A 57,671-nucleotide genomic window follows, 5' to 3' on the forward strand; every position below is an offset into this window, starting at 1 on the left:
TGAAACGGTATTGCCGCTCGCAGCTGTTGTAATATTTACTGCTGTGGCAGAACCACTTGTTAAGACGATAGTTTGTCCGTTATATGAGCCACCTACGACTGCATTGGCCTTCAGCCTGATGCTGATGTTTCCGCTTGCTGTACCCCCACTTTGGGTGATGGTCGCTGTAGTCGCAAAAGTTACACCGTCACTGGCGACTTCATATCCTGTAGGAGCTGTTGCAGTGATATCTGCCGTAAGGTTGCTTCCTGAAACAGCAAAACTTTGTGCAGCAGAAGCAGTTCCGTAAGTTGTCGTAAATGCTGTCGCTGTCGCTGCACCAGTTATAGTCGCTGATGACGAAGCCTGGGTGAAGTATATCTGGTCAAGTTCATTTGCAGTCAGTGCATTTGCACCTGTAGAGTGTATTGCAGCCACACCGAAATAACCATTTGAAGCAGGTGGCAATGTGTTATTTGTCCCCGTGCCCTGATTTACAGTAGCGTTGGTTGAATCCGGTACTGCTGTAGCTATTGCACCATTACCGTTTGCTGATGGCAGGGTAGAGGTGAAGATCTGCCATTGGCCACTTGTATTGCGTGTGACACGGACTAAGAAGCCTATATCCGTAATACCATTGGTCATTGCCCCGGAACTGGTGATTACAGTAGCACTCACAGTGCCATTTACAACATATTCTAGCCTGATCTCGTCACCACCCGTGTCATCACCAATGGCAATCCTGTATCCATCTACGGTTGCATTGTTTAGAGTAGCTTCATTGGCATACAGCCAGATATACATCTGGTTTGCAGCAGTGTAAGCCTGAGCCCTTCTTCCTACCCAGAATCCCCATTCCTGAGTTGTCCCCCAGGTTGTGATCTGTGTACTAAGATAATCCGTTTGTGCTGTGGCAGGACTGTTCTGCCTGAGCGTGTTGGAACCTGTAGCTCCGGCAGCGGCATCACTGTTCGTCTGGATTCCCCAAAGCGTAGTGTTGCCTCCCCAAACCGGTGAAGCGGTAAAGTTACCATCCCCAAAAGAGTCCAATAACGTTTGCGCTGAACTGCTGAAACTCATCAGCAATAAAACCGCTACTACAAACCCCTTTAAAATGTTTTTACGTAGAATTGTTTTCATCATTTTTTATTTAATTGACAGGGAGCAAAATTAAATCTTTTTAACAACATTCAGCCGGTTTCTTATTAATAATTTGTTAAGGATACAGGTTGAAATTGTTGATAACTAACATAATTAATGCTGTTTTGGCTCATAAAAAGAATATTTAATAATAAGGAGCATTAGGTTCTGTCAAACTGGGGGATGTTTTTTAGCCGCTTCCGGAGATGGTTTTCTTGTATCATTGTTGCATTCTTCACATTTTACCTGTATAATAGAAGCTGACATGCACTTCCTGGGTTACATGGTGCTGGATAGTGCAGTACTAAAGCGGTTCTGTTACCGCTTTAAGCAGTGTTTGCCATGATTTGAAACCATTGCTTTACTTTAACAAAAAATTGTCTTTGAGATTTACAACTAATAATATACCTTTCGGACCATTTGAATTGATTATGAAAAGCCTGAAATTATCCTATTTTATACTTATATTCCTGATATCGTCAATGGGTGCCAAAGCAGGTTTTATATTGCTTCCGATGGATGAATCACAGCAAAACCACCTGAAGTCATATGGCATCACTTATTGGTGCCTCGACAAGCAATACAAGGCAAGCTGGCTGCTCAATTACCGTGGCGGCTCATTCCTGTTGCCTGATGCACCGGAAATCCGCAAGGAATGCCAGATTCGTGGCGTGAGTTTCGAATTGCTTTCGGATGATGAAGCCAATGCCATCCTGTCCGAAATTTCAAGCCCCTCGCAAAACATGGAAACCGTAGTACTTGAGAAAGCCCCGAAAGTGGCCGTATATACCCCAAAAGGGAAACAGCCCTGGGATGATGCGGTGACGTTGGTACTTACTTATGCAGAAATTCCTTTTACACCCGTATATGATGAAGAAGTTTTGTCAGACCAGCTGCTGCTTTACGACTGGCTGCACCTGCATCACGAGGATTTTACGGGACAATACGGTAAATTCTATGCCAGTTATAAAAATGCTCCCTGGTATATTGAACAGAAAAAGGATGCTGAAGCATTGGCAGCCAAGCTCGGATACGCTAAAGTTTCTGAAGAAAAGCTGGCTGTAGCCAAAAAGATCCGAGATTTCGTAATAGGTGGCGGGTTCATGTTTGCGATGTGCTCCGCCGCAGATAGTTTCGACATTGCCCTTGCGGCAGATGGAGTTGACATCTGCGAGCCTATGTTTGATGGTGATCCGAGTGAGGCCAATTATCAAGCCAAACTGGATTATAACAATACCTTTGCCTTCAAGAATTTTACTTTGGAAAGAAATCCTAATGTATATGAATTTTCGGACATCGACATGACTAATAAACGTGCGAACGTTCCCATGGAAAAGGATTACTTCACGCTGATGGATTTTTCGGCAAAGTGGGATCCGATCCCGAGCATGCTCTGCCAGAACCACACCATGCTCGTAAAAGGATTTATGGGGCAAAGCACGGCATTCCAGGCTGATCTGGTAAAATCAAATGTATTGGTCATGGGCCAATGCCAGCTAAACGGCGAGGCGCGATACATTCATGGCGAGAAAGGGAAGGGCATGTACACGTTTTACGGTGGCCACGACCCTGAAGATTACAAACACCAGGTTGGTGATCCGCCTACGGTCCTTGACCTGCACCCTAATTCTCCCGGGTACAGGCTCATCCTTAACAATGTGCTTTTTCCGGCAGCGAAGAAAAAGAAGCTTAAAACGTAATTTTTCTCAGAATTTACCTCATAAAGCCTGTTTTATTTTATTTCGGCCTGTAATAACGCCTTAATGTTGCGTATTTTCCAAAAAACGAGTTTGGATATTATTTATTTTTTTATACTTTCGTCGACTTATTAACCCTTATAATAGCTTATAATGAAAAAGAATTACTTATTCTTACTCATGTCGGTTCTATGTTTCCAGGCGAAAGCCCAGATTGTGAACGAATCGGCAAACTGGCCAAACCCGGCCTGGACAATTACCGGGGACTACAATACAGGTCCCACGGCTTTCGAATCAGATCCTACCACAACGGCAAATTTCGCATTTGATGATGATGATGCTACGAATGGGCATGATGACAGCATCGCTGCGGAGTCTCCTGTGATCAATCTTGCCGCTGCCTTCAATGGTAATGAGAAATTTATTACTGCCACTGCACAATACGGTTACCACTATCTGGCTAACGACGTATTGATTTTCCAATACTGGGATGCTGATGCAGGTGCGTGGGTAAACTGGGGAGCAAGCATTCCTGGAAACAACACCGCCATATTGGATAATTTTTGCACGATCCCAAAAACCTCTATTTCAAGCGGAGCGTTGAGTATCGGTTCCTTTACAGCAAACCAGCTGGCGAACTTTAAGTACAGGATTTCATACGACGATCAGGTTGGCGGACCAGACTGGAACTACGGTTTTTGCTTCGAATCGCCTGTCCTGACATCGTCTGCATGTGGCGCTCCTTCCGCAATTGTTTTCTCAAATGTCATGGCAAACACAGTTGATGTGGCCTGGAGTGATTTGGGAGTTCCTTATGAATATGTTGTTGATGGAGTGGCAACAGATCCTGCCGGAGCTGGTACAGCTAACGCAACCAATTCAGTTTCTGTTGGCGGACTTACACAATTGACTCCTTATTATTTTCACGTAAGGGCCGTTTGTGCTCCAGGAGTATTCAGTGCGTGGACCACTACTCCCTTTACAACGTCTCCTGATCCTGCTGCTAATGACGATTGTGCGAATGCCATCGAACTTACTGTAAACCCTGATTTCGCATGTGGAACGGTAACTGCCGGAACTTTGCTTGGCGCTACGGATTCGGGTGAGACGGATAACGGTGCAGGTACTCCGGATGATGATGTATGGTATACGTTTGTAGCTTCTGCAACTTCACAGAAAATTGTGATTTCCAATGTATCAGGAACCCCTACTGATTTGGTATTTGAAGTACTGGATGGTGGTTGTGGTGCTTTTACAAGCCTTTTAATAAGTGATCCTAATACGAATTCCGTAGGCAACCTTATCCCTGGAAATACTTACTATATCAGGGTATTTAGTTATACTGCCGGTGGAAGCAATTCGACTACAACATTTAATATCTGTGTTGGTACGCCACCGCCTGCAGCTGCAAACGATGATTGTACTATGGCGGAAGCCCTGACTGTAAACCCAGATACAAACTGTGCTTCAGTAACTTCAGGAACGCTGCAGTCTGCATCGGATTCAGGAGAAGGTGATAATGGAGCAGGAACTCCGGATGATGACGTATGGTATACTTTCGTAGCTACAAATGCTATCCATACCATCAAGCTTTCTAACATCGTTGGTTCATCAACAGATTTAGTTCATGAAGTGCTTTCAGGAAACTGTGGCGGTTTTACAAGTTTATCGATTAGTGATCCTAACACAAGCTCAGTGGCAAACCTGAATGTTGGCGAAACATACTATATCAGGGTATTCACTTTAGGAGCTACTCCTGCCGATACGACTTTTGATATCTGCGTGGGTACACCACCACCACCGCCTGTCAACGATGATATTGCCGGTGCTATACAATTGACACTGGATTTGGGTACTGCATGTGGTCCAAATAAGATTACAGGGATATCTAATGACCAGACTTCAGGTTCTCCAGAAATTGCTCCTACATGTACAGATCAATACAATCCGTCTCAGGGTAATGGGGACCTTTGGTACTATATTGTTGCCCCATCACCTGATTTCAAGCTTAATATATCTGACATCACGGGTAGTATCGTTACCGTTTCAAGTGCATTGTATTCAGGTACGCCTGGAAACCTGACTGAAGTAGGTGTTTGTGGCAATGCTGCAACTAAAACGTACACTGGCCTTAACGTAGGTGAAACTTACTATTTCAGGGTTTGGGATTATGCTAATGATGGTATCGGTACTTTCAGCCTTTGTGGTTTTTATATCGATTGTACGCCTCATATAGCAACTTATACCGTTGTTTCTGATTGTCCTAACACTGAAACGTTCTCTGTAAATGTTGAGATCACAGGTATGGGATCTGCAACCAGCATCACCATTTCTGATGATCAGGGAAGCGCTACACAACAAGCTGCTGCTCCTGGAATTTATACTTTTGGTCCTTATGCAAATGGTACGCCGGTTATCTTTACATCTGTTAATGATGCCAGTGCTGCCTGTACGCTTACCAGCCCTGTACAAAATCAGGTTGCATGTCCTGGTCCGAACGACGAATGTGCCAATGCTATAGCGTTGATCCCAGCTGGTAGTTTTGATGCTGCAGCAGTGATTGGAAACAATACTGGTGCTACACATGATGCCAACGATCCGCTTCCAACCTGCGATGCATTGAACTTTGCAACAAATGGAAAAGATGTATGGTATAGTGTTGTTGTTCCTGCTTCAGGTACCTTGACTTTAGAGACAAGGACCGCAGGAGATACCAATATCGACGATACAGGTATTCAGGCGTTTTCAGGATCTTGTGGTGCATTGACAGCATTAGGTTGTAATGCAGATAACGGCGATGGGAACTTTTCGTTACTACCACTTACCGGCCTGAATGCGGGTGAAACCATATTGGTAAGGGTTTGGGGTTATAACACTGATTTCGGTGCTTTCAATGTAGCGGCTTATGACGCTTCATTAGGAATTTTACCAAATAGCGATGATGCATTCAGGGTTTATCCTAATCCAGTGCACAATGTACTGAACCTTGAATATGCAGCAGATATGTCAGAGGTTGCTGTATACAATGTTATTGGGCAACAAGTGCTTACAAAAACACTGAATACAAGTTCAGCCCAGGTTGATATGTCAAATCTTGCTTCCGGAACTTACATTGTGAAAGTCATGGCGGACAATAAGGTAAAAACAATCAAAGTTGTAAAACAATAAGAAGTCTTTCTTCATATAGTCAAAAGCCACCCATTGCGGTGGCTTTTGTTTTTTATAAAATGTATCTTTGTTAAAATTTAAAGATGTTTTTTTCGCTTATCATACCGGTTTACAACCGTCCCGATGAAGTTGATGAATTGCTGCAAAGCCTTTCCCTGTCAACATTCAAAGCAGATTTCGAAGTCGTAATCATTGAAGATGGTTCTTCAGTTCCATGTTCAGATGTTGTAAAAACATACGAAGGCAAACTGCAGATCAGTTATTATTCAAAACCAAATTCCGGTCCTGGTGATTCACGTAATTTCGGCATGAAGAAGGCCAAAGGCGATTACTTCCTGGTATTCGATTCGGATTGCATCATTCCAAAACAATATCTTGAGGAAGTTGCCTCAGCACTTGCAGACGACTATGTGGATTGTTTCGGCGGCCCTGACAAAGCACTGGATTCTTTTTCGGACATACAAAAGGCCATCAATTTTGGAATGACTTCTTTCCTTACCACAGGCGGCATCCGCGGAGGTTCTGAAAAAACAGGGAAATTCCAGCCGCGTAGCTTTAATATGGGATTGTCAAAAAAGGCATTTGAAGCTTCCGGAGGATTTGGAAACATCCATCCTGGCGAAGATCCCGACCTATCCATCAGGCTTTGGAAACTCGGTTTCGAAACCCGGCTGTTCCCGAAAGCGTACGTCTATCACAAACGCCGCATCGACTGGTCTAAATTTTACAAGCAGGTCAATAAATTCGGTAAGGCAAGGCCCATCCTGAACCGTTGGTATCCAGAATATACCAAACTTACTTTTTTCTTCCCGACGGTTTTCATGCTCGGCTTACTGTTTGCATTACTTATAGCATTTGCAGGAATGTACATTTTTATCGGCTTGTACGGACTTTATTTCATGGCCCTTTTCCTGGTTTCCATATCCCAGAATAAAAGCCTTAAAATCGGGTTTTTATCACTCATTGCCGTGTCCATACAATTTTATGGCTATGGCATCGGTTTTTTAAAATCATTTCTCAGTGTGCAATGCCTGAAAAATGATCCCAAGAAAGTATTCCCTGAATTATTTTTCTGATTATGTCAAAAATCATCGGACTTACAGGCGGTATCGGAAGCGGCAAAACGACAGTGGCCAAAATGTTCACGGAACTCGGCGTGCCTGTATATATTGCTGATGATGCAGGAAAAAAAGTCTTGGATTTGCCCAAAGCCGTCAATGCCTTAAAACAGGTTTTTGGTGAAAAAGTCTTCACCGATGGACATCCTGACCGGAAAAAGATTGCCGCACTTGTTTTCGGAAATCCCGAAAAACTTTCCATGCTCAACAGGATTGTACATCCGCTGGTCAAAAATGATTTCAATCTTTGGCTTAAGGAAAACCGGCAGGCTCCGTTTATCATAAAGGAAACGGCCATACTTTTTGAAAGCGGCAGTGATCTCGGCTGTGATAAAATCATTACGGTAACCGCCCCGTTGGAAGACCGCATTTCCCGCGTTATTTCGCGTGACCAGTCGGACAGGGAAGCTATTTTAAAGCGCATTGATTCACAGTGGACTGATGAACAGCGTACGGCTAAAAGTGACTACATTATTGAAAATACAAATAAGGAAAATACTAAGCAACAGGTAGTTAATATCTACCAAATCCTTAAACACCTGTAAATGACCGATAAGATGTTAATCTTTGGTTAATATATTATTCGAACGAATGTTAAAATGTTAATTTTGTAATTAATGAATAAGACATTATTTCGATTACTTGTTTTTTTAATGAGCCTGTCATTGATAGGCATAATTTTGGTTCAGCTCTACCTGATCAATACGTCATTAAAAAATAACGAAGAGCAATTCAAATACCATGTCAAGCAGGTTATTGCAAGTGTTTCTGAAAAGTTGAAACAGCGGGAATTATATACATTCCTGAATGAATACAACAAACTCAAGGACAGTATCGGTAAAGACCCTAAGCAGAGTGAACTGATGAATTTCATCCTGGTCCAGAACAACCGCATGACCAATGAAACTGTGATTTATTCCAACAGCATTATTGCAGATGATTACGGGATTTCGTTCTTTGATAAGAAAAAAGATTCTATTGTAAAGGCAAACAATTACATCTCCAGGCGTAAGACTGAAATATTTTCAGGGAATGCCATTGATAAATCGTCGATGCAGCACAATGTGGTTCCGGATATGACGATCCAGAAATCAGGAACGATAGCCCTGCTCGATAAAGTGCAGTTTGATATTTCATTCCGCGATATAGCTGAGACCAAAGCCATTACAGACAGGATTTCTGTTGCGGAACTCCAGAAACTACTGGGACAGGAACTCAAACAAGCTGATGTGATCACGCCATTTGAATTTGCCGTTTACGGAAACGGATTGGCTACAAAAATCAAGTCTGAAAAGTTTAAAGTCAACAAAGACGCGACTTTCAAAACGAAGATACTCACAGATAATGATGGTGAGAGTAAGTACGAATTGCTGGTAAGCTTCCCTGAAAAGAAGAAATTCCTTTTTTCAGAACTGATAAACATTACCATCTTGTCGATCGTCTTCACGCTCGTAATCATCATTGCTTACAGCAGCGCCCTGAACCAGTTGATCAAGCAGCGTCAGATTTCAGAAATCAAGACCGATTTCATCAACAATATGACGCACGAGTTCAAGACCCCCATTGCTACAATCAACCTCGCTTTGGATGCCATCAGGAACCCAAAGGTAAGCGGTGATCAGGAAAAGATGGAACGTTACCACCAGATGATCAGGGATGAAAATAAACGGATGCACGCACAGGTGGAGAATGTACTCAGGATTTCAAAACTGGAAAAGCGCGAGCTCGACATCACGAAGGAGTCCGCGGATATTCACGAGATCATCGAAGATGCGGCGGAACATGTTAACCTGATTGTCGAAGACCGTGGCGGTGAAATCAACCAGCACCTGGATGCAAAAAGGACCACAGTATTGCTCAATGACGTCCATTTTACGAATGTTATCGTAAATATGCTTGACAACGCCATCAAGTATTCGCCCGATGCCCCGATCATTGACGTGTATACGGAAAACGTAAAAGATTTCGTTATCATTAAGATAAAAGACCGCGGCGCAGGAATGAGCAAGGCGGCACAAAAAAGAATTTTCGAAAAATTCTATCGCGAGCACACCGGAGATATCCACAATGTCAAAGGCCACGGATTGGGTCTCGCTTATGTTAAACGGATTGTGGACGACCATAACGGTCAGATTGCAGTAGAAAGCGAAAAAGGGAAAGGTAGTACCTTCATCATAAAATTACCATTAATAAATTGAAATATGGAAACAGAAAACAAAAAAATCCTTTTAGTAGAAGATGATCCGAACTTCGGATCGATACTGAAAGACTATTTAATCCTGAATGACTTCCAGGTCACACTGGCGAAAAACGGGATGGAAGGTTTTGAGAAATTCAAGAAAGAACCTTTCGACCTGTGTATCCTTGATGTGATGATGCCTTATAAAGACGGTTATACTTTAGCCAAAGAAATCCGCGAAAAAAATAAGGACATTCCAATCATCTTCCTCACGGCCAAATCGATGAAAGAAGATGTACTTAAAGGCTACAAAGTAGGTGCTGATGATTATCTCAACAAGCCATTCGATTCTGAAGTGCTGCTGATGAAAATCAAGGCCATCCTGCAAAGGCAGGCCACTGAGGTCAAGACCGACGTAGCTAAATTCGAATTTGAGATTGGTGATTTCCACCTGAATTCAAAGTTAAGGTTCCTGACTTACAAACAAGAGGAGCCGGTAAAATTGTCCCCAAAAGAAAACGAATTGCTGAAAATGCTTGCCGTCTATGAAAACGACTTAATGCCGAGGGAACTGGCACTTACAAAAATCTGGAGAGACGACAATTACTTCACATCAAGAAGTATGGACGTATATATCGCCAAACTCAGGAAATACCTCAAGCCCGATGAGAATGTGGAAATTCTGAACATCCACGGTGAAGGCTTCAGGCTGGTTGTCAAGAATAAGCCAAAAGCAGCCGCTGCGGCAGAGTAATATAAAAGCTTCGGGAAACCGGGGCTTTTTTTGTTTTTGGAGCTTTTTCCTGCTCTCGCCTTTATCTTTTAAGTATTCCTCCGCTGCGCTGCAAAATACTTAAAAGGATACCGGCTCCATCAGGGCTAGGGTTTATCCCTTCAATTCCAGTTCCAGCGCAAAACACGATTTTCCTTCCCTCGAAATCGAAAATATCGGGTTGCTTTCGGTGTTCATTTCCTCAATATACACTTCTTCGCCAAGCATGAGTTCTTTCATAAAATTCATTTCGAAGGCATTAATCCTGCTATAAAGCAATAGGGCCGGATCCAGCGTGTCCAGGCACCATTCGAGGTATTTTACATTGTTGACGTGGTTTACGATATCCAGGTCTGAAACGACGACTTTATGCTTCTTTACCGTTTTGACAGTCTCAAAAAACATGATTTTCCTGACGCGCTCTTTGGTTGAAAACATGTCCCCATATTTAATGTAATGTTCATGAGGCAGCGCCAGCGCTTCAGGACGCCTGATATTGGTATTGAAAACAGCCCAATACGTTTCACAGCCCACGATTTTTTTGCCATCACTGCCGTACACTTCCAATGCCCTGACCGACCTCGAATTTTCAAGCGAAACAATCCAGGTTTTTACCGTCACGGTCTCTTTCCATTTTGGCAGGCGCAACATCTCAACACGCATCCTGCTCAGCACCCACGCCTGGGAAAATTCCTGCATTTCTGTAAAACTGATCCCGCCCATTTCTGCATGATATGCTGCAGTAAGTTGCAATATATTGCACAAATCGGTGTATTTCATCAATCCGTTCGGGGCGCATTGTGAAAAATTAATCTCCCACTGGTGTTCGTATATTGATGAAAAATCTTCGGCTATCGGCATTTAGGATTATGAATTACGAGTTGTTGAATATACGCAATAATTACTTTGGGGTCTGTTTCATAATCAAACCATTTCGTTTCAACATTCCGGCGAAACCACGTCAGTTGGCGCTTTGCGAAACGGCGTGTATTTTTCTTGATTTCTGAAATGGCAAAATCAAGGTTGTATTTTCCTTCGAAATAGTCAAAAAGTTCCCGGTAACCCACCGTCTGCAAAGCATTCAGGTTTTTATGAGTAAACAGTTTTTCGGCTTCTGCCAATAAACCGTCATGGATCATCATGTCAACCCTCCTGTTGATCCGGTCATAAATGATTTCCCTGTCGGCGTCAAGCCCGATGATGACGTTGGTGAAATTCCTTTGGTTGGTTTTTTGCTTTAGAAAATAGGAATACGGTTTGCCGGTTCCAATACTAACTTCCAAAGCCCGCATCATCCGTTGTGGGTTTCCGGTATCTACAACCGAAAAATAGTCAGGATCGAGTTGCTGCAATTGGTGCTGCAAATAAAAAATCCCATGCTGGTCATATTGAGATGCAATTCCGGTACGCACTTCAGGATCAACATCAGGAAAATCATCAAAACCTTTCAATACCGCATCGACATATAACCCGGAACCGCCAGTCATCACTACAAAATCATTTTCAAGAAATAATCCTTCAAGTTTCGTAATGGCTTCTTTCTCAAAATCGCCAACGTTATATTCGTCAAAAATGGACTTGTTGTGAATGAAATGGTGCGTCGCTGATTGTAATTCCGTGTCGCTCGGCACGGCAGTCCCAATGGTCATTTCCTTAAAAAACTGCCTGGAATCACAAGAAATGATATCGCAATTGAAATGCTTTGCAACGTGAATTGCCATAGCGGTTTTGCCAATAGCGGTAGGTCCCACGATGGTGATCAGGAACTTTGGCATCTTCTAAAAATTGACGATTTTAAGGTTGCGGCTCCTTTGGATGTGTTTTTGGATAATGTGCCTGGTATCACGGTTATTCGGCATCGAAACCAGAATATTTTTCAAAATACTGATGTTGTTTACCTGGTAGTTCAAGTCATAAAAAGCATAGCCTTTATACACACCGTCTTCAATCAATACCGCGCTTCGCTCGTTTATCGTTCGGCCGCGGTCAATAATCATCATGCTTTTATGTTCAAAAAGGGTTTTCTCTATGAATTCGGTGATGCGGGCATTGTACTCTTCAACCGGAATTTCCCCGATACAGGCGCCGTCACATTCCTTGATCTTATATTGAAAACATTCCTTGTCCGACTGGTAAAGCCCATTGAGTTTCTGGCACATATTGTATTGTGCACTGATCCTGAAAAATGCATTCCGGCCTTCCTGTAACGAAGTATAGGAGATGATTTCCTTTTTCCTGCGGTCAGTTTTCAGAAGTTTCAGACAAGAATAACCCGATGGGTCTGTTTCAGTATATAATGCCCATGGGAAAATGGTTTTCTTCTGGGCCCGGTTGTAGATGGGTTTGTTGACTTTTATTTCTTCGCTTTCCTTCAGCAGTGCAATCAATTCGCTTCCGGTAAGTTCGAAAGTCACTGTAAACGCTTCGTGCTGTATCTTCTTGCATTTTGCTGTCGTACCCGTGAAATGCTGGTTTACGCGCTTTCTGATATTCCTGCTTTTGCCAATGTAAATAATGGTGCCGTCTTCGCGATGTATGTAGTAAATCCCGGTTTTTGAAGGCAGGCTTTCCACGATATCGTACAATTTCGGGGCAATACCTTTTATGATTTCAGATTTGACCAATTCGGTCAGGATGGTTTTTTCGAGATCCTTATCCAAAAGCATCTTGAACAGTTTTACCGTCGCCATCGCATCGCCGTTTGCACGATGCCTGTCTGCCATCGGGATTCCCAGTGCACGCACCAGTTTTCCAAGGCTGTATGACGGTTGATCAGGAATGAGTTTTTGTGCAAGTTCGACGGTACAAAGTGTTGATGCTTCATAATTATAACCCAACCTCCTGAATTCAGTACGCAAAATCCTGTAATCGAATGACGCATTGTGTGCCACAATGATACAATCCTGCGTAATTTCAATAATACGCTTTGCCACTTCAAAAAACTTCGGTGCCGATTTCAGCATGGCATTATTGATGCCCGTCAATTTCACTACAAAAGGCTGGATAGGGATTTCCGGATTCACCAGGCTGATAAACTGGTCCACCACCTCATGCCCGTCATGCCGATAGATGGCAATTTCAGTAATGCCCTCTTCGTTGTATTGGCCGCCGGTGGTTTCTATGTCAAGTATTGCGTACATCTTTCAGTTTGCAGTCGCTGTAAACAGTATGCAGGGACCTGTTCACTTTAAATTATTGTTTATTATAGATGTTAACTGCCAACCGCTCACTGTGACTGCCAACTTTATCTCCCTCCAAATATACTACTTCCAATCCGAACCATCGTACTCCCGCATTCGATTGCGGTTTTATAATCACCGGACATGCCCATGGAGAGAATTGAGAATTTAGAATTAAGAATTTGGAATTTGGAATATTTGTCGAAAAGGGATTTTAAAAAAGAGAATTCCTTGCGGATCTGGCTTTCATTTTCAGTAAATGTAGCCATGCCCATCAAGCCTTTGATGCAAATGTTCTGCAAAGATTTTAAGCTTTCAGATGCCAGCAATGTTTCAAGTTCCGGTTCGTCAAGCCCGAATTTAGTTTCTTCCTCAGCAATATGAACCTGTAAAAGGCAATCGATAACACGGTTGTTCTTCTTTGCCTGCTTGTTGATTTCTTCCAATAATTTAAAGCTGTCTACGCCATGAACTAAATTGACGAACGAAGCCATGTATTTCACCTTATTCGTTTGCACATGCCCAATCATATGCCATTCGATGTCCTTTGGCATGGCATCATGCTTCTCCGCCATTTCCTGGATTTTGTTCTCCCCGAAGAGGCGTTGTCCGGCTTCATAAGCTTCCATCAATTCACTGACCGGCTTGGTTTTGGAAACCGCAACGAGCGTGACCTTCGAAGGCAAACCGGCTTTTATCGAACTGAGGTTATCGGCTATTGACATTTTAAGGATTTAAATTTCGTAAACTACAAGTCCACTGCGGAATTTAGGTTCGATATAAGTACTTTTCGGAGGCATGATCAGCTTGTTGTCTGCCAATGATTTTATCTCCGATATTTCGGTTGGGAACAACATAAACCCGATTTCAAAATCCCCTTCATCGACCACTTCTTTAATTGTCGTGATGGATTGATTTCCGGGAATATAATCGATGCGTTCGTCATTTCGTAAATCGGTAATGCCTAAAATCGGGTGCAATACCTTATCGTATAAAATCTGCGCATCAAGCCGGTCAGCAATCGAAGTGAAGCTGTTTTCATCCTTAAGCTGCAGCGCATAAAATTCGCCGTCGAGGTACATCCCGAACTGGAATTTCCTTTCCGGTTTCCACAATTCCTGCTCTTTGTTTTTTACCCAGAAATGATTCCCCAATGCCTCAAGGAAATCTGTTTTCGACAAGCCATTCAGGTCACGGATAATGCGGTTGTATTCATAAATCCTGACGTTGCTTTCGGCAATCAGGAAGCTCATGAAATAATTCAGGTGGTCGTTTCCGGTGCCTTTGTCTTCTTCGTAAAGCAATTCTGCGGAAGCGGAACGATGATGGCCATCAGCAATATATACATTCCCGATAGCGTCAAACTGCTTCTCAAGAAACGCAAGGTCTTCATCCGAATCGATTTTCCAAAGCGTATGCTTTTCCTTTTTTGTAGTAGAGAATTCATACAATGGATTGCTTTGCCTTTTCAACCCAATCCATTGGTTTAATACTTCATCATCGGGATAGGTAATCAATACCGGCTCCGTATTGAAACCGGTCTGGTGCAGGTAATCTTTAAATAATTCTACGCGGTATTGCAACGTGTCTTCGTGTTTTTTAATCACATCCGACTGGTAATCCTGAATCGAAGTCCCAGCAATAATCCCAATGAAATCTCTTGTTTTCGAATGAATGTGGTATAAGAACATCACGGGTTTTTCTTCGCGGATCAATATTTCTTCCGACTTAAAGTCCCTGTATTTCTGTGCGACGAGCTTAAACCGCTTTTCCAATCCCGCCTTCTGCTGGTTCATATAAGCAGGATTCAGGATATGAAGGAATGAAAACGGGTTGAAATCCAGTTGCGACGCCAGTTCAGCCGCGGAATATTCCTCATAGGAGCGCGACGTTACGAGGCTCACCTTATCGGCGGCAGGGCGAACGGCGTGGAAAGGGATGATTTTGGCCATTGCAATGAATGGTTAGTAATTAATAATTAAGTAAAACAATAGTGTTTCGTTATTAATTAAAGGAATTGCTTCGCGACTTTTTCTGCTTTTTTACTTTCAGAATAATCATAGAAACCTTCTCCGGATTTTACGCCCAGTTTTCCGGCGCGTACCATATTGACCAACAACGGGCAAGGTGCATATTTAGGATTCTTAAATCCGTCGTACATGACGTGAAGGATGGCAAGGCAAACATCCAATCCGATGAAATCGGCGAGTTGCAGTGGTCCCATTGGGTGCGCCATTCCGAGTTTCATTACAGTATCAATTTCGTAAACACCGGCCACGCCGTTGTATAATGTTTCAATCGATTCATTGATCATCGGCATCAGGATGCGGTTGGCGACAAATCCCGGGTAATCGTTTACTTCTACCGGAACTTTGCCCAGTTGTACCGATAAATCCATGATGGTTTTCGTCACTTCATCTGAAGTATTATATCCACGGATGATTTCGACCAGTTTCATAATCGGCACCGGGTTCATGAAGTGCATCCCGATGACACGCTCAGGATGCGCAACCACAGCACCAATTTGTGTGATCGAAATCGAAGAAGTGTTTGTAGCCAAAATAGTGTTGTGGGCACACGCCTCATTAAGCTGCCGGAAGATATTCAGTTTCAATTCTACATTTTCCGTTGCTGCTTCCACGACCAGATCCACTCCGGTAACACCGTCTTTAACGTCAGTGTAAGTAATGATGTTGCCAATGGTTTTGTGTTTGTCTTCTTCAGAAATGGCTCCTTTTGCAACCATACGGTCAAGGTTTGCAGCGATGGTGGCCATGCCTTTATCCAATGATTTTTCGGATACGTCTATCAGTTTTACAGTGAATCCGCTTTGTGCAAATGTATGGGCGATACCGTTCCCCATGGTCCCGGCTCCGATTACGGCTATGTTCTTCATTAAGAATTAAGAATTAAGAATTAGGAATTACGAATGTGAAATTCACAATTTGAAATTAAATTTATTTTTTTGAGCTTTCAATGATCTGGTAAGCGACGCGCAAAGCTTCCGTACCGTCTTCAAGGGTTACAACGGGAGTTCCGTTGCTATTGATGGCATCCGCGAAAGTATCAAGTTCATCAAGGATGGCGTTGTTTTGCGAGACATCGGGATTGGCGAAATAGATCTGCTTTTTGACCCCTTCCGCATTCTGTAAAATCATATCAAAATCCCCCGGGTTTTCAGGTGCATCCTTCATTTTTACCACTTCGCATTTCTTTTCCAGGAAATCCACCGAGATGTAGGCATCTTTCTGGAAGAAGCGTGTTTTACGCATATTCTTCAGTGAAATCCTGCTTGATGTTAGGTTTGCCACGCAGCCGTTCTCAAATTCGATACGCGCATTGGCAATGTCAGGCGTTTCACTCAGGATCGAAACACCGCTGGCATTGACGCTTTTTACCTTTGATTTCACTACACTCAGGATTACATCGATGTCGTGGATCATCAAATCCAAAACTACGGGCACATCAGTACCACGCGGATTGAATTCGGCAAGGCGGTGCGTTTCAATAAACATCGGGTTTTCAATCAGGTCTTTGGTAGCGATGAAAGCGGGGTTGAACCGCTCGACATGGCCCACCTGGCCTTTTACGTTATATTCTTTTGCCAAAGCGATGATTTCCTCAGCCTCTTCTACACTGTTTGAAATCGGTTTTTCAATAAACACGTGTTTGCCGGATTTGATGGCGACTTTGGCGCATTTATAATGGGAAAGGGTAGGGGTTACGATGTCAATGACGTCTACGGCGTGAATCAGTTTTGCGATGGTATCAAACTGCTTATAGCCGAATTCCTTTGCGATTTTCTCGCCATTCTCATGGTTCTCATCGTAAAAACCAACGAGTTCATATTTTTCAGATTGTTGCAATAAACGCAGGTGTATCTTTCCGAGATGGCCCGCGCCTAAAACGCCTACTTTTAACATATCAGCATAATTTTATTTCATACGGTTTCGCCTTATGGCACCGGGTCAACAAAAATAAGATTATTTGCTTGATATTCTGAAAATGATTAAAAAATTACGCGCTGATCACAATACTTCCTGAACGGCCATAGCCAATATTTTAAAAAAACAAATCCTGCAAAATACTTTTTACTTTATTATTTTTACAGCACTAAAACACTTCTCCCCATTGAAAGACACTGCCAAACACCAGGGATTGCGTAACCAGCTTGCTGCCGTATTGGAGCAGAAAGGCATTACCAATAAAAATGTACTCGAAGCGATAAAAAAGATTCCGAGGCATTTATTCCTGAATTCCGGTTTTGAGGATTATGCCTACCAGGACAAGGCGTTCCCGATTGGTGCCGGGCAGACGATTTCGCAGCCATATACCGTGGCATTCCAGAGCCAGTTGCTCGAGGTGAAAAAAGACCATAAGATATTGGAAATAGGTACCGGATCCGGGTATCAGACTGCAGTTTTGTGTGCTATGGGTGCCAAGGTGTACAGTGTGGAACGGCAGAATGAATTGTTCAAGCAAACCACTGTTTTATTGCCTAAATTAGGTATACGCCCAAAACATTTGTCGTTCGGGGATGGTTATAAAGGACTGCCGAACCATGCGCCATTTGACAGCATTATTGTCACTGCCGGTGCGCCGATGATCCCAAAACCATTGATGGCACAATTGAAGGTAGGAGGAAGGCTCGTAATTCCGCTCGGAGAAGAACAGCAGATTATGACGCTGCTGATCCGTAAGAATGAAACGCAGTTTGAGAAGCATGAGTTTGGGGAATTCCGTTTCGTGCCTTTATTAGAGAACAAAAATTAGTGGTAAATAAAAGCAGGTAAATTAATTATTAAATGCCTTCTTGATCCGGTCCAGATCCCTTTTGGTATCGCTTTCCTTTAAAGTTTCGCGCTTGTCGTAAGTCTTTTTACCACGGCACAAACCGATGTCGAGTTTCGCAATCCCTTTTTCGTTGGTGAATAATTTCAATGGGACAATGGTGAGCCCTTTTGCCTGCACGCTCCGTTCGAGGCTTTTGAGTTCGCGCCTGTTGAGCAGCAATTTGCGTTCGCTGCGTGCACTGTGGTTGAATTGGTTTCCGAAAGTATATTCTTCAATGTAAGTATTGATGGCAAACAATTCGTTGTTGTTGAATTCGCAGAAGCTTTCAGTGATGTTGGCCTTACCAAGGCGGATTGATTTGATTTCCGTCCCGGTAAGCACAATACCGGCAGTATACGTCTCGATGATCTCGTAATCGAAACGGGCGCGCTTGTTGAGTATGTTTACAGTTTTTAACATGGCCTGCAAAGATAGGGACTAAAAAGGCAGCAGGCAATTTTTTTATACATTTGGGCTATGGAAGAAAAACCGCATAAAGATCCGCTACACGGCATCACGCTTCAGCAGATTTTAGAGAAACTGGTGGAATATTACGGATTTGATACTTTAGGGGAGTTGATTCCGATTAAATGCTTTAACCTGAACCCGAGTATTAAATCTAGCCTTACTTTCCTGCGTAGAACGCCGTGGGCACGCAGGAAAGTGGAAGAACTTTATATCAGGACATTGCCGAAATTGCCAAAGTGATTTTAGCTCACTACTACGGTAATTGTTTTAAATGACGTGTTTGTTATCTTGAACTTTAAAGTATAAGTTCCTGTTGCTAAAGCCTTGAAAGTATAGGGAGCAATTCTCGTAACCGTGCCTATAGTACAGTTGCAGCCTAAATATTTTGCCTGCACAGCTATCGTTTTTTCATTCGTGCCGGTGGCTTCTTCGTAAAATCCCTGAAAACTACCACAAGTGCTTTCCACTTCAAAAAATACGTTAAAAGTGATGGATTCATTTATTGAGGCTGTAACGGGACCTGTAACATCTTTTACGCCAATGTAGAGCGAGTCATAGCATTCCACTTCGGTCTCATTATCACCCAGACAACTGCTAAATGTCAGGCCAAATATTGATAGGATAATGATTTTTGCTATGAATGATTTTTTTAATAGTTTCATAATTGTAAATTTTTTTATGGATACTTTTCTCGGGCAAAGGTTGCGTAAATACATCAACATTCCGCAATTCCTTTCCATTTTTTAATATATTTTTAATATGAAATACATGGCTGTAATGACAATCAGCACATTAACAAAAGTAAATGCCCTGAGGTTGTCGCTGAGCCATTTGTATTGCGGAGTGTTCACATCGGGAAAGCGGTGTTTTTATAATTCCTTTTCAGCAAAGAGTAAATTACGGTGTCCAGGAATTTCCCGTTGTAGTATTCATTTTCGATGAAATGGCCCTCCTTAACGAAGCCATTCTTTTGCAAAACCCTTTCCGAAGCTTCATTTTCAGGAGCAATCACAGCTTCTGCGGAATGGAAATTCAAAACTTCAAATCCGTATTGAAGTACGCGGTTCACGGCTTCAGAGGTAATTCCTTTCCCACTGTATTCAGGCAAGATCATATACCCGATTTCAGAACGGAAATTTTCCTTCCGGGTACGGTAAAACCCTATGATTCCGATGAAACCAGAATCGCCTTTCAGCGTAATCGCCCAGTTTATCGCTTCGTTTGTGTCAATCTTTTCATTGATGAGGTTGATGTGGTCCATAGCACCCTGATGGTCGGTGACTAACGGACGCGGAATGTATTTCATCGTTTCAGGATCCGACCGCAGCCTGTATACCTGTTCGACATCATCGGCAGTCAGCCTTCGCAACAGGAGCCTGTGGCTTTCCAGTACGGGAAATGGGGAAAAGTTAAATTCAAGCATTACATAAGGTGATTTTAAATTTGGCATTGAAATTTTCAGTTGGCTTAAGCAAAATAATTCCGTGTTTTTCTTCGAATTTCTGATTGGTGTCCACCACATCAGAATAACCAAACCACGGTTCAATGCATAAAAACGGCGCATTGATTTTGGTCCACAATCCCAAATCAGGAAAATCTTCAAAATCTACTTTGAGCAAAGGTTTTTGGTTTTCCAGAATCGTCACCGAATGAAATGCAGCATCCCGGAAAATCAACGCATCTTTTTCAAATAAAGTGTAATCCAGTGCGAGTTTTCCATCTGTTAATCCAATCGACACGGTGGTGTCGGAAAGCAGGTCATTTTCAAGAAGGTTTGTAAGCAAAGGTTCAACAACATTGATTTCCAAAGTATATTTACCAAATGCTTCAGGCAGCGCAAAAGCAGGATGGGCACCCAAAGAAAAATATTGTGTGCCGTTTCCCAGATTCGAAACGCGGTAAGCAATTTCAAGCTGGTTTTCGGAAATTGTATAAATGATCCGGAACGCAAATTCAAACGGATATATTTTCAGGGTGTTTTCATCATGTTGCAGCAGGAAAACGGCCACAGTTTCAGTTTTTTGTTCCAATGAAAATACCATATCGCGGGCAAAACCATGCCTTGACATGCAATATTCATTACCGTTGAAGGTGTATGTATTGTTTTTCAACGTGCCAACAATTGGAAAAAGTACAGGCGAATGCTTTCCCCAGAAATCAGGACGGCCTTCCCAGATGTATTCCCGGCCGTAAGACTCCAGCGAAATAAGTTCAGCACCTTTATGGTGGATCGTGGCTGTCGTTGCGCCATTTGAAATGGATGTGGTCAAGGTGCGTTTTTTTTGGTTTACACAAATCTAATCAAATCGGGCATTATTTTTTATAGCCGATGATTATAAATTAATTGGCAAAGTCTTTGCAATTCCCTATTGCTTTTTTTCTTTTATTTGTTGCCGAAATATGTTAAAAATGAAAAAGATCGTCTTAAAAGCCGCTCTGCTTACGGCTTTATTTTTTGCCGTCCATCCTGTTGCCGCACAAACCGAAAGCATTTATGATTACCAGGCAGCATTCAGCCCCGGATTTTATACTTCGAACGCTACTGAAACCCGATCGGCAAGCGGCCAGCCCGGGCCGAAATATTGGCAGAACCGCGCAGACTACAAGCTTACGGCTTCACTGGATGAAAGCAAGAGCGAAATCAGCGGGTCCGAAATCCTTACATATACCAACAACAGTCCTGATAAGCTGGATTTCCTGTGGCTCAATGTCGACCAGAATTTATTCAGGGCCGATTCCCGCGGGAATGCCGTAATCCCTGTGAAAGGCAGCCGCAATGGTGCTGACGGGCAGGTTTTCGACGGAGGCCATAAAATCAAGTCGGTGAAATTGCTCACTACCGTAAAAGGTGTAACATCTGAAAAAGAATTGCCATTCGAAATCAATGACACGCGCATGCAAATCTTTCTGCCCAAAGCAGTTGCTGCGAACGGTGGCACGATAAAACTCAAAATTGAATTTTCGTTTATTTCCCCGATTTTCGGTTCTGACCGTATGGGCATACAGGATACTAAAAACGGAAAAATCTTCGAAGTGGCGCAATGGTATCCGCGGATGTGTGTTTATGACGACCTGCGCGGCTGGAACACCTTGCCTTACCAGGGCGCAGGGGAATTTTACCTTGAATACGGCGATTTTGATGTCATGATTACAGCGCCTTCAAACCATATCGTAGTATGTTCGGGGGAGTTGCTGAATCCAAAAGAAGTTTATACTGCAGAACAGCAGAAAAGATGGGCTGCTGCGGCACAAAGCGATAAAACCGTTATCATCCGTTCTGCGGAAGAAGTGACCGATCCGGGGTCGAGACCTGCCGGAAAACCGGCATTGACATGGCATTTCGCCATTAAGAATTCACGCGATGTGGCATGGGCTTCCTCAGCTTCATTCATTATTGATGCGGCGAGGATTAACCTCCCGGATGGGAAAAAATCGTTGGCTATTTCAGCCTACCCCAAGGAAAGCGACGGCCAGAAAGCCTGGGGAAGATCGACTGAATATACCAAGGCCTGTATCGAGAATTATTCCAAAAGATGGTTCCAGTTCCCTTATCCTGCTGCAACGAATGTTGCAGGAATTACGGGCGGAATGGAATATCCCGGCATTGTTTTCTGTGATTATAAATCGCAGTCGGACGGACTCTGGGAAGTCACCGACCACGAATTCGGCCACAGTTGGTTTCCTATGATCGTAGGGTCAAACGAAAGGCTGTTCGCCTGGATGGATGAAGGCTTCAACACATTCATCAATTCGATCAGTGCCAAGGATTTCAATAACGGCGAATACAAATCGTTTGAAATGGGCATGGATGTTATGGGTAAAATGCTTTCTGCTCCCGGACTTGAATCGATCATGACTGCTCCCGACGGACTGAAGGAAAATAACCTCGGTACATTGGCCTACTTCAAACCCTCTGCAGGATTAATCATGTTGCGTGAACAGGTTTTGGGCAAGGAAAGATTCGACCGTGCCTTCAGGGCTTATGTCGAGCGGTGGGCATTCAAGCACCCGGCGCCGGATGATTTCTTCAGGACAATGGAAAACGTCGCCGGAGAAGACCTAAACTGGTTCTGGCGTGGATGGTTTCTGAACAACTGGAAGCTTGATCAAGGCGTTACCGGAGTAAAATATGTGAAAAATGATCCGAAAAACGGCGCCATCATTTCTTTGGAAAACAAACAGAAAATGGCCATGCCTGTTGTAATGGACGTCAAAATGGCCAGCGGAAAAACGAAAAGGATCAGCCTCCCGGTGGAAATATGGCAACGCAACACCACCTGGTCCTTTAAGGCGGATACAGACGAGGAAATCGTTAAAGTAACATTGGATCCCGATGATGTTTTCCCGGACAGCGACAATAGCAACAACAGCTGGTCTGCGCCATCCAAAGACGGACAGGCTAATACAGCAACCGCACCGTCATTGAAAAACTTCGAAGGTAAGTATTCCAGTAAAACCATTCCGACAAAAATCGAATTTTCATCCGAAAATGGTGAATTGACAGCCACCATTGACGGGGAAGGCCCCATATCGCTGACGAATGAAGGCGGCAATAAATTTTCGATAGAGGGAGAATTGGAACTTGAATTCAGTGGTGATGGTGCCGAACTTCATTTTAGGGCCAGTGGTTTTGATTTCCTTTTTACAAAAGAAAAATAGGTTTTAAAAAAAAACTCCGGAACGATCCGGAGTTTTTTTTTACAGGTTGGCCACTGTATGCAGCCCTTCGCGGATTTCTTCCACCATTTTTTTATTGAATGCGGGCAGGTCTTCAGGAGTGCGGCTGGTCACGAGTCCCTTATCGGTAACGACTTCTTCATCAGACCATATCGCACCGGCGTTGATCAGGTCGATGCTGACGGCTTTTACAGATGTCATTTTACGTCCTTTGACGACTTCTGCGTTAATCAGTGTCTGCGGACCGTGGCAAATCGCAGCTACAGGTTTTCCGGCCACGAAGAAAGATTTTACAAAGTTGATCGCTTTGTCATTGGTTCGGAGCTGATCCGGATTCAATACGCCTCCAGGCAACACTAATGCGTCATAATCATCTGCGGAAGCGTCGTCCAAAACAATATCAACTGTGTATTCTTTACCCCAATCCTTACCGGACCAGGCTTTGATCGATCCTGATTTCGGACTTACGATTTCAGCAGTCCAGCCCTGCGCTTCCAAATGTTCCTTAGGCGATTGCAATTCGCTTTCCTCAAATCCGTGTGTAGCCAGAATGGCAATTCTCTTACTCATAACGTTTATATTTAAATTTTTTGAAGCTTAAAGTTAGCCACTATGAGGATAGCAATTTTTTGAAAAAATATCAAAATTTCAAGGTGTATATGAAAAAAGCCGGACAGCACTTGCCATCCAGCTTTTCCTGAAATATTGCCATTAAGGTTTATCCCTGCCTGAAGACCAGTTTCCCATCAAAACTGTCGAGCAGGATGATGCTTTCCGTATTGACTTTCCCCGAAAGGATTTCTTTTGAGAGTTCGTTCAAGACTTCTTTCTGTACCACACGTTTTACAGGCCTTGCCCCGAAATGAGGGTCATAACCCTTTTGCGCAAGGTAAGCTACCGCTTCCGGCGTGGCATCCAGCGTGATGTTTTGCTGTGCAAGCATTTTGGTGATGCCTTTCAATTGGATGCCCACGATGTCGCGGATGTTGTTTTCCGTCAATGGCGTAAACATCACAATATCGTCTATACGGTTGATGAATTCAGGGCGTACGGTTTGTTTCAGTAAGCCAAGGACTTCATTTTTCGCCAATTCGGTAGCGGCTTCGACGCTGCCTTTTAGATTCGAAAACTTTTCCTGGATGATCTCGCTTCCCATATTCGAGGTCATGATGATGATGGTATTGCGGAAATCGGCAAGACGGCCTTTGTTGTCGGTCAACCTCCCTTCATCCAAAACCTGCAGCAGGATGTTGAACGTATCCGGATGTGCCTTTTCAATTTCGTCTAAAAGCACTACCGAATAAGGTTTTCTTCTCACAGCTTCTGTTAATTGCCCGCCTTCATCATATCCGACATATCCCGGAGGTGCCCCAACCAAACGGCTTACGCTGTGGCGTTCCTGGTATTCGCTCATATCAATCCTCGTCATGGCACTTTCATCATCAAAAAGGTATGTTGCCAGCGCTTTTGCCAATTCCGTTTTTCCGACACCCGTCGTGCCCAGGAACAGGAAAGTCCCGATGGGTTTCTTCACATCCTGTAATCCGGCGCGGCTCCGGCGTACGGCATCGCTGACGGCTTCGATCGCTTCTTCCTGCCCGACCACGCGTTTGTGCAGTTCTTCTTCCAGCACCAGTAGCTTTTCGCGTTCGCCCTGCAGCATTTTCATTACCGGAATTCCGGTCCATTTGGCTACTACTTCGGCGATGTCTTCGCGTGTGACTTCTTCTTTAATTAATGAAGTGCCGCCGTTTTGGTTTTCAGTCAATTGATTTTGTAATTCCTCAAGCCTTGCCTGCGCATCCTTGATTTTCCCGTAACGTATTTCGGCTACTTTTCCGTAATCGCCATCGCGTTCGGCACGCTCGGCTTCGTATTTGAAATCCTCAATCTCAGTTTTGACTGTCTGGATGCTGTCGACTACATCTTTTTCTGATTTCCATTTGGCAAAAATCTCGTTGCGGTCTTCTTTGAGGTTTGCCAGTTCCATGCCGAGGCCTTTAAGCTTGCTCTCATCATTCTCACGCTTGATGGCTTCGATTTCGATTTCAAGCTGCATGATTTTCCGGTCCAGGACATCGAGTTCTTCGGGTTTTGAATTGATTTCCATACGCAATTTCGAAGCCGCTTCGTCCATCAGATCGATCGCCTTGTCCGGAAGGAAACGGTTGGTGATGTAACGCTGCGACAATTCGACTGCGGCGATAATCGCTTCGTCTTTGATCTGGACCTTATGGTGTGTTTCGTATTTTTCCTTGATGCCACGCAGGATGGAAATGGCACTTTCGGTATCCGGTTCATCAATCAAAACCTTTTGGAAACGACGCTCCAGTGCTTTGTCTTTTTCGAAATATTTCTGGTATTCATCTAAAGTCGTCGCCCCGATAGCACGCAATTCTCCTCTCGCCAATGCCGGTTTCAGGATGTTTGCGGCATCCATGGCGCCTTCACCACCGCCGGCTCCTACAAGTGTGTGGATTTCGTCAATGAATAATACGATGTCGCCTTCAGCCGCAGTGACTTCTTTTACGACAGACTTTAACCTTTCTTCAAATTCACCTTTAAACTTGGCTCCGGCAATCAATGCGCCCATATCCAATGAAAAGACAATTTTGTCTTTCAGGTTTTCGGGTACATCGCCGTCGACGATCCTGTGCGCCAAACCTTCGGCAATGGCAGTTTTACCCACACCTGGTTCTCCGATCAGCATCGGGTTGTTTTTGGTGCGGCGGGTCAGAATTTGCAGCACGCGGCGTATCTCCTCATCGCGCCCGATAACCGGGTCGAGTTTGCCATTTGCAGCGAGCTCATTAAGGTTTTTGGCGTATTTGTTTAAGGAATTGTACGTCTCTTCTGCGGAAGCGGAAGTCACCCTTTCGCCTTTGCGCAATTCATCGATAGCGGCTTTCAGTCCTTTTTCTGTCACGCCCTGATCTTTGAGGATCTGCGCGACTTTGCTTTTGGAATTGAAAATGGCCAGTAAAAGATGCTCAATCGATACGAATTCGTCGTTCATTTTCCCGGCGATGATTTCGGCTTCGTTCAAAGTAGTGCCGGTAAAGCGGGAAAGCATGATGTCACTTCCGGAAACTTTGGCAAAGCTCTGCAGCGTACTGTCGATCACCTGCGTGAATAAAGGAACGTTGACATTTAATTTCTTAAGAAGAAAAGGTGCTACATTTTCATCGACTTCAAAAATCGCCTTCATCAAATGCTCATTTTCGATTTGCTGGTGGCCGTAGCCCTGTGCAAGCTGCTGTGCCTTCTGGATAGCCTCCTGCGATTTGATTGTAAATTTATTGATGTTCATATTTTTTATTTTTGCCTTAAGGAAACCTTAAACGGCGTATGATTTTAATATTGTTTACTTAACTTTGGCTGGGTTACGCAAATTATAGTCCATTTGGAACTTACAGACAAAATGTCGCGCGAAGCCCTGTAAATAAAGACAAATTGTCTTAAAATATGACAAATATGAGCATCATCAACAGCATATTCGGGAGTAAGGCTAAGGCGGAAAAATCACAAACAGAAAATTGGGAACACCTGGAAGATATGAATCAGCTGGAAAACTTGACGGAGGTGTCTTTTACAATACCGGTAACGATATTCAAGCACAGTACGCGCTGTAATATCAGCAGTTTTTCGTTAAGGCAGTTTGAGAGATCCTACAATATCCCCGCCGACAAAATGAAGCTGTATTTCCTGGATTTGCTGGCGTATCGGGCGATTTCAAATGAAATTTCGGTACGGTTTGGCGTAGCGCACCAATCACCGCAGGTTTTGGTGATTAAGGACGGGAAGGCCGTTTATGACGCGTCGCATGAAAACATCCATGCGGAAGATTTGGTGAAATTTGCAGAATAGGTCACGAAACGTTATGGGAACGAGCCGCTGCGCCAGGGATCGAAGCAAGGTGCCGCGCACCGCGAAGAGCCCGGCCCGCAGGGGGCGCCATAACTTTAAACAGCAGGCTCCTGCTGGCTCAGGCAATGGAAACTTCCCAATCCCCAGATTAAATCCACGGAATCTATCCCCACCACTTTTCTGTCTTTGAAACAATCCTGAAGGATGTCCAGCGCTTTGCTGTCGTTTTTATCATCATTGAAAATCGGGACAATCACATTTTCATTTGAAATATAAAAGTTTGCGTAGGATGCCGGCAATCTCTGGTCTTCGTAAATGATCGCTTTTGGCATGGGGAGTTCAATGATATTGAGTTGTTTTCCGTTTTCGAGTCGCATGCCTTTCAGCATGTGCAGGTTTTCCTGCAGCAATCCGTAATTCTCATCGTTCTTATTTTCCTCAACAACCGTAACCACAGTATCTTCATTGACAAATCGCGTGATGTCATCGATGTGGCCGTCAGTATCATCGCCTACAATACCGTCGCCGAGCCATAGGATATGGTTTACGCCATAATAATCGGACAGGTATTTTTCAATCTGGTTTTGGCTTAAATGCGGATTGCGGTTTTCGTTCAAAAGGCAGGCGGTCGTCGTAAGCAACGTACCTTTTCCGTTGAATTCCACGCTGCCACCTTCCATCACGATTTCAGGATAAAAAACGGGAAGATTCAGCTCCTTAGCGATCAATGTTGGGATATTGTCATCCAGATCGTAAGGCGGGTATTTGTCGCCCCAGGCATTATAACCCCAGTCTACAATGGCTTTCTTTTTTGTTTCGCGGTTTACCAGAAAAGCGGGGCCATGATCACGGCACCACGCATCATTGGTAGGATGGAAATAGAAATAAATGTTTGCAAAAAGATTTTCTACGGCAACATGTTTCCCATAAGCGGAATTGCGGATGGCATTCACGGCAAAATCCTTCATCGCCTGGTCGGCCACATTGATGCAGACCCTTTGATGCGAAGCTACACGAAGGATAAATTCACAATAAGAATTGTAGATCAGGTGGATTTTCCCCGGCCAGGATGCTTCTTTATGAGGCCATGAAAGCCAGAGTGCGTCTTGCTTTTCGAATTCGGCAGGGAAGTGGAAACCGAGTTGGTTAGGGGTAAAGTCCGAAAGTCCGAAAGTCCGAAAGTCCGAAAGATTATTAGTGTTGGGCATAATTTAGTTTTTTTGAACCAATGATTTCTTTAGACCATTTATCATTACGATTATTTCTTCGCAGCGGCAATATATGTTGTGAAAATCAGTCAGATTAATTATATCTCTTCTCTTAGCAAGATGAATGCAAGCGACAACTTCAACATTAGAACGTAATGCCATGTTCAGAAATCTCGTAAACTCTGCAGAAGATTGTCCTGTCGAACCTTCAGCTATATTCAAAGAGATGGAATCAGTAGCTCTTTTTATTTGCGAAGTAAGTATGTACATTTCTTCTTTTGGAAATGATTTTACAATTCGGTTAACTTCATCAGATAAATCGACTGCTTTTTGCCAGACAAGCAATTTTTCAAATTTAAAAGGCATATAAATATTATTTAGGCGTGTAATTAAGTTGTCAAATTATCTTCCGGACTTTCCGTCTTTCGGACTAAAAACTATTCCTCATCTATAAATCTCTTCGTAATCGGCTGGTAACTGTCAATCCTGCGGTCGCGCAAAAATGGCCAGTGCATGCGGAAATGATCGGCATCGTTTAAATTCACATCGACCACAGTCGTTTCTTCATTTTCGTGTGAGGCCATGTACAGTAATTTCCCCTGTCCGTTGGCTACGAAACTGCCACCCCAGAATTTCATTGCGCCATGCTGCTCAAACCCGACGCGGTTTACGCTGATCACGGGAATGCCATTGGCCACGGCATGCGAACGCTGGATGATCTGCCATGATTCATACTGGTCCTTATTGGTTTGCTCATCCTGGTCTGTAGCCCAACCGATGGCTGTCGGGTAAAACATCATATCAGCGCCCATTAAGGCGGTAATGCGGCTCGCTTCAGGATACCACTGGTCCCAGCAGATCAGGATCCCGATTTTAGCGAATTTGGTATTGAACACTTTATAGCCCAGATCGCCCGGCGTAAAGTAAAATTTCTCGTAATAGGCCGGATCATCCGGGATGTGCATCTTGCGGTATTTGCCCAGATAAGTTCCATCAGCGTCGATTACTGCCGTGGTGTTATGGTATAGGCCTTCGGCACGTTTTTCAAAAAGGGAGGCGATGATTACAACACCAAGTTCTGCCGCGACTTCTGAAAGTGCTGCGGTAGATTTCCCGGGAATCGGCTCAGCCAGCTTGAAATTTTCATAATCCTCGACATCACAGAAATACAACGAAGTGAACAATTCCTGTAAACAAACAATCTGTGCGCCTTTTGCAGCGGCGACACGGATTTCGCGTATGGCCTTATCAAGATTTGCCTGCTTGTCGGCCTCACAGGACATTTGTACCAATCCAACTTTTACATTTGACATAATTGCGTGAAATTAAATTCGGTGCAAAATTAATTAAAAAAGCGCAGCCGGAAAACCGTTGCGCCTTAATGTTATTGTAAAATTAGGAATTGCGCATTATGAATTACGATGGCTGCTTAACTCATAATTCGCAATTCCTGATTTAGATCATTCCCTTTTCAGTCTGTTCCTCGTAATAATATCCTTGAGTTTCGCCTTCAAATCCTCGCCAGTATCATAAACCATCTGTTCATTGCTTGGGAAAGGCATTACTTTATGGTCAAAATAGGTATAATATTCCTGCTCGATCGCACGCTTATCCCCGCGGAAGGTAGCGTATTGGTTTTCAAAAATAAACTCGCTCGCTAATGGGAACGACTGCAGCAACTGGTTTGTCGAAAGATTCATGTAATCCACTTTTGCGGTCACCTGGCAGGCCTTCATTTGTTTAAACTCATATACCGAGCTTTTTACCGTACGCATGTCATCAACCATGATCGCTTTACCTAAACTGTCTTTTACGACGTTCCCGCGTGCATCCAGTAATTTCTTCGTGCCGACTTTCACCATTTTCTCTTTCACAAATTCTTTTTCCTTGACCTGCTCGGGCGAGATATTGATCTGGCGGAAATTCAGCACAATCGCATAGTCATATTCAATACCTTTTTGTTTATTGCTGTGGTACGCCGTCCATTTGTCATTGAGGCCATAGGTGCTGAAATCGAGTAAATCGGCTTCCAGACGATTCGGAATCACCATATTCGTTTCATTTTTCATGTACACGCTCACATAATCCGTGCCTTTAAACTGCGCCTCTTTGATGAGTTTTTTCACGTCTTTGTAATCCGGATTGATTTGGTCGAGGTACATCAGGTCGTCGTAAGCACGACGGAAACTCTTTTTCTCTTTCGTTCCCAGCAAAGCCTTTGCATTGTCATACAGGTATTTCGAAAGCGCATTCTTACTGTCTACAATCTGCTCCGAATAATCCTGGAAAACGAATTTTGCATCGCGGTTTTCCTTCATCAGGCGAATGGGCAGCAACGGCCTGATCTTCTCCTGGCGGTTGTTGAGTTTGTGATAGGTCGTAAAAACTTCTTCCAGGTTCCGCGGATTCGCATCCTTGATCAGCAAATCAATCTGCCTGAGGTCACGATCCTGCGCTTTGGCATAAGCTTCCTCGAGCATATACACATAAGGCTGTTTCCCTTTTTTATTCTTGTTATTGCGCAAGGCGCTTACAGAATTGTCGATCGCATTGTCATAATCGCCGGAATTAAGCATGTTTTCAGTCTCTTTTTTTCCGCAGGAAACCAGGATAAAAAGCGAAAGAAGGAATGTAATTTTCTTCATGGTGTTTTTGGTTTTTGGCAAATATAAGGAAAGTGGCAAAGTTACAAAGTGGCTGAGTTGCAAAGTTTTTTAGGAGCTGATCCGGCTGTCCGCTATATCTTTTTTATTTTGGCTGCGTTGCACTCCGTCAAAATAAAAAAGGATGCCGCTTCCATCCGGGCTAGGGAATCCAACTCCAAATGAAAATCCCGGAAATGATGATGTCCGGGATTTGTCTTAATTTCTTACAGCGAAGCGGTCTTATAATCTTTTGTATAAAGATTAACTCCTCACAAACGGCGGTAGCAATTTACTGCAAACCTCCCCAAAGCCAATCCTGACTTCATTGTTCTTACACCAGCCACGGAATCGCACCGAGTCGTTGTCATTGATGAATTTGCGTTCTGTACCGTCTTTCATGATGATCGGGTTTTTACCGCCCCAGGTCAATTCCAGCATCGATCCGAAACTGTCCGGTGTCGGGCCTGAAATGGTACCGGAACCCATCATGTCACCGGAATTCACCCGGCAGCCGTTCGACGTGTGGTGTGCCAGCTGCTGGCACATAGACCAGTACATGTATTTGAAATTCGACTGGCTCACTAACGTGGGCTCGCAGTTTTCCGGCTCGATTTCCACTTCGAGCGTGATATCGAATGCGTGCTTGCCTTTTTGTTGAAGATAGGGCAGTGGAGTTGGATCCTGTTTTGGCCCTTTCGTACGGAACGGTTCCAAAGCATCCATCGTTACAATCCACGGCGAAATAGAGGAAGCAAAGTTCTTCGCCAAAAACGGCCCGAGCGGCACATATTCCCAACGTTGTATGTCCCTCGCGCTCCAGTCGTTCAAAAGCACCATCCCGAAAATATAATCCTCGGCTTCGTGCACCGGGATATTTTCGCCCATAATGTTCACGTCGGTGGTGATAAAGGCGGTTTCCAATTCAAAGTCGATTGACCTGGAAGGCCCGAAAACCGGAGTCGATTCGCCAACAGGAACGGTCTGTCCCATCGGTCTGTGCACCGGGATCCCCGAGGGTACGATAGAAGAACTCCTGCCGTGATAACCCACCGGAATGTGCAGCCAGTTTGGCAAAAGCGCATTTTCGGGATCACGGAACATTTTCCCGACATTGGTCGCATGTTCCTTACTCGAGTAAAAATCAGTATAGTCGCCAATCAGGACCGGCAATTGCATTTCCACTTCATCGATGTGGTGTACAATGGCATCACGATGTTCCTGATTGTCTTTAAGCTCGTTGTTTTTAGCATCAAAAATATCGGCGATGCGGTTGCGTACCAGACGCCAGGTTTTCTTTCCGTCAGAAATAAAATCGTTCAGCGTGTCCTGCATGAACATGTCATCGGTAAGTTCGATTCCATCAAAATAATTGAGTTGCTGTAAAGCGCCCAGATCAATGGCATGATCGCCGATCCGGGTCCCTATGGTGATCACATCGTCTTTGGTCAGGAACACCCCGAAAGGGATATTCTGTATCGGGAAATCGCTTTCAGCCGGTACTTCCAACCATGATTTACGGTGTGGATTGTTTGCGGTAATTGGCATGGGCAGAGAATATTTAGAGTAGTTAGTTTGTTAAAAAATTCAGTTATCAAATATATTATTATATGTCAATTTAACAAACGATTTTCGTAATTTTGAACCGTTTTTAACAAATCTTATACCATGCAGCACGACCAGGAAATTTTCGACCTGATCCTTGACGAACAGGACAGGCAGATACACGGAATTGAACTTATTGCGTCAGAAAACTTTGTAAGCGACCAGGTGATGGAAGCTGCAGGTTCCTGCCTTACAAACAAATACGCCGAAGGCTATCCCGGAAAGCGTTATTATGGAGGCTGTGAAGTCGTCGACATCGTTGAGCAGATCGCCATAGATCGTGCAAAAGCGCTTTTCGGGGCGGAATATGCTAATGTTCAGCCACATTCCGGATCACAGGCAAACACTGCAGTGTACGCCGCCTGTCTGAGACCGGGAGACAAAATCTTGGGTTTTGATTTATCACACGGCGGCCATTTAACACATGGTTCCCCGGTGAACTTTTCAGGTAAATTGTACCAGCCCGTTTTCTATGGTGTGGAAAAAGAAACCGGACGTTTCGATTATGATAAAATCCAGGAAATCGCCACGAAAGAGCAGCCCAAGATGATCATCGCCGGAGCATCAGCTTATTGCCGTGATATGGATTTCGAACGTTTCCGTAAAATCGCCGATAGCGTAGGGGCATTGCTTTTAGCCGATATTTCGCATCCTGCCGGCTTGATTGCGAAAGGTTTGATGAACGATCCTGTCCCGCATTGCCATATTATTACGACCACCACGCACAAAACACTTCGGGGGCCACGTGGCGGCATGATATTGATGGGTAAGGACTTTGAAAACCCATGGGGATTGACTACACCGAAAGGCGAAATCAAGATGATGTCGAACTTACTTGATATGGCCGTTTTTCCAGGCAACCAGGGCGGGCCATTGATGCACATTATTGCTGCAAAAGCGGTGGCATTCGGAGAAGCATTGACCGATGAGTTCTTCAATTATTCGATGCAGGTACAGAAAAACGCCAAAGCCATGGCAGAAGCCTTTATGAAAAGAGGCTACAACCTGATTTCAGGCGGAACAGACAACCATATGATGCTGATCGACTTAAGAAATAAAGGCATTACAGGTAAAGAAGCAGAAAATGCTTTGGTTAAAGCGGAAATCACCGTGAATAAGAATATGGTGCCTTTTGATGACAAATCGCCTTTTACTACGTCGGGAATCCGTATCGGGACACCGGCCATCACGACGCGCGGTTTGGTGGAATCGGATATGGAAACGGTTGTGGCATTGATCGATAAAGTCCTTACAAACATCAACGACGAAGATATTATCGCCGAAGTGGGCGACCAGGTGAATGACATGATGAGTGAACGCGCGATGTTCGTTTTCTAAAGACTGTTTAATACCGCAAAGTTCGCAATCTATTATAGAGCCTATAGTCAACTTTGCGTATAAACTTTTAGTTTAAAATTATTGCCAATGCAAATATTCTAAACCCACGCCAGTCGTGGGTTTTTTATTTTATGCTCAAAAATATTTAAAAAAAAATAAGCTAATAATTTGTTCGTACGAAATTTTTCTTACCTTTGAAACGTTCAATTTAAAATAGAAAAGAAATCATGCAGGCGGAACCGACAAAATCAGAATTGGAAATCTTACAGGTGCTTTGGCAATTCGGGCCATCGACGGTACGGTTTGTAAATGATACCTTAAATGAGCAGAAACGCTCAGTGCAATATACATCCACCTTGAAACTGATGCAGATTATGGCTGAAAAGGAAATGCTTACCACCGATAAATCCAGTATGAAGCACGTATACAGCGCGGCAATCGAAGAAAAAAAGACCAAAGGTTTCCTGCTTGAAAAATTCGTAGACAACCTTTACAACGGATCCAGTTCCAACTTAATGATGCAATTGCTTGGCAATAAAAAGACAACCAAAGAGGACCTTGATGAAATCAGGGCGATGCTAGACAAAATCGAAAATAAAAAATAATCATGATTTTCAGCGACAACATTATAAAGGCGGTTTCATGGACATTGGTCCATTCCATCTGGCAGGGAATATTCGTGGCAGTTCTTGCCGGAATCATCATTTTGGTTACCAAGAAATCTGCGGCAGTGCTGCGGTACAATTTATTATCGCTATTGTTTATTGTTTTTTTGGTATCCGTCTGGATGACTTTTAATTATGAGTTTTCACCGGAAGTTTTGCTGCATGCAGGCCAGTTGGATCTGCCGTTACTGCAACAGCAGATCATCATTAATCCAGGCGCGCCCGATTTCGTCAATACTGTTTTTAAATTCGTCAATGACAACAGTTATGCCATCACGCTGATTTGGCTGGTCATCTTCGGATTCAAATTACTCGGGATTTTCAACGCATTTGGGAAAATTTACAGGGTCAGGAATTACAAGACTTTTTCGCCTTCAGAGTATTGGAAAAACAGGGTTTCCGAACTTGCTTTACAGATAAACCTTAGTAAGCCGGTGTTATTGCTCGAATCGGCATTGGTCAAAATCCCATGTGTCACCGGATATTTCAAGCCGATCATTTTACTTCCGTTCGGCATGTTATCGAGCCTGCCGCAGGACCAGATCGAAGCGATTTTATTGCATGAACTCGCCCACATCCGCAGGAAAGATTACATTGTGAACCTGTTGCAGTACTTGGCGGAGACGATTTTTTTCTTCAATCCCGGCCTTTTGTGGCTGTCTTCATTGATCAAAGACGAAAGGGAAAATTGTTGCGACGATATTGCACTCGGGATTATCGGCAATAAAACCGATTTAGTGCACGCCTTGATTTCTTTCGAAGAATACAACAGCCAAAAATTGTCAGTAGCTTTTGCCGGTAAAAAAAATCCTTTATTACAGCGCGTCAAAAGGATTGTTTATGACGATAACAAGTCGTTGAATGTGATTGAAAAAACGTTTCTATCTGTAAGCCTTATTCTGGTTGCGCTTGTGGTCACTGCTTCAGTGAATCCTCATTTTAGCGGTGGTCCGATAGAAATGCAGGAACCAAAAGAGATTGTAAAAGCTGCTGAAGCTGCAGAGGAATCCCCGGTTGCAGAAGAATCTTCGGTGGCTGCCAGCGATTTGTATAAGGACAGTGCAGAAGCTGTTGAAACTGACGAACAGCCGGATGCAACGGGTAATGAACAGTCCATTCCGGTGTATAATTATGGTTATCAAACAGCGGAACCTGCCCCCGCGTGTAAACCTGAGTCAATTGCCAGGACTGCACCGGCTGAGGTTTCAAAAACAACCAGCGTTACTACCCGCACTGTCAATTCCAAAACCAAAACAGCCCATACTTTTGACCGAGAAGTCACCACTTATGATTCCGATAATCCAGCGAAAAGGGGACATGCCACTTTGCGTACAGGCATCACCGGCGAAAACCTTCCGGACGACATGAATGTAGATAACCTCACGACCAATATTATTTCAGATTTAATCACTGAGAATATTATCACGGATACCAGGGGATTATCGTTTAAGCTTTCAGGGAACAGCCTCATTGTTAATGGCCAAAAGCAATGCGAAACCGTCCATGCTAAGCTTAAGAGGAAATACTTTAAACCGAAAGTAAGCGCCATCTGTTACAATTATGAATACTCCGGCGACCTATAACAATTCTGATTAATCACAGCGTTTCACCCGAGCGTTAGCGAACTGGCGAAGCAATCATCATCATCAATCAAAAAACGAACCTTATGAAAAATTTCATACATTTTCTTGTATGCCTGTTACTTTCCGGGCTAACGTCTGCGCAATCCGGAAAAATCAGCGGAAAAATCACCGATTCAGACCAGAAGCCCCTCGATGCGGTTTTAATTTCATTGCTTTCCGCAACCGATAATTCGCTCCAGAAAACTACTTTTTCAGAAGCAGACGGAAGTTTTATCTTCAGTAACCTTCCCGATAATCAATACCTCATTTTAATTGACAGCGACGGTTTTGAAACCTATCAAAGCCAGCCGGTTGCGATTGCCCGGAATGCTACTGACTTGCCACCGATTGTCCTTTCAGCTGCTTCCAGAAAACTCGACGAAGTGGTTATCGTTAAGAAAAAATCATTTGTCGAAAACAAGATTGACCGCACCGTTGTTAATGTTGACGCGCTGATGTCGGCGGCAGGTTCCGATGCGATGGACGTTTTGGAAAAATCTCCCGGAATTTCCATCGACCAGAATGGGGTAATCACTTTTAAAGGCAAAAGCGGCGTTGCGGTTTTTATCGATGACAAGCCGACCTATCTTTCCGGTGCCGATCTGGAGGCATACCTGAAATCGCTTCCCGCATCTACATTAAACCAGATCGAATTCATGACGAATCCGCCTGCGAAATACGATGCTGCCGGAAGTGCTGGTGTCATCAATATCAAAACGAAAAAAAGCAGGCAGAAAGGTTTCAACGGAAGTTTCAGCTCCAGGGTGTCCAAAGGAAAGCGCGGACGCGGCCAGAACAGCCTGAACCTGAATTATACTGACGGCAGGATCCGCCTTTATGGAAATGCGGGTTTTTCTGCAGGGGATGCCCTTACGGACCTTTACATCTTCCGGCGTTATAAAAATCCTGATGGAAGAACGAAGACATTATTTGATCAGAATTCTGTGCTTACCGGAAAAAATAATTCGGCCAATGTGCGGGTCGGGATGGATTATTATTTGTCTGAAAAAACAACTTTAGGCATCAGCGTTAATGGGTTTTCAAGTTCGGCGAAAAATATTTCAGATGTGCGAAGCGTGCTTACAAATGCGGAATCCGTACTCGATTCGACCATCGTAGCAGACAACAAGGAAGACAAAAAATTTAAGAATGGCGGCATCACTTTTAATTACAGCCGTGATTTAAGCGAAGGTAAAAAACTCACTGCCGATGCGGATTTCCTGACCTATTCCGATAAAACCGCGCAACTGTACCGCAATTATGTCTACCAGCCTGACGGTAGCCTGAGCAGCAGTGACCGTTCGACCGGAAATTTGCCTTCCAAAATTTCGATTTATGCCTTCAAAACCGATTATTCCCAGCCATTTAAAGGCGAAGCGTCATTCGAAACGGGTTATAAAGTCAGTTATTCCAAAACGGACAATATTGCCGATTATGCCGACATCATTAACGGTGTCCCGGTGCCGAATTTAAAAAACAGCAATCATTTTAAATACGATGAAGTGATCCACGCCGCTTATGCCAATTTCAATAAAAGTTTCAAAAGATTCTCGCTTCAAACGGGTTTAAGGCTGGAAAATACAATGTCAAAAGGAAATCAGCTTGGCAATGACACCCCGAATTCCGCTTCCCGTTTTACAAGATCGTATACCAATCTTTTTCCGACCGTATATTTGATGTATAAACTGGATTCCATTGGCGACAATCAGTTGGTTACCTCATACGGAAAGCGGATCAACCGCCCGTATTACCAGGATTTGAACCCATTTTTAAGTCCGCTTGACAAGTTTACTTTTTACTCCGGCAATCCTTACCTGAACCCGTCTTTTTCACATAATGTGGAGTTGTCATACCGTTATAAGGGTATTTTCAGCACTACTTTGAGTTACGGGAAGTCGAAAGATGATATCAACGAAACTATTGAAATCAAGGACGAGATTTATTACAGCCGCCCGGGGAACATCGGCAGGAGCGAATATTTCAGCCTGAATGTGCAATCCGATTTTGAAGTCGCAAAATGGTTCTCTACCAGTTTATACACTGAAGCAACCCATTCCAGTTACAGAAGCGCGCTTTACACTGAAGGGCTGGATTCCAAAGGGGCATTTGTCTTTTTCTCTTCAAACAATCGCTTCACGATCAGTAAAAGCTGGTCTGCGGAACTCAGCGGAAGGTACAATTCCAAAATCACTTCGTCCCAGTTTACGCTCGGAGCGCGGGGAAGTATCAACATCAGCATACAGAAGAAAATCTTAAAAGACCAGGGGACCTTGAGGCTCATCGCCAATGATATTTTTTATATGGGCATCAACAATGGCGTGATCAACAACCTGCAGCTTACCGATGCCACGTGGAAAAATAAGCCGGACAGCCGTTATGTGGCGATTGCATTCAGCTATTCGTTTGGGAAAATGTTCCAATCTAAAAGCCAGGAGCGCAGTGGCGCGGAAAGTGAGCAGAGCAGGGTGAAGGGATAGTTGGAAAGTCCGGAAGTCCGAAAGTCCGGAAGACACTTTTGGCTTCCGGACTTTCGGACTTCCGGACTTCCGGACTTTTTGCTAAATTTGCAAAAAAAAGCATGTCCACCTTCAGACTACAACTCCCAACCGACCCGCGCTGGGTCAATATCGTCGAGAAAAACATTTCGGAAATCCTGACCGACCATGCGTGGTGCGAGCAGAAGGCGGCTTCGAATGCCATTACGCTGATAACCATCAACTCGGAGTTTCCCGATATGGTTACCGATATGCTGGCTTTGGCCAAAGAAGAACTCGAGCATTTCGATATGGTCCACGAGTTCATCAAGAAGCGCGGCTATAAATTAGGACGTGAGCGTAAGGATGACTATGTTGGCGAACTCGCGCAGTACATGAAAAAAAGCAATACCGGAAGCCGCGTTTCGGGTTTGGTGGAACGGTTGCTGTTTTCGGCGATGATTGAAGCACGGAGCTGTGAGCGTTTTAAAGTCCTTTCTGAGAATATACAGGACGAAGAGCTTGCTGTATTTTACCGTGAATTGATGGAAAGCGAAGCGGGGCATTATACGACATTCATCACTTATGCCAGAAAATACGGAACGGGCATCGATGTGGAAAAACGCTGGCGGGAATGGCTTGATTTTGAAGCGTCCGTGATTGCCAAATACGGGAAATCTGAATCGATACACGGATGATTTAATTTCAAATTGCGAGTTGTGAACTACGACTCTCATAATTCATAATTTAAAATGCATATTACAGAAGCCCAGCCGAACGAATTCAACCTCATACAATACATCGTCGATAAGACATGGCCTGTGGCATATGGCGAAATCCTTTCTAAGGCGCAGTTGGATTATATGATTGCGCTTTTTTATTCATTGGAAGCGCTGAACAAGAATGTGGAAAACGGGCATCGGTTTTATTTCGCAAAGGATGATGATGCCGTTTTAGGCTTTTTAGGGATTGAACATCATTACAAGGGAAATCCTGTAACGCGAATCCATAAGATTTACATGCTTCCTGAATCACAGGGCAAAGGTGTCGGAAAGCTGCTGATTGAAAAGGCAGCTGAACTGGCTAAAGAAAACCAATCAGAGAAACTGTCGCTGAATGTGAACCGCTATAATCCTGCCATTCATTTTTATGAAAAACTCGGATTTGAAAATATGGGCAGCGAAGATGTTGCAATCGGGAATGGTTATCTGATGGAGGATTATATGATGGAGAAGCAACTTAGCTGACGATAATTTCATGTTTCGCCAGCAGGCCTTTCAAACCATGCTTTGAAAACACTGCCTTCCTGAGTTTGGTGCGCGAAGGATCGATTGTAAAATTTTTGCTCAGGCTGAAATCACATTTATTTGCAATGGCCTTATCGAATTCAGCGCGGTATAAATTACAATCCGGAAAAGCACAGGACGTTACATCTGCAGCCATAAAATCCACCGCAATTAAACTGCAACCGGAAAATGTGGTGCCTTTTAATCTGAGGGTATAAAATTTCGCAAAATCCAGGATGCAATCTGCAAAACGGATGTCGAAAATCAGCTTGTCGCACATCGCAAAATTCACTTCACGGAAACTGCATTGGTAAAAATGCGCAGTCCTTAAAGACACATAGTTGATTTTCGCCGTATCGAAATTGCAGCGTTGAAACACACAGTCAATGAATGTTACCCCGACAAATGCCGACGCACTGAAATCACAATCGTTAAACGTACATCGCTCGAAATCGGTGAAATCGGCAGTGTTTTTTTCGTATTTGATGTTGTTGAATTCTGTTTCGAAAACGTATTGGATTGACGGCACACAAATATTTTCCGTAAAACTACAGAATTCTTTTATTCCTCATGCGTTCAGAATCTACTGAGGCTGATTAAAATTTAACGCGTTTTCATGTTTATACCCAAAAACCTTTCCGCCGAAACCCGTAAATTAGCATCATGCAAACCGAAACGCCCACTCCAATCCCCCGCAAGGGTTTTATCAGCAAGAATCCATCATTGAAAATCCGTGAATTCCGCTCGTATTTAACGCTGCGGCTCGGGATTATCTTTGCGTTGAACATGCAGTCCACGACGATTTATTATTGGGTGTACCAAATGACCAATGATAAGCTGTCGCTGGGTTTTGTCGGTTTGGCAGAGGTTATCCCCGCGATTTGCTGTTCTTTCATTTCCGGGCATTTTGTCGACCTGAGTGAGAAAAGGAAGATGATTACGATTTGTCTTTTCGGATACATCGTTACTGGAATTTGCCTGTTATTGTTGGCGCTGCCGGCTGCCGGGCAGCAGTTGGATCCGTCATGGATATTGCACCTGATTTACGCGTTTGTGTTCCTTGGCGGGGCATTGCGGTCATTCTACAGTCCGTCGATGTTTTCGCTTTTCGGGCTTGTCGTACCGCGACAGGATTACCCGAACGCCACCGGATGGAGCAGTATGGCATGGCAGGTTGGGGCAGTGTTGGGGCCATTGGCGGCCGGATTTGCGATTGCTTCACTCAGCGTTTTATCAAGCCTTACTATTGTTGTGGTAATCGAATTTTTATTGTTGTTTCCTTTGTTTTCAATAGCCGTAAAGCCCATCATCAAAAAGGAGAAAGAGGCCATTATGAAAAGTGTCACCGAAGGGTTGCGCTTCGTATGGCGTACGCCGGTATTGCTTTCTGCATTGGCGCTCGATATGTTTTCCGTATTGTTTGGCGGTGCGGTGGCTTTATTGCCGGTATATCAAAAGGAAATTCTGCATGTGAATGAAATGGGTTTCGGGTTGCTGAGGTCGGCACCGGGAATTGGAGCCATCATGACCTTAGGCTTGCTGGCGTTGTTGCCTCTACGAACCAAACCCGGAAGGAAACTGCTGTTATGCGTGGCGGGATTTGCGGTATGCATTATTGTTTTCGGGCTTTCGACAAATTTTTACCTGTCATTCGCGATGCTGCTGTTCTCGGGCATGTTCGATGCGGTAAGCGTGGTCATTAGAGGGACCATCTTACAGCTGGTCACGCCCGACCATATGCGCGGAAGGGTTTCCGCAGTGAATACGATGTTCGTCAGCTCTTCGAATGAGTTGGGCGATTTCGAGAGTGGTGTCATGGCGCACTTCTTCGGAGCGGTCAGGGCTGTTGTGATTGGCGGCTGCCTGACGTTGGGTGTTGTCGGGTACACTTTGTTCAGGGCACCGCAGTTGCGTAAATTTACTTTTGATGAAAAGAAACCCGAATGATATGAACGATACGAATAAAGCTGCTGCTGTTTTCGATAAACATGCGAAAGGGTACCAGGAAAAGTACATGGACCTGGATTTATATGATGGTACGCTGGATGTTTTCTGCGGAAGCGTCATAAAACAAAATCCCGATATCCTTGATGTAGCCTGCGGTCCGGGCAATATTTCAAGGTATTTGCTGAAAGTACGCCCTGATTTTAAAATCCTCGGAATCGATCTGGCACCGAATATGATTGCGCTGGCTCTAACCAATATTCCTGAGGCCGGATTTAAGGTAATGGATTGCCTCGATATCCTGAACCTCGATGCAAAGTATGATGGGATTGTGTGTGGGTTTATCTTTCCATATCTTTCAAAAGAACAGGCTTCACGTTTTATTGCGGATGCCGCTTCCATGCTGAATGAAGGCGGTGTGCTTTATGTGAGTACGATGGAAAATCATTATTCGGCATCCAAATTGCAGATGTCATCTGACGGACAGGATGCGGTTTTCCAGCATTTTTACCTTGCGGAAGATATTAAAGCCATGCTTGAACCAAATGGGGTAGCGGTTTTTTATGAGCAAAGGATCGATTTCCCGAATGCTGACGGTTCCTCAACAACTGATGTCGTGATTATCGGCAGAAAATAAGAATTCCACCCAAGGCGCATCACGATTGGAATTTAGCTCCGCTCATTTCGGCTGCGCCTCGCGTGGAATTCGTAATTTGAAATTCGTAATTTGAATTATTTATTATTATCGATGATGTAATTCAGGACTTTCGTCATCAAATGCACGCGGTCTTTACCCAAAACGTTGTGTTTGTGCATCGGGTATGCGAAGAAATCGATTTGTTTTCCGGCTTCGATGAATTTTTTCAAAAGCGCAAAATTCTGCTGCATCACTACCACATCATCACTCGTGCCGTGGATCAGTAACAATTTGCCTTTCAGTTTGTCGACATAATTTAACGTGCTTGCCTCATCAAAACCTTGCTGGTTTTCAGCAGGCGTGTCCATGTACCTTTCGCCATACATCACTTCGTAATATTTCCAGTCGGTAACCGGGCCCCCGGCAACCCCCACATTGAACGTCCCGGCTTTTCGCAGCATCAGCGACGTTGTCATGAATCCGCCGTAGCTCCAGCCGTGAACTGCCAGCCTGTTTCCGTCAACGTAGGGCAACGATTTCAGGTATTCCACACCTTTAAGCTGGTCTTCCATTTCATTTACACCCAGTTTTCCGTGGATTGCTTTTTCGAACTCAAAACCACGGTTTTCAGAACCACGATTGTCGACTGTAAAGACAAGATACCCTTGTTCGGCCATCCAGTACATCCATAAATTCGCGCCGTCAAGGTAAGTGTTTGTAATCATCTGCGCATGCGGACCGCCATAAACATACACCATGACTGGATATTTTTTATTCGGGTCGAAATTGCTCGGTTTGATTAACCTGGTATACAAATCGGTGGTGCCATCGGCGGCCTTGATGGTCCTGATTTCTGCGGAGCCCATAGCGTAGCCATCATATTTATTGCTGCTTGTGAGTAAAGTTTTGGCCTTGCCTGATTTGTCGTACAGCAATGATTTTGAAGGCGTGTTATGATTTGAGTATTCATCAAAAAGCCAATTGTCATCGGTGCTTGCCGCGAAAGTATGTACGCCGTCGTCTTTGGTAATTTGCGTCTGCCTGCCTTTCAAATCGACTTTATACACGAGCATGTTCGTTGGATTGGGACCGGTGGCATAAAAATAGACTTCCGTTCCGGCGTGGTTTGCGCTGATGATGGATTTGGTAACGAATTTATTCTGCGTAAGCTGTTTGATCAGCTTTCCGTCGAGGCTATAGTAATAAAGGTTGTTGAAACCATCTTTTTCACTGATCCAGATGAAGTTATTCGATTTCGCATCGGGGAAAAAGGCAGGATGTTCCGGTTCAACCCAGTTGTCGTTTTTCTCTTCAAGCAACGTGCGTACAAAGGCGCCGCTGTTGGCATCATAAAGATTTAAGCGCATGTCATTTTGCCCACGATTCAATGCTGCAATAAGGACGTATTTTTCATCAGGAGTCCATGATAAGTTGGTCAGGTAATCGTCAGGATTCCCTTGTGGTGTAATAAAAACAGTTTTCCCACTTGAAAGATTGTAGATCCCGACACGTGGTTTTTCGCTTTTCTGCCCGATCATCGGATATTTGATATTCACAAGTTTTCCCGGCGTTTCATTGATGTCGAGCAAAGGATAATCAGCTACATCGTTTTGGTCTTTTTGGTAAAATGCCAGCAGGTTTGATTTTGGCGACCAGAAAATTCCGCCTTCAATCCCGAATTCATTCCTGGCGAAGAATTGCCCGGAAACAATATCTTCGTCGGTTTCATTGGTGACGGCAATTTTTTTGCCATTGGAATTCAGAAGGAAAAGGTTGTTCTTTTCGGTAAAAGCGATACCAGAATGATTGTTGTCAAAAGTGGTGTTTTCCGCTTCTTCGGGCAATTCTGACGTTTTTTTACCGGTTTTGGAAATCAGATTGTATTCGTAGTACTTATTGCCATCGGCGATTGCCATCGTATTGGCATTCTTAAACGAAATGCCGGCAAAATTTTTGAGGCTTGTACCTAAAGCTTTGTTGAGGTCGGCTAGCGAAATGAATTCGGTCGCCTGTGCATTCTTGCTGTTCGCCGTCATCAGTTTCCTGGCGCTGTCTTCAAAATAAACATATTTATCTGAATCCGGAATCCATTGGAATCCGATTAATTTATCTGCACGGAATTGTCGGTTTTGGGCCAGTACACCCTCTTCAAGCGTGATTTTTTTTGTTTGCGCGAAAGCCGTTGAAACAAAAAGTATCGCAAGCGCAGTAATCGAAAGTTTAGTCATAAAAGTCGGTTTAATTAAAAAAGGATAAAGCACAGTCCCATAGGTCTGCCGGCTTTATCCTTTGTTACATTATCATTAAAAAATATCAGTTTCAGACGTTGCCGTCCTCGTTTTCCTTGTCAAGGTATTCCTGTACGATTTCGATCGCATTGGTGATTACATCGCTTAAAGCCGTAATAAAAGTGCCTTCTTCAGCAATATTCATGGCATGCTTGATGGCATCGGTTTCCTTGTTGATGATTTCGTAGGTAATGTTTGTACGTCCGGATTCCGAAATACCCTCCATAATCAGGTTGATGATTTCCTCTTCGCTGCGCCCGCGCAAGTGCTTCTCCTGGCGGATGATGATGTGGTCGAACATGCGCGCCGCGATTTTAGCGCATTCGCGGATGTCTTCATCGCGTCGGTCACCCACACCGGCAATAATCCCGATTTTCTTATTGGCTTCGACGCTTGACAGATAGTCTTCAACACCTTTATAACCTGAAGGGTTGTGCGCAAAATCAATCAACACCTTAAACCTCTTGAATTCAAAGATGTTCATACGACCGGGAGTCTGTGCGACACTTGGGATAAATGTCTGCAAAGAAATGCTGATGTCTTCCGTCTTGAACCCGTAAAGATATCCGGCTAAAGTCGCGGCGAGTGCGTTCGCAATCATGAATTTCGCCTTACCGCCTAATGTTAAGGGCACATGCGTCGCGCGTTCCACACGGATTTTCCATTCGCCTTTTTTAATGGTAATGAATCCATTTTCATATACGGCGACGGTTTTTCCTTCCTTGCTACATTTTTTAATCAATTCATTTTCCTCATCCATACTGAACCAGGCAATGTTGCAATGCAGTTCTGAAGCGATTTTGACACACTGTTCGTCTTCCGCATTCAGGATCGCCCAGCCGTCTTTTTTCACGCTTTTTACAACAGTACTTTTTACGCGTGCCAAATCATCCAGGGTATGGATATCGCTTAATCCCAAATGATCTTCCTGGATGTTGGTTACAATGGCGATATCACAACGGCTGAAGCCAAGCCCAGACCGTAGGATTCCCCCTCTGGCAGTTTCTAAAACGGCAAATTCTACAGTAGGGTCTTTAAGGATATATTCCGCGCTGATGGGCCCGGTCGTATCTCCTTTTTCCATCATATGGTTCTGGATGTAGATACCGTCAGAAGTGGTAAAACCAACTTTATAACCGTTGTTTTTCACCATATGTGCCAGTAAACGCGTCGTGGTGGTTTTTCCGTTCGTTCCGGTTACCGCAATAATCGGAATGCGGCTTGGTTTTCCGGGTGGATATAGCATGTCAATCACCGGAGCGGCGACGTTCCTTGGCAATCCTTCCGATGGTGCGAGGTGCATGCGGAATCCCGGCGCGGCGTTTACTTCCAGGATGCAGCCTCCGTTTTCCTTTAAGGGTTGTGTAAGGTTTTCGGCCATGATGTCGACACCACAGATGTCCAGCCCGATGACGCGGGAAATCCTTTCGGCAAGGAATATATTTTCAGGGTGCATCATGTCGGTAACATCAACGGAAGTGCCACCAGTGCTGAGGTTTGCCGTCGATTTCAGGTATACAATTTCCCCGTTTTTAGGAACCGTTTCCAAGGTGTAATTTAATTTTTCAAGCAAATCCATCGTATCGCGGTCCACATCAATCTGTGTCAGTACATTCTCATGTCCGTAACCGCGCCTTGGGTCAAGATTGGTTTCATCAATCAGTTGCTGTAAATTATCCTGCCCATTTCCGACAACGTGTGCCGGAACGCGTTTGGCTGCAGCTACGAGTTTATTGTCGATCACCAAAACCCGGAAATCAAATCCGGTAATGAATTTCTCCACGATGACACGGCGGCTGTATTTTTGCGCATAAACCAATCCGGCTTTGGCATCCTCAATGTTATTGACATTAATGGAAGCGCCTTTTCCATGATTGCCGTCTAAAGGCTTAATCACAATCGGATAACCGATTTTGTTGATGGTTTCTTCCAGATCGTTATCATCAACGCAAATGCTGCCGCTTGCTACAGGAATCGAAGCCAGTTGCAGCATACGCTTTGTTTCTTCCTTATTACAGGCTATGTCCACGGCAATGTTACTGGTTTTTTGGGTAATTGTAGCCTGGAAACGCATCTGGTTTACGCCATAACCCAATTGTACCAAAGAATTTGTTCCCAATCGGATCCACGGGATGTCACGTGCGACAGCTTCTTCAACAATACTTCCGGTACTTGGCCCGAGGCGCACACGTTCCCTGATTTCGCGCATTCTCTGAATGTCTGCATCAAGGTCATAATCGGTTCCCGCAATAAGCGCCTCAGCGATATTTACGGCTGATTCCGCTGCAAAAATGCCCACATTTTCCTCTGTATAGCTGAAAACGACATTATAAATCCCCGGAGTCTTGGTTTCCCTGGTTCGCCCGAAACCGGTTTCCATCCCGGCAAGTGTCTGGATTTCCAGAGCGATGTGCTCAATGACATGCCCCATCCAGGTGCCTCTTTCGATACGCATGAAAAATCCCCCGCGAACACCTTCTGAGCAACGGTGGTCAATCAGTGTAGGCAACAGCGCCTCTATCCGTTCCCGGAAACCGTCAATCTTATTGGTTGGAAATTGCTCCATTTCTTCAAGATCGAGGCGCATCTGAATCAGTTTTTTCCTTTGGACACTCCATATATTAGGGCCACGGAGCGCCTGCACTTTAAGTATTTTCATAAACTCGGTTGGTTTGTTTTGTTTTGGGGGCAGTATCAAAAGTAGCTTTTGGGTTAATTTGGAAACTGCCGCATTTTAGTTAAAAAACTTAGAATATAATGGCAACTAAAATAATTTTTTTGTTGAACTAATCAAAATTTAATCATCAAAATGTAGAATTATTTCTGCGTTATAAAAAAAATGAAAAAAAAAATTTGGCAAAATTGCATACTTTAACTTTTTGGCTATTTTTACAAAATGAAGATACGAGGAAAACTAGTTATTATTGGTGGTGCGGTGGATAAAGGCAGTTTTACCGAAACTGACCTGGATAAGAATGCAGCCAATAACCTGAATTTTTTTGAAACAGGCATCCTGAAAAGAATCCTGAACGAATCAAAGCACAAAGCCGATTCCAGGATTGAAGTCATCACTACAGCTTCAAAGATCCCGAAGGAAATCGGGCCTGAATATGTAAAGGCACTGAATTACCTTGGTGCCAAAAACGTTGACGTATTGCATCTCGACAAGCGTGAAATGGCCATGCAGCCGGAATATCTTGAGCGTTTGCGCAATGCTGACGTCGTGATGTTTACCGGTGGCGACCAGCTCAGGCTGACATCAATCCTGGGAGGAACGCCTTTCCACGACCTGATGCTCGAGAAATATTACAACGAAGATTTCATTTATGCCGGAACTTCCGCAGGAGCCGCTGCCGCTTCGAATAATATGATTTATCAGGGAAGCAGCTCGGAAGCATTATTAAAAGGTGAAGTGAAGATCACCAGCGGCCTTGGACTCATTGATGGTGTGATCATTGATACGCATTTCGTGCAACGCGGCCGTATCGGGCGGTTGTTCCAGGCGGTGGTAGGAAATCCGAAAGTTTTAGGCATCGGACTCGGGGAAGATACGGGACTGCTCATTAAGAACAATTCCGAAATGGAAGCCATTGGTTCGGGATTGGTGATTTTAGTGGATGGCCGTGAAATCAAGGATACGAATTTAACCCAGGTAGAATTGGGCCAGCCGATTTCCATCAACCATCTCGTGACGCACGTCATGAGCAAGTACGATACATTTGACCTCAAGACCCATAAAATGCATATTCAGTCTTCGCAATATGCGGAGAAACTGCAATTCCTTTCAGACGATTAATACATGAAAATCATCATACATGGCGGATTTTTCTCAGAATCCTCGACCAGCCAGGAAACCAAAACGGCCAAGCAACAGGCGCTTATCCGCATTGCGAAACAATCTTTTGAATACCTCAAAAACCATTCAGCAGTAGAAACGGTAGTTTATGCGGTTTCTTTATTGGAAGATGATGATCTGTTCAATGCCGGTATCGGTTCCCAGATACAAAGTGACGGAAAAATCCGGATGAGCGCGGCGCTGATTGATGGTTCAAACCAAAAAATGAGCGGTGTCATTAATATAGAAGAAGTTAAAAACCCGATCCAGGTGGCCAAAGTGCTTCAGGAGTATGACGATAAGGTTTTGGGCGGAAGCGGCGCTACAAACTTTGCCCGTAAACACGGATTCGAAGCCTTTTCAACTGAAATTCCGCAACGCCGCGCAGAATATGAGGCGAAACTCGAAGCCACCGGAACAGGAACTGTAGGCTGCGTGGCTTTGGACAAAAACGGAAAATTAGCCGCCGCAACCTCTACAGGCGGGAAAGGTTTTGAGATTCCGGGCAGGATTTCGGATTCGGCGACAGTGGCCGGGAATTATGCCAATCCATATTGCGGTGTGAGTTTAACCGGAGTGGGGGAGGACATCGTCAGCAATGCGACTGCAGCGAAAATCGTAACCCGTGTTACCGATGGTTTTTCGTTAAAGGACGCTTTCGATAAAACTTTTGCAGAATTAAAGGAGCATGACGGTTTTGCAGGAGCGATTGCGATTGATAAAGACGGGAATATGTACCATCAGGATTCTTATCCAAGTATGGTCTTTGCGAGTTTTGATGGTCAAAATACCGAAGTTTTCAATTAATTTCCATTCGCATTTCAAACTGCTGCAAGGTTTCTTCAAACCCTATTTTCTCCAGGAAATTTATACTCCCTTTGTCAGCAGTATCCAAATTGATCAATGTAACCGGTTTATTGCCAATGATTTGCTGTACCTTATGAAAAAGTGCGTGCCCAATGCCCAGTTTCCTTAAACCGGGATGCACGCCAAATTGCTTCACCCTTCCGTTTGCTTCTGAAAACACAATATATCCGGCCAGTGTATTTTCTGCGGAAGCAGTATAACAAATATGCTGCGCAGGATTTCGTTTGATCGTATTGAAACTGTTTTGGTAAGCAGGGCGATGGTTGCCGAATTTTGAAATAACCGTTTCATCAGGCAGCGGAGCGGAATCGATTTTAAATGATATGTCATTTTCAGGAACTTTCATATTTCCTTTAAAACAGTTAAGCAATCGCTGTTGCTTGAAACCAATCTTTTTATAGGTGCTGATGGCGCGTTCGTTTTTGGTGATGACTTCTAACTGATGAGTGGTAATTCCTTTTTCCAGAAGATATGGCGCCAGGAAGGCATACATGTTTTGGGTCAATTGCTGTCCGCGGAATTCAGGAATGACACCGGTTCCGGCATTGTAGGCGATGTTTTTATTATCAAATAAATCTGTTCCGATAAGCATAAATCCGACCAATCGGGTATCGGTAAAAACCCCAACTGAATCTTCCAATCGGATGTTTTCTGATAACATTTTTGACTCCAGATCACTTTGCGTCAATTGAAAAGGCAGGATATAATCTGCGAAAGCGGCATTGAACGTTTCAGCGAGATATTGCAGCGGAATATTTTCGAGGGTTTTTATTTCCATCATATGTAAATGTAGCAAATTTGCTGCATAAATAAACCGCGGATTGTGGTGTCCGCGGTTGATGAATTGGTTTTACGGTCGTCAGAAATCGGTTGAAACGGTCAATTTTTTCCAGTTTTCCAGTTCGGTTCCCATGTTTTCCATTTTTTGTTTCGCCAAAGCATAAGCGTCGCTGCCAAGGAATAAATGCAATGGCGGATTTTGGTTTTCAGCCGCTTCGATAATGGCTTTCACGCCTTTTACAGGATTTCCGGGCTGGTTGTTGTTCATCTGATCCTGATGGAATTGCTGTGATTCGCGCGTGGTTTTATAATCGGCCATGATATTTTTGGGCGTAACCAAAGAATCCGAATTCAGGAAATTGGTGCGGAAATAACCCGGCAGTACCGATGTCACGTTGATGTTGAACGGTTTCACTTCCATCGCCAACGCTTCAGAAAATCCAACTACGGCAAATTTTGTGGCACAGTAAATTCCGAAACCTGGAAAATCACCCAAATAACCACCAATCGACGACACGTTGAAAATTTGCCCGGATTGCTGTTTCCTCATCTGCGGAAGCGCCTGCCTGATGACATTTAATGTCCCGAAAACATTCACATCAAAGTTCTGCCTTGCCTCTGCATCGGATAATTCCTCAACAGCGCCGAGCAATCCATAACCCGCATTGTTTACGACAACATCGATCCGTCCAAACCTGCTGATGGTTTCATCGATGGCCGTTTTGACATTGGTTTCGTTAACCAGATCCATTTGCAAAGGAAGGAAATTGGCATGGTCAGCGATTATTTTTTCCAATTCCGATCTGTTCCTTGAGGTGGCAGCGACGTTTTCACCTTTTGCCAGAAGCTGCTGTACCAATTCCAATCCCAATCCTTTTGACGCTCCGGTAATGAACCAGGTTTTAGTTTGTGTCTTCATAATAAAGTATGTTTTTAATTATGAAGCAAAGTTATGCCGGAAGCTAAGCTCAGGACTTGCCGCAATCAAACGGTAAATTGCAAAATTCAAACATTTCGGAAAGAAGAAGGTGTAAGCGTGGTTTGCTTCCTGAAAAAGTTATTGAAATGCGACGCTTCATCAAACCCCAGCGTATACCCGATTTCGGAAATATTCCAGTTGGTGTGTTTTAAAAGCGCTTTAGCTTCATTTGCAAGGCGTTCGGCAATAAGGTTTGTCGTCGTTTTTCCGGTTGTATTTTTAACGGCACGGTTCAAATGATTCACATGTATAGAAAGTTGCCCGGCAAAATCCTTTGCGGATCGCAGGCTAAAACGCTGCGAAATGCTTTCAATCGGGAATTGGCGCTCCAATAATTCCATAAAAACCGAAGTGATGCGCGAATTGGCATCGGGATGTTTGTATATCGTTTCTGTAGGTTGCCGTTTTAAAGCAAAATGCACCAATTCCATCATATATGTAGAAAGCAAATCATATTTAAAGGCATACTCTGAATCAATTTCCGACTTCATTTTCAGGAAAATAGCGGTGACCTCTGCATCTTCTTCTTCAGAAAGTGCATACGCGGGTTTGCCTGATGGGGAAAACATAGGGATGTCGGCAGGGTTTCCCTTGAACCTTTCCGTAAAAAACGACTCTGTGAAAATACAGAAATGCCCGCTGATCTCACCCGAAAGCAATTCCCAGGTGTAAGGCACATGCGGATTGTGGAAGATCAGCGTCGATCCGGAAACATCAAAGCTCTTGTCGGCATAATGATAGCGGTAATTTCCGCGGATCAGACTGATTTTGTAAAATTCGCGCCTGCTGTAGCGTACAATCATCCGCCCGTCTGAAAAACAATCTTCAGAGCGGAATACATTAAAATGCCCGAAGCCTTTGCGGTGCTGTTCGGGCATGCTTAATGTATTGTGGTAAAAATCTTCGAGTGTTACTGTTGTTTCCATCATGCGAAATTACGGAATTCAAACAATATGAAGAATGATTAAAGTAAGAAACCTCCCGAAACTTCGATACGCTGCGCATTTACCCAACGCGCCTCATCAGAGCAAAGGAAGGCAACCACACCGCCAATATCGTCAGGCAACCCGACACGGCCCAGTGCGGTCTGCGAGGCTACGAAAGCGTTCAGTTCCGCATTATCGCGAACCCTTCCGCCACCGAAATCGGTTTCAATAGCGCCCGGAGCAATCACGTTTACACGGATTTTCTTGTGGCCCAGTTCCTTCGCAAGGTATTTCGTAAGCGTTTCGATGCCGCCTTTCATGGTGGCATAAGCGGCATAACCCGGTAAGGTAAATCGCGCCAATCCTGTAGAAACGTTTACAATTCCGCCGCCATCATTCATCAGTTTTTGTGCATGCTGTGTCATGAAAAAAGTAGCTTTCAGGTGGATGCTTACCATAGAATCGAATTGCGCTTCAGTGGTTTCTGCAAAGGGAACATGAAGCCCGATGCCCGCATTATTTACCAGAAAATCGAATCCGCTTGCGGCGAATTTGTCCTTCAAAACTTTGGAAACCGATTCGAAGAAAACAGGAAATGATTTGGAATCCGCGACATTGAGCTGTAAAGCTGCCGCTTTTTGTCCCATGTTTTCGATTTCCTTAACGACTTCCAATGCTTCCGCTTCTTTGCTATTATAAGTGAGGATAATGTCGTTTCCTTTTTGGGCCAAAGCCAAAGCCATGTTTTTCCCAAGTCCGCGGCTGCCGCCGGTTACAAGTACAATTTTAGTTTGTGTCATCATCATTTGTTTTTAATTACAAGGCAAAGTTATGTTTGGATTTGCGTTGAAAAATGGTGAAGACTTCAGTTTTTTAGTTTGCGCCTACTGAGATTGGGACTGTACACTTTTTCTATACTGTAACGGTGTCATCCCACACATCCCTTTGAAGAATTTAATAAAATTCGTCGGTTCATCGTAAGCAAAGACCATCGCAATTTCAGCGATAGGCAAATGTGTTTCGCGCAGCAGCCGTTGTGCTTCATCAAGAATGCCATGTTCCATCCAGTCGCAGGGCGATTTTCCGGTGGTCAGTTTTATGGTATTGGTCAAATGGCCGGGATGGATGAACAATTTCTCCGCGAATTTTGACGAAGACATGCGGTAATTCACTTTTCCGGCAAATAGTTCAGACAAATGCGCTTCATATATTTTGATGAAGTCGGCAGTAATTTCGTCTTTTCTGGAAAGGATTTTTAATGGGATAGGCATATGTAAAGATAGTTAATTTTAATTTTTATGGCGTGCCCCTGCGGGTCGGGCGCTTCGCTTCAATCTTTTTACCTTCCGTTGCACTACAGGCAAAAAGGATTTCCGCTGCGATCCCTCACGCGGTCGGGTGTATATTTCGCGTACCAAGTCTTTATTAACGATAGTACAAATAATTTCCAATCGGCAATGTTGTCATCCTGAGGAAGGAAGTCCAGTCCATTTCACAACGTTGTCATCCTGACAAAGGAAGGATCTCAGGATTATTCGCTACGCTCATGATCCTGAAGTGGGATTGTTGCTCATCAAAAGTTGAAAAGCTGGCGCTTTTCACTTTCTTATTCAAATATTTGTTTGGAAATTGGGAACGCAGGATTACTTCGTTATCCTGGAATGGGGTAATTGCTCATCAAAAGTTGAAAAGGCAGAAAAAACCTTTTTTAATGAGCTTAGCTGCGGCTGGGGACTAGACAGGATTACTCGCTGCGCTCGTGATCCTGGAATGGGTAAGCTGCTCATCAAAAGTTGAAAAGCTATCGCTTTTCACTTTTTTGTTTTACGTCCGTTCGCTTCGAAGCAAAGCTTCGGCGCACTGTCGTAAAACAAAAAAGCTGAACTTTTACAAGTTCAGCTTTTGATGGTCGGGGTGGCAGGATTCGAACCTGCGGCCTCCTGCTCCCAAAGCAGGCGCGATAACCGGGCTACGCTACACCCCGAAGACGGTGCAAATATAGAATTAAATTTCTTTACACAAAACTTTTGCTAAAAGTATTATTAAAGGAAAAATAGCGGGATGCTCAGGTCCCGCTATTTCAATTAACTAACTCAAACAGAAACTTAAATTTATGGCGTCACAAGCCTGATTTCAACTGCCGCACCACCTCCGGGTGCAAGATTCAGGTCAAGCTTTGTGTTATGGTCAACATTTTTCCTTGATATATTTACGGGATAAGGATTGGTTTTGTAATCCGCTCCGGTGCCGTCAGTGTATAAAATTGCTTCGTATTTTTTGCCTGTATCAAGGAAATCGAGCGAAATTTGAACCAGCCTGGCTTCTTTATTAGTGACCGCACCGATATACCAGTTTTTTTCCTCCCGGTCTTTACGGGCCATGACAGCAAATTCACCTATTTTGGAATCCAACACTTTGGTGTAAGACCAATTGCAAGGCACATCCTTTATAAACTGGAATGCTGGTTTTCCGGTATAATTTTCAGGTAAGTCGGCAGCCATCTGCAAAGGGCTGAACAAGACGACATACAGTGCCAGTTGTTGTGCCAGTGTCGTTTTTACCCTGGCCCCCGAAGGTGTTTTATAATCGAAATTGAAAATTCCCGGAGTATAATCAAACGGTCCTGAAAGCATTCTTGTAAATGGCAATACAGCTGCCTGGTTGGTATCATTACCACCATCCGCAGACCAGGCGTTGTATTCCTGGCCACGTCCGCCTTCCCATGACATCAGGTTTGGGTAAGTGCGTTGCAATCCGGTGCCTTTTACGGGTTCGTGGTTGTCAATCATAATGTGGTATTTTGCAGCGGTTTCAACTACTTTCCTGTAATGCCTTACGCCATATTGGCTGTCATGCCATTCTTTTTTGTCCAGGTATTTATTTACATAACCTGTTTTGACGGTATTCACCCCCATTTTATTATACAGCCTGAAAGCGTTTTCCATCTGGCTTTCATAATGTTTTGAAGCGCCGGCAGTTTCATGATGCCCAATCAGCCTGACATTTTTTATGGCTGCATGTGCACTGATATCGGCAAGATCGAAATCCGGATAAGGTTCGGTAAAACTGAAAGCACGGCCATCCGCGGTCCAGTCGCCGTCCCAGCCTTTATTCCAGCCTTCGACAAGCACACCGTTGAATCCGTTTTCGGCAGCGAAATCGATATATTTTTTTGTGTTTTCAGTCGTGGCACCATGTTTTTCACCGGAACCCCAGGTGTATTTTTCAAGGTGCATCCCCCACCAGATCCCCATGTACTTTGAAGGCATAATCCATGAGATGTCTTTGATTTTCGAGGGTTCATTCAGATTCAGCATTAAAGTTGAAGTGACCAGTTCGCCCGGTTTTTCTCCGATGATAATGGTACGCCATGGGGTGTTAAACGGTGTTTCTGCATACACTTTTACCCCATCAGCCCACGGCACCAATTCGCTTTTGTATTGGTTTGCCGAAGATTTCAACAACGTCATGGAGGCAAAATCGGTTAAATCGGCTTCGTGTATTGCGAGATATAAATTGTCACTCATTTCAAAAGTGGCTGGTGTATTGATCGTATCGGTCCGGCTCATAGGCGTTTTGCGATAAGTGCTTTCATAATAACTGTTGTCACGGTGCACGGGGATTGACCATACCTCATTGTCATTTTCAAAAGTAAATTGTGTGACTTCATTGGAGATTTTTACTTTTCCTAAATTTGGTTGCTTCGGAAAAGAATACCTGAAGCCGATGCCGTCGTCAAAAACCCGGAAAATGATATCCAATTTGCGCTTGTCGCCGTTCGATTCCTCCAGATGTACGATCAATTCATTGTGGTTGTCACGTACTTTTTTAAACTCGCCCCACGGCTGCTCCCAGCTTTCATCGACGGAATGTTTTTCTGTGGAAACGACCTTGAAATCTTCGGTCATTTTTTTAATTCCGTCAAATTCAAATCCCATCAATGACGGCTTTATGACGGCTTTACCTCTGGTATTCAGCCAATATTGCGGCTGGCCCTTATCGCTGAGCTGGAAGGAAAGTTCGTTTTTATGATCTGGCGATTGCACAGAAATCACTTTCCTGGAACTGCAGCCCGGCATTAAAACGGCCATTATAAATAGTGCTAAAGGCTTGTATATGCTGTATTTCATTATTGTTTAGGTTAAATTATTCAATCCCATCAATCAGGGCAATCGCTTTATCGGCCTGCATGGAAACGAAATAATAGAATGACTGGTCGAGCTTTTTCTGGATTGCGGCATCGCCTTTATGGGTTTTGCGTAAATCATATAATTTGCTGATGTTGGTAAAAACATCGGCTGAAGTGATTCCCGCAAATGCTTTTATCTTTTGGAGATAACTGTAGCCGAATTCCTTTGTAGGTTCGATCATAGTGCCTTCGCCGAAATCATTCCACGTAATCAGCTGTACATAATCTACACCTGAATTCTCTGCCAATGATAGCGTGGCATCCAAAGTGGCTCCGTTATTATGATCGATTGCCCATCCCAAAGCACCGCCCGCACCACCTTCCTGGTAATAATCATGGAAACCCGGATAAGCACCGCCCATAGCAACATCGAGATCCGGAAGCCTGTTCATGTAAAAGTTGCTTAAGTGCGTATTATTCTGGTAAACCCATGCAAACTCACCTGAAGCATTATTTCCCGCTTCGCCTGATTCATTCCATAAAGTCAGGAAAGTAGGTTTTGGATTTAAATTACTGAAAGCAGTCGCCCATTGATCGGGTGTGGTTAGCGTAATCGGGCCGAAATCCATCAGCAATGGCTTATCTTTGATTTTGATGTAATTCGAATCATTGAAATAATGGCTTTGCAGCCAGTTCATGTCCGTTTTAGCTGCCGCCGTAACTGATGGTGCTTTGTCAGCATTCACAATATTGGTTAAAACCCTGTCTTCGTAAACAATCGCATATTCCAGTCCTACTTTGTCCAGCAAGGCAATAATCTGTTCCGTATTATCCTTGATGATTTTGTAATCATACAAGTCGTATGTACCATACCAGTCAATCAGGATGCCGTCGATTCCGGAGTATTTCATCATCAGCAAATGATTTTCAATCACGTCCTTATCGCCAGAATGATATGGTCCGATCATCGGATAATAATGCGATGCGATCTGCCTTTTTCCATTGGCATCAACAATGTCCGGATTTCTATTGGCCATGGTCCAGTGATAGCCCCAATTGCTGTCGGCGCTGCTTTCATTTGTTTCAAACCATGCCATATAATGCGCATATATTTTGGTATTGTTGGTTTTTGCTATGGTCACAGGTGCTAAAATTTCGAGCTCAGGCTCAGTTGAACCACCACCACTATCGCTACTGCAAGCCGTTGTAATTGTGCCGATAATCGCCAGTAAAAAGATTTTTGTTTTATTCATTATGTTGAAAATAAAAACCGGCCTCCCACGAATTGCCCGGTGTGGAAGGCCGGTAAAAGTTTAATTTGGATATCCCGGATTTTGATGCAAATTCGTATTCGTTGACAATACCGATG

General features: G+C 44.0%; 50 protein-coding genes and 1 tRNA gene (2 of these 51 only partly in view). 20 read left to right on the top strand and 31 right to left on the bottom strand.

Annotation, left to right across the window (positions count from 1 at the left end; all coding sequences use genetic code 11):
• Positions 1-1,119: the 5' end (the start) of a YDG domain-containing protein gene (locus HYN49_RS08645; protein WP_219928742.1), read on the bottom strand. It extends 8,775 nt beyond the left edge of the window; 1,119 of the gene's 9,894 nt are visible here — the first part of the coding sequence; it begins with the start codon at positions 1,117-1,119; the stop codon falls past the left edge of the window.
• A gap of 482 nt (positions 1,120-1,601) precedes the next feature.
• Between HYN49_RS08645 and HYN49_RS08650 the strand changes: the two genes are divergently transcribed.
• From HYN49_RS08650 to HYN49_RS08675, 6 genes are all read left to right on the top strand, one after another.
• Positions 1,602-2,819: an asparagine synthetase B gene (locus HYN49_RS08650; protein ID WP_181369015.1), complete on the top strand. Its 1,218-nt coding sequence runs from the start codon at positions 1,602-1,604 to the stop codon at positions 2,817-2,819.
• A 150-nt stretch (positions 2,820-2,969) separates the two neighbouring features.
• Entirely contained in the window at positions 2,970-5,984 is a 3,015-nt protein-coding gene (locus tag HYN49_RS08655) for a T9SS type A sorting domain-containing protein (RefSeq protein WP_108903743.1), read from the top strand.
• 83 nt (positions 5,985-6,067) lie between these two features.
• Positions 6,068-7,060 carry a glycosyltransferase gene (locus HYN49_RS08660; RefSeq protein ID WP_108903744.1) on the top strand — a complete coding sequence of 331 codons (993 nt, stop codon included), beginning with the start codon at positions 6,068-6,070 and terminating at the stop codon, positions 7,058-7,060.
• Positions 7,061-7,062: 2 nt separating this feature from the next.
• Positions 7,063-7,647: a dephospho-CoA kinase gene (coaE, locus tag HYN49_RS08665; RefSeq protein ID WP_108903745.1), complete on the top strand. Its 585-nt coding sequence runs from the start codon at positions 7,063-7,065 to the stop codon at positions 7,645-7,647.
• A gap of 72 nt (positions 7,648-7,719) precedes the next feature.
• Entirely contained in the window at positions 7,720-9,300 is a 1,581-nt protein-coding gene (locus tag HYN49_RS08670) for a sensor histidine kinase (RefSeq protein ID WP_108903746.1), read from the top strand.
• A gap of 3 nt (positions 9,301-9,303) precedes the next feature.
• Positions 9,304-10,035 carry a response regulator transcription factor gene (locus tag HYN49_RS08675; RefSeq protein ID WP_108903747.1) on the top strand — a complete coding sequence of 244 codons (732 nt, stop codon included), beginning with the start codon at positions 9,304-9,306 and terminating at the stop codon, positions 10,033-10,035.
• A 132-nt stretch (positions 10,036-10,167) separates the two neighbouring features.
• Here HYN49_RS08675 and HYN49_RS08680 read toward each other — a convergent pair whose 3' ends face one another.
• The 7 genes from HYN49_RS08680 to HYN49_RS08710 form a co-directional block, all read right to left on the bottom strand.
• Positions 10,168-10,914, bottom strand: coding sequence for an acyl-[acyl-carrier-protein] thioesterase (locus HYN49_RS08680; RefSeq protein ID WP_108903748.1), 747 nt, complete (start codon positions 10,912-10,914; stop codon positions 10,168-10,170).
• Complete coding sequence (gene miaA, locus HYN49_RS08685) at positions 10,905-11,828, bottom strand: tRNA (adenosine(37)-N6)-dimethylallyltransferase MiaA (RefSeq protein ID WP_108903749.1); 924 nt, start codon at positions 11,826-11,828, stop codon at positions 10,905-10,907. The genes HYN49_RS08680 and miaA overlap by 10 nt, the downstream gene beginning before the upstream one ends.
• 3 nt (positions 11,829-11,831) lie before the next feature.
• Complete coding sequence (locus HYN49_RS08690; protein WP_108903750.1) at positions 11,832-13,193, bottom strand: exonuclease domain-containing protein; 1,362 nt, start codon at positions 13,191-13,193, stop codon at positions 11,832-11,834.
• Positions 13,194-13,297: 104 nt separating this feature from the next.
• Positions 13,298-13,957 (bottom strand): YggS family pyridoxal phosphate-dependent enzyme, encoded by a 660-nt coding sequence (locus HYN49_RS08695; protein ID WP_108903751.1) that lies wholly within the window; start codon positions 13,955-13,957, stop codon positions 13,298-13,300.
• Positions 13,958-13,966: 9 nt separating this feature from the next.
• On the bottom strand, positions 13,967-15,184 hold the full coding sequence (locus tag HYN49_RS08700) for a DUF1015 domain-containing protein (RefSeq protein ID WP_108903752.1): 1,218 nt from the start codon (positions 15,182-15,184) through the stop codon (positions 13,967-13,969).
• 56 nt (positions 15,185-15,240) lie between these two features.
• Positions 15,241-16,128: a 3-hydroxyacyl-CoA dehydrogenase family protein gene (locus HYN49_RS08705; protein WP_108903753.1), complete on the bottom strand. Its 888-nt coding sequence runs from the start codon at positions 16,126-16,128 to the stop codon at positions 15,241-15,243.
• 61 nt (positions 16,129-16,189) lie between these two features.
• A complete protein-coding gene (locus tag HYN49_RS08710; protein WP_108903754.1) occupies positions 16,190-17,155 on the bottom strand; it encodes a Gfo/Idh/MocA family protein in 966 nt (321 codons plus the stop codon).
• A 208-nt stretch (positions 17,156-17,363) separates the two neighbouring features.
• Here HYN49_RS08710 and HYN49_RS08715 point away from each other — a divergent pair, with 208 nt between their 5' ends.
• Positions 17,364-18,005, top strand: a complete 642-nt coding sequence (locus HYN49_RS08715; protein WP_108903755.1) for a protein-L-isoaspartate(D-aspartate) O-methyltransferase — start codon at positions 17,364-17,366, stop codon at positions 18,003-18,005.
• Between the two features lie 21 nt (positions 18,006-18,026).
• Here HYN49_RS08715 and smpB read toward each other — a convergent pair whose 3' ends face one another.
• The gene (gene smpB / locus HYN49_RS08720) at positions 18,027-18,485 is read right to left on the bottom strand and encodes an SsrA-binding protein SmpB (protein WP_108903756.1); all 459 of its coding nucleotides are present in this window, start codon (positions 18,483-18,485) and stop codon (positions 18,027-18,029) included.
• A gap of 57 nt (positions 18,486-18,542) precedes the next feature.
• Here smpB and HYN49_RS08725 point away from each other — a divergent pair, with 57 nt between their 5' ends.
• The gene (locus tag HYN49_RS08725; protein WP_108903757.1) at positions 18,543-18,773 is read left to right on the top strand and encodes a VF530 family protein; all 231 of its coding nucleotides are present in this window, start codon (positions 18,543-18,545) and stop codon (positions 18,771-18,773) included.
• Between the two features lie 2 nt (positions 18,774-18,775).
• On the opposite strand, the gene HYN49_RS08730 is transcribed toward HYN49_RS08725, so the two are convergent.
• The 3 genes from HYN49_RS08730 to HYN49_RS08740 form a co-directional block, all read right to left on the bottom strand.
• Positions 18,776-19,195: a hypothetical protein gene (locus HYN49_RS08730; protein ID WP_108903758.1), complete on the bottom strand. Its 420-nt coding sequence runs from the start codon at positions 19,193-19,195 to the stop codon at positions 18,776-18,778.
• A 185-nt stretch (positions 19,196-19,380) separates the two neighbouring features.
• Positions 19,381-19,956, bottom strand: coding sequence for a GNAT family N-acetyltransferase (locus HYN49_RS08735; RefSeq protein WP_108905004.1), 576 nt, complete (start codon positions 19,954-19,956; stop codon positions 19,381-19,383).
• Positions 19,949-20,803, bottom strand: a complete 855-nt coding sequence (locus HYN49_RS08740; protein ID WP_108903759.1) for an aldose 1-epimerase family protein — start codon at positions 20,801-20,803, stop codon at positions 19,949-19,951. Before HYN49_RS08740 ends, HYN49_RS08735 begins: the two co-directional genes overlap by 8 nt.
• Positions 20,804-20,942: 139 nt before the next feature.
• On the opposite strand from HYN49_RS08740, the gene HYN49_RS08745 reads away from it, so the two are divergent.
• Complete coding sequence (locus HYN49_RS08745) at positions 20,943-23,192, top strand: M1 family metallopeptidase (RefSeq protein ID WP_108905005.1); 2,250 nt, start codon at positions 20,943-20,945, stop codon at positions 23,190-23,192.
• Between the two features lie 39 nt (positions 23,193-23,231).
• Here HYN49_RS08745 and HYN49_RS08750 read toward each other — a convergent pair whose 3' ends face one another.
• Positions 23,232-23,780, bottom strand: a complete 549-nt coding sequence (locus HYN49_RS08750) for a type 1 glutamine amidotransferase domain-containing protein (RefSeq protein ID WP_108903760.1) — start codon at positions 23,778-23,780, stop codon at positions 23,232-23,234.
• A 148-nt stretch (positions 23,781-23,928) separates the two neighbouring features.
• On the bottom strand, positions 23,929-26,520 hold the full coding sequence (gene clpB / locus HYN49_RS08755; RefSeq protein ID WP_108903761.1) for an ATP-dependent chaperone ClpB: 2,592 nt from the start codon (positions 26,518-26,520) through the stop codon (positions 23,929-23,931).
• 164 nt (positions 26,521-26,684) lie between these two features.
• On the opposite strand from clpB, the gene ytxJ reads away from it, so the two are divergent.
• A complete protein-coding gene (gene ytxJ, locus HYN49_RS08760) occupies positions 26,685-27,077 on the top strand; it encodes a bacillithiol system redox-active protein YtxJ (protein WP_108903762.1) in 393 nt (130 codons plus the stop codon).
• A 95-nt stretch (positions 27,078-27,172) separates the two neighbouring features.
• Here ytxJ and HYN49_RS08765 read toward each other — a convergent pair whose 3' ends face one another.
• From HYN49_RS08765 to fahA, 5 genes are all read right to left on the bottom strand, one after another.
• Positions 27,173-28,285 (bottom strand): agmatine deiminase family protein, encoded by a 1,113-nt coding sequence (locus HYN49_RS08765; RefSeq protein WP_108903763.1) that lies wholly within the window; start codon positions 28,283-28,285, stop codon positions 27,173-27,175.
• Positions 28,286-28,288: 3 nt separating this feature from the next.
• Positions 28,289-28,651 (bottom strand): four helix bundle protein, encoded by a 363-nt coding sequence (locus tag HYN49_RS08770; RefSeq protein WP_108903764.1) that lies wholly within the window; start codon positions 28,649-28,651, stop codon positions 28,289-28,291.
• 71 nt (positions 28,652-28,722) lie between these two features.
• On the bottom strand, positions 28,723-29,598 hold the full coding sequence (locus HYN49_RS08775; protein WP_108903765.1) for a carbon-nitrogen hydrolase: 876 nt from the start codon (positions 29,596-29,598) through the stop codon (positions 28,723-28,725).
• 147 nt (positions 29,599-29,745) lie between these two features.
• On the bottom strand, positions 29,746-30,930 hold the full coding sequence (locus tag HYN49_RS08780; RefSeq protein WP_108905006.1) for a hypothetical protein: 1,185 nt from the start codon (positions 30,928-30,930) through the stop codon (positions 29,746-29,748).
• Positions 30,931-31,191: 261 nt separating this feature from the next.
• Entirely contained in the window at positions 31,192-32,475 is a 1,284-nt protein-coding gene (fahA, locus tag HYN49_RS08785) for a fumarylacetoacetase (RefSeq protein ID WP_108903766.1), read from the bottom strand.
• 120 nt (positions 32,476-32,595) lie between these two features.
• On the opposite strand from fahA, the gene glyA reads away from it, so the two are divergent.
• The 6 genes from glyA to HYN49_RS08815 all read left to right on the top strand — a co-directional run bounded on the left by glyA (position 32,596) and on the right by HYN49_RS08815 (position 39,878).
• Positions 32,596-33,870 carry a serine hydroxymethyltransferase gene (gene glyA, locus HYN49_RS08790; RefSeq protein ID WP_108903767.1) on the top strand — a complete coding sequence of 425 codons (1,275 nt, stop codon included), beginning with the start codon at positions 32,596-32,598 and terminating at the stop codon, positions 33,868-33,870.
• A 227-nt stretch (positions 33,871-34,097) separates the two neighbouring features.
• Positions 34,098-34,475 (top strand): BlaI/MecI/CopY family transcriptional regulator, encoded by a 378-nt coding sequence (locus HYN49_RS08795; RefSeq protein WP_108903768.1) that lies wholly within the window; start codon positions 34,098-34,100, stop codon positions 34,473-34,475.
• A 2-nt stretch (positions 34,476-34,477) separates the two neighbouring features.
• Positions 34,478-36,118 carry a M56 family metallopeptidase gene (locus tag HYN49_RS08800; protein ID WP_108903769.1) on the top strand — a complete coding sequence of 547 codons (1,641 nt, stop codon included), beginning with the start codon at positions 34,478-34,480 and terminating at the stop codon, positions 36,116-36,118.
• 83 nt (positions 36,119-36,201) lie between these two features.
• On the top strand, positions 36,202-38,634 hold the full coding sequence (locus HYN49_RS08805; protein ID WP_108903770.1) for an outer membrane beta-barrel protein: 2,433 nt from the start codon (positions 36,202-36,204) through the stop codon (positions 38,632-38,634).
• A gap of 101 nt (positions 38,635-38,735) precedes the next feature.
• Entirely contained in the window at positions 38,736-39,329 is a 594-nt protein-coding gene (gene miaE, locus HYN49_RS08810) for a tRNA-(ms[2]io[6]A)-hydroxylase (RefSeq protein WP_108905007.1), read from the top strand.
• A 54-nt stretch (positions 39,330-39,383) separates the two neighbouring features.
• Entirely contained in the window at positions 39,384-39,878 is a 495-nt protein-coding gene (locus HYN49_RS08815; RefSeq protein WP_108903771.1) for a GNAT family N-acetyltransferase, read from the top strand.
• Here HYN49_RS08815 and HYN49_RS08820 read toward each other — a convergent pair.
• Positions 39,871-40,446 (bottom strand): pentapeptide repeat-containing protein, encoded by a 576-nt coding sequence (locus tag HYN49_RS08820; RefSeq protein WP_108903772.1) that lies wholly within the window; start codon positions 40,444-40,446, stop codon positions 39,871-39,873. The genes HYN49_RS08815 and HYN49_RS08820 overlap by 8 nt on opposite strands.
• Before the next feature lie 134 nt (positions 40,447-40,580).
• Here HYN49_RS08820 and HYN49_RS08825 point away from each other — a divergent pair, with 134 nt between their 5' ends.
• Together HYN49_RS08825 and HYN49_RS08830 are read left to right on the top strand one after the other, a co-directional pair.
• A complete protein-coding gene (locus HYN49_RS08825) occupies positions 40,581-41,864 on the top strand; it encodes an MFS transporter (RefSeq protein ID WP_108903773.1) in 1,284 nt (427 codons plus the stop codon).
• Positions 41,845-42,498, top strand: a complete 654-nt coding sequence (locus HYN49_RS08830) for a class I SAM-dependent methyltransferase (protein WP_108903774.1) — start codon at positions 41,845-41,847, stop codon at positions 42,496-42,498. The genes HYN49_RS08825 and HYN49_RS08830 overlap by 20 nt, the downstream gene beginning before the upstream one ends.
• A 95-nt stretch (positions 42,499-42,593) precedes the next feature.
• On the opposite strand, the gene HYN49_RS08835 is transcribed toward HYN49_RS08830, so the two are convergent.
• Both HYN49_RS08835 and cphA read right to left on the bottom strand, forming a co-directional pair.
• Positions 42,594-44,726 carry a S9 family peptidase gene (locus tag HYN49_RS08835; protein ID WP_108903775.1) on the bottom strand — a complete coding sequence of 711 codons (2,133 nt, stop codon included), beginning with the start codon at positions 44,724-44,726 and terminating at the stop codon, positions 42,594-42,596.
• Between the two features lie 91 nt (positions 44,727-44,817).
• Positions 44,818-47,445, bottom strand: coding sequence for a cyanophycin synthetase (gene cphA, locus HYN49_RS08840; RefSeq protein ID WP_108903776.1), 2,628 nt, complete (start codon positions 47,443-47,445; stop codon positions 44,818-44,820).
• A 237-nt stretch (positions 47,446-47,682) separates the two neighbouring features.
• Here cphA and HYN49_RS08845 point away from each other — a divergent pair, with 237 nt between their 5' ends.
• The gene (locus HYN49_RS08845; RefSeq protein WP_108903777.1) at positions 47,683-48,582 is read left to right on the top strand and encodes a cyanophycinase; all 900 of its coding nucleotides are present in this window, start codon (positions 47,683-47,685) and stop codon (positions 48,580-48,582) included.
• A gap of 3 nt (positions 48,583-48,585) precedes the next feature.
• Entirely contained in the window at positions 48,586-49,428 is an 843-nt protein-coding gene (locus HYN49_RS08850; RefSeq protein WP_108903778.1) for an isoaspartyl peptidase/L-asparaginase, read from the top strand.
• Here HYN49_RS08850 and HYN49_RS08855 read toward each other — a convergent pair.
• The 9 genes from HYN49_RS08855 to HYN49_RS08895 all read right to left on the bottom strand — a co-directional run.
• Positions 49,421-50,269 carry a GNAT family N-acetyltransferase gene (locus HYN49_RS08855; RefSeq protein WP_108903779.1) on the bottom strand — a complete coding sequence of 283 codons (849 nt, stop codon included), beginning with the start codon at positions 50,267-50,269 and terminating at the stop codon, positions 49,421-49,423. The genes HYN49_RS08850 and HYN49_RS08855 overlap by 8 nt on opposite strands.
• A gap of 78 nt (positions 50,270-50,347) precedes the next feature.
• Positions 50,348-51,187, bottom strand: a complete 840-nt coding sequence (locus HYN49_RS08860; protein ID WP_108903780.1) for an oxidoreductase — start codon at positions 51,185-51,187, stop codon at positions 50,348-50,350.
• Positions 51,188-51,273: 86 nt separating this feature from the next.
• On the bottom strand, positions 51,274-52,173 hold the full coding sequence (locus tag HYN49_RS08865; protein ID WP_108905008.1) for a helix-turn-helix domain-containing protein: 900 nt from the start codon (positions 52,171-52,173) through the stop codon (positions 51,274-51,276).
• Positions 52,174-52,211: 38 nt separating this feature from the next.
• On the bottom strand, positions 52,212-52,976 hold the full coding sequence (locus HYN49_RS08870) for an SDR family NAD(P)-dependent oxidoreductase (RefSeq protein ID WP_108905009.1): 765 nt from the start codon (positions 52,974-52,976) through the stop codon (positions 52,212-52,214).
• Positions 52,977-53,057: 81 nt separating this feature from the next.
• Positions 53,058-53,444 (bottom strand): helix-turn-helix domain-containing protein, encoded by a 387-nt coding sequence (locus HYN49_RS08875; protein ID WP_108903781.1) that lies wholly within the window; start codon positions 53,442-53,444, stop codon positions 53,058-53,060.
• A gap of 635 nt (positions 53,445-54,079) precedes the next feature.
• Positions 54,080-54,157, bottom strand: a tRNA-Pro gene (locus HYN49_RS08880).
• Between the two features lie 127 nt (positions 54,158-54,284).
• Complete coding sequence (locus tag HYN49_RS08885; RefSeq protein WP_108903782.1) at positions 54,285-56,303, bottom strand: glycoside hydrolase family 97 protein; 2,019 nt, start codon at positions 56,301-56,303, stop codon at positions 54,285-54,287.
• 16 nt (positions 56,304-56,319) lie between these two features.
• On the bottom strand, positions 56,320-57,555 hold the full coding sequence (locus tag HYN49_RS08890; RefSeq protein ID WP_108903783.1) for a glycoside hydrolase family 71/99-like protein: 1,236 nt from the start codon (positions 57,553-57,555) through the stop codon (positions 56,320-56,322).
• Positions 57,556-57,615: 60 nt separating this feature from the next.
• Positions 57,616-57,671, bottom strand: the 3' end of a protein-coding gene (locus tag HYN49_RS08895; RefSeq protein ID WP_108903784.1) for a RagB/SusD family nutrient uptake outer membrane protein. It continues 1,453 nt past the right edge of the window; the window shows 56 of its 1,509 coding nt (coding positions 1,454-1,509); its start codon lies off the right edge, out of view — the gene reads right to left on this strand; it ends in the stop codon at positions 57,616-57,618.

Source organism: Flavobacterium pallidum (assembly GCF_003097535.1).
Classification (GTDB): Bacteria; Bacteroidota; Bacteroidia; order Flavobacteriales; family Flavobacteriaceae; genus Flavobacterium; species Flavobacterium pallidum.

What these genes read in the sequence shown, in the direction of transcription:
- HYN49_RS08650 (WP_181369015.1), top strand. Translation starts at nt 1,602, where the DNA reads ATGGGTGCCAAAGCAGGTTTTATATTGCTTCCGATGGATGAATCACAG.
- HYN49_RS08655 (WP_108903743.1), top strand. Translation starts at nt 2,970, where the DNA reads ATGAAAAAGAATTACTTATTCTTACTCATGTCGGTTCTATGTTTCCAG.
- HYN49_RS08660 (WP_108903744.1), top strand. Translation starts at nt 6,068, where the DNA reads ATGTTTTTTTCGCTTATCATACCGGTTTACAACCGTCCCGATGAAGTT.
- coaE (WP_108903745.1), top strand. Translation starts at nt 7,063, where the DNA reads ATGTCAAAAATCATCGGACTTACAGGCGGTATCGGAAGCGGCAAAACG.
- HYN49_RS08670 (WP_108903746.1), top strand. Translation starts at nt 7,720, where the DNA reads ATGAATAAGACATTATTTCGATTACTTGTTTTTTTAATGAGCCTGTCA.
- HYN49_RS08675 (WP_108903747.1), top strand. Translation starts at nt 9,304, where the DNA reads ATGGAAACAGAAAACAAAAAAATCCTTTTAGTAGAAGATGATCCGAAC.
- HYN49_RS08680 (WP_108903748.1), bottom strand. Translation starts at nt 10,914, where the DNA reads ATGCCGATAGCCGAAGATTTTTCATCAATATACGAACACCAGTGGGAG.
- miaA (WP_108903749.1), bottom strand. Translation starts at nt 11,828, where the DNA reads ATGCCAAAGTTCCTGATCACCATCGTGGGACCTACCGCTATTGGCAAA.
- HYN49_RS08690 (WP_108903750.1), bottom strand. Translation starts at nt 13,193, where the DNA reads ATGTACGCAATACTTGACATAGAAACCACCGGCGGCCAATACAACGAA.
- HYN49_RS08695 (WP_108903751.1), bottom strand. Translation starts at nt 13,957, where the DNA reads ATGTCAATAGCCGATAACCTCAGTTCGATAAAAGCCGGTTTGCCTTCG.
- HYN49_RS08700 (WP_108903752.1), bottom strand. Translation starts at nt 15,184, where the DNA reads ATGGCCAAAATCATCCCTTTCCACGCCGTTCGCCCTGCCGCCGATAAG.
- HYN49_RS08705 (WP_108903753.1), bottom strand. Translation starts at nt 16,128, where the DNA reads ATGAAGAACATAGCCGTAATCGGAGCCGGGACCATGGGGAACGGTATC.
- HYN49_RS08710 (WP_108903754.1), bottom strand. Translation starts at nt 17,155, where the DNA reads ATGTTAAAAGTAGGCGTTTTAGGCGCGGGCCATCTCGGAAAGATACAC.
- smpB (WP_108903756.1), bottom strand. Translation starts at nt 18,485, where the DNA reads ATGTTAAAAACTGTAAACATACTCAACAAGCGCGCCCGTTTCGATTAC.
- HYN49_RS08725 (WP_108903757.1), top strand. Translation starts at nt 18,543, where the DNA reads ATGGAAGAAAAACCGCATAAAGATCCGCTACACGGCATCACGCTTCAG.
- HYN49_RS08730 (WP_108903758.1), bottom strand. Translation starts at nt 19,195, where the DNA reads ATGAAACTATTAAAAAAATCATTCATAGCAAAAATCATTATCCTATCA.
- HYN49_RS08735 (WP_108905004.1), bottom strand. Translation starts at nt 19,956, where the DNA reads ATGCTTGAATTTAACTTTTCCCCATTTCCCGTACTGGAAAGCCACAGG.
- HYN49_RS08745 (WP_108905005.1), top strand. Translation starts at nt 20,943, where the DNA reads ATGAAAAAGATCGTCTTAAAAGCCGCTCTGCTTACGGCTTTATTTTTT.
- HYN49_RS08750 (WP_108903760.1), bottom strand. Translation starts at nt 23,780, where the DNA reads ATGAGTAAGAGAATTGCCATTCTGGCTACACACGGATTTGAGGAAAGC.
- clpB (WP_108903761.1), bottom strand. Translation starts at nt 26,520, where the DNA reads ATGAACATCAATAAATTTACAATCAAATCGCAGGAGGCTATCCAGAAG.
- ytxJ (WP_108903762.1), top strand. Translation starts at nt 26,685, where the DNA reads ATGAGCATCATCAACAGCATATTCGGGAGTAAGGCTAAGGCGGAAAAA.
- HYN49_RS08765 (WP_108903763.1), bottom strand. Translation starts at nt 28,285, where the DNA reads ATGCCCAACACTAATAATCTTTCGGACTTTCGGACTTTCGGACTTTCG.
- HYN49_RS08770 (WP_108903764.1), bottom strand. Translation starts at nt 28,651, where the DNA reads ATGCCTTTTAAATTTGAAAAATTGCTTGTCTGGCAAAAAGCAGTCGAT.
- HYN49_RS08775 (WP_108903765.1), bottom strand. Translation starts at nt 29,598, where the DNA reads ATGTCAAATGTAAAAGTTGGATTGGTACAAATGTCCTGTGAGGCCGAC.
- HYN49_RS08780 (WP_108905006.1), bottom strand. Translation starts at nt 30,930, where the DNA reads ATGAAGAAAATTACATTCCTTCTTTCGCTTTTTATCCTGGTTTCCTGC.
- fahA (WP_108903766.1), bottom strand. Translation starts at nt 32,475, where the DNA reads ATGCCAATTACCGCAAACAATCCACACCGTAAATCATGGTTGGAAGTA.
- glyA (WP_108903767.1), top strand. Translation starts at nt 32,596, where the DNA reads ATGCAGCACGACCAGGAAATTTTCGACCTGATCCTTGACGAACAGGAC.
- HYN49_RS08795 (WP_108903768.1), top strand. Translation starts at nt 34,098, where the DNA reads ATGCAGGCGGAACCGACAAAATCAGAATTGGAAATCTTACAGGTGCTT.
- HYN49_RS08800 (WP_108903769.1), top strand. Translation starts at nt 34,478, where the DNA reads ATGATTTTCAGCGACAACATTATAAAGGCGGTTTCATGGACATTGGTC.
- HYN49_RS08805 (WP_108903770.1), top strand. Translation starts at nt 36,202, where the DNA reads ATGAAAAATTTCATACATTTTCTTGTATGCCTGTTACTTTCCGGGCTA.
- miaE (WP_108905007.1), top strand. Translation starts at nt 38,736, where the DNA reads ATGTCCACCTTCAGACTACAACTCCCAACCGACCCGCGCTGGGTCAAT.
- HYN49_RS08815 (WP_108903771.1), top strand. Translation starts at nt 39,384, where the DNA reads ATGCATATTACAGAAGCCCAGCCGAACGAATTCAACCTCATACAATAC.
- HYN49_RS08825 (WP_108903773.1), top strand. Translation starts at nt 40,581, where the DNA reads ATGCAAACCGAAACGCCCACTCCAATCCCCCGCAAGGGTTTTATCAGC.
- HYN49_RS08830 (WP_108903774.1), top strand. Translation starts at nt 41,845, where the DNA reads ATGAAAAGAAACCCGAATGATATGAACGATACGAATAAAGCTGCTGCT.
- HYN49_RS08835 (WP_108903775.1), bottom strand. Translation starts at nt 44,726, where the DNA reads ATGACTAAACTTTCGATTACTGCGCTTGCGATACTTTTTGTTTCAACG.
- cphA (WP_108903776.1), bottom strand. Translation starts at nt 47,445, where the DNA reads ATGAAAATACTTAAAGTGCAGGCGCTCCGTGGCCCTAATATATGGAGT.
- HYN49_RS08845 (WP_108903777.1), top strand. Translation starts at nt 47,683, where the DNA reads ATGAAGATACGAGGAAAACTAGTTATTATTGGTGGTGCGGTGGATAAA.
- HYN49_RS08850 (WP_108903778.1), top strand. Translation starts at nt 48,586, where the DNA reads ATGAAAATCATCATACATGGCGGATTTTTCTCAGAATCCTCGACCAGC.
- HYN49_RS08855 (WP_108903779.1), bottom strand. Translation starts at nt 50,269, where the DNA reads ATGATGGAAATAAAAACCCTCGAAAATATTCCGCTGCAATATCTCGCT.
- HYN49_RS08860 (WP_108903780.1), bottom strand. Translation starts at nt 51,187, where the DNA reads ATGAAGACACAAACTAAAACCTGGTTCATTACCGGAGCGTCAAAAGGA.
- HYN49_RS08865 (WP_108905008.1), bottom strand. Translation starts at nt 52,173, where the DNA reads ATGGAAACAACAGTAACACTCGAAGATTTTTACCACAATACATTAAGC.
- HYN49_RS08870 (WP_108905009.1), bottom strand. Translation starts at nt 52,976, where the DNA reads ATGATGACACAAACTAAAATTGTACTTGTAACCGGCGGCAGCCGCGGA.
- HYN49_RS08875 (WP_108903781.1), bottom strand. Translation starts at nt 53,444, where the DNA reads ATGCCTATCCCATTAAAAATCCTTTCCAGAAAAGACGAAATTACTGCC.
- HYN49_RS08885 (WP_108903782.1), bottom strand. Translation starts at nt 56,303, where the DNA reads ATGAAATACAGCATATACAAGCCTTTAGCACTATTTATAATGGCCGTT.
- HYN49_RS08890 (WP_108903783.1), bottom strand. Translation starts at nt 57,555, where the DNA reads ATGAATAAAACAAAAATCTTTTTACTGGCGATTATCGGCACAATTACA.